Below are 55,114 nucleotides of genomic sequence, written 5' to 3'. Positions count from 1 at the left end.
CTTCAAGATCTCCGGTGCAATACCGGACCCGGCGTCCTGGACGCTGATTTGAACGAGAGCCTCGGAAGGCATGGCTCTCGCCCTGATCGTCAGCTCGCGCAGGCTCACGTCCTGCATCGCTTCAATGGCGTTCCGGATGAGATTGAGCAGAACCTGCTGGATCTGGACACGGTTCACGAAGACCAGTGGGTTCTCGGACGGGAAATCGAACTCGACCTTGATCTCCTTCTCCTTGGCTCCCACCAAAGCCAAGGCGCTGGCCTCCTCGACAAGTCGCTGCAAACCTTCGATCTGGTGCTCACTTCCTCCCCGAGCGACGAACTCGCGCAACTGGCGGATGACCTCGCCCGCGCGCAAGGCCTCTTCGGCAGCCTCATTCACGGCATGCCGAACAAGGGCAACCTTGTCGCCCTCGATGTTACTCAGGATCATCCCGCAGCCTTTGAGATAGCTGGTGATGGCGGTCAGAGGTTGATTGATTTCATGGGCCAGCGTCGAGCCCATTTCGCCCAATGCCGTGAAACGGGACATATAGGCAAGCTCGGATTGCAGCTCCTGCATCCGCGTCTCGGTCCTCTGGCGCTCGGTCAGGTCACGGATGAAGGCCGTGAAAAAGCGTTCACCGTCGGCTTCCATCTCGCCAACCTGAACTTCCATGGGAAAGGTCGAGCCGTCCTTTCGCTGAGCCACGGCGACGCGGCCGCTCCCGATGATGCGGCGTTCTCCCGTATCGCGGTACCGACGGATGTACCCGTCATGCTGCTCCCTGTAGGGAAGGGGCATCAGAAACTTGACACTTGTTCCGATGACTTCCTCCGGATGGTAGCCGAACATGCGTACGGCCGTGGCACTGAAGGAGCGAATGATGCCGCTCTCATCGGCGACGATCATCGCATCTGGAACGGTCTCAAGAATGGATCTCAGGTGAGCCTCTCTCGTTCGCAGTCGCTCCTCGCTGGACCGCAGGGCATTCTCCGCGAGCTTGCGCTCCGTGATGTCCTGGATCGTGCCGATCTTGCGGACAGGCCGGCCATTCTCGTCGACCATTGTGCGACCGATGGCCGTCACCCAGCGTTCGATCCCCGTATCCGCACGAATGACCCGGAAGGTGCCGCTATAGGTCAAGCTGGTGTCAGGCCCGCTGCCATAGAAGGTCATGTCCATATGCAGTCGGTCGTCCGGGTGGACGCAGCCGAGAACAACGTCGCGAGTGATGTCCGCATCGGGCGCCAAGCCCAAGATCTGGCAGGCCTCCGGTGTCCATTGGCGCCGGCCGGTGACAAGGTCCTGGTCCCAGATGCCGAGCGCGGTCGTTTCGATGGCCAACCGCAAGCGTTCCTCGCTGCTGCGAAGCTTCATTTCCGCAAGCCGCTGGTCGTGGATGTCGGTCACCGTGCCCACCCACTCGACGACATGCCCATCCTCGTTCAGGAGCGGGACGGCTCTCATCAGCACCCATCGATACAATCCATCGGAATGGCGAACACGGTACTCGAAGATGCGAGGTTCGTCTGATGTCCGAACCGATTGCCATTGGCTTTGCAGTTTCTCCCGATCATCCGGATGGACGGCCTCCAGGAATCCGTAGCCGGTGTAATCTCCCTTGGCTTGACCGCTGAAGGCTTCCCAGCCCCAGACCTTCGTGATCAAACCGTCCGTCGTTGCTCGCCAGACGATAGCGGCACTCGCTTCGATCAGAGCCCGATACTGCTCCTCGCTTTGACGAAGTCGCTCGGCGGCGGCCCTTTGTTCGTGAATATCCGCGACCGTACCAACCCATTCCTGCACGACACCATCGGGATCCCGAAGGGGAACGGCTCTCGTCAGAACCCAGCGATACTCGCCATTCGACTGACCAATACGGTACTCGATCGTGCCGGCTTCCTCGGACGCAAGCGTCTCCAGCCAAGCCGATGTGACGCGTGCGCGATCCTCGGGGTGGACGTTCTCCAGCCAGGCGAAATCAGTGAGGTCGTTCAGGAATTGGCTGTCGGGAGTTCCCCATCCTAAGGCTCCGTCGATGATCGAACCATTGGGTGATGCCCGCCAGACCACGGCTGCGCTCGCCTCGATCAGGGCTCTGTATCGCTCCTCCTGCGTTCTCAGAGCGGCCTCAGCAGCCATGAAGCGGCTGACGTCACGAGATGTCAGGACATAGTTACATATCGTCCCGGATCGGTCCTCGACAGCATCGATGGTTATCCTGCAAAGGAGATGGCCACCTCTCTTGGTCGTGCAGCGAGCCTGATCTCCATAATGGCCGAGTTTCTTGGCAAGCCGGAGGCCCTCGAGCGCCTTGTCTCGGCTGACGGCATCGGATGGATACAATATCGAGAAGTGTCGACCCAGCGCCTCAGGGGAAGCCCAGCCATAGATATGTTCGGCACCCTGGTTCCACGATACGATATTCCCTATCGCGTCCAGCGTGATCAGGGCAAAGTCGCGAATCGAATTCAGCACGCGCTCAGCATCCGCAACCGGCCGCACCTCTCGACCTGATCGCGCATCGAGTCCGTTTGTTAACGCAGAAGTATGAGTCATTACCCCCCAACCCATGTGCTGCGTTGCATGCAGGAACGAAGTCTAGCGGCGCAGAAGCGCCGTGACTAGTAATAGTGATATGCCCGTTCGGCAATGAAAGTCATCGGTGCGATGACACAAATGCCGTATATCCAGCAATCGAAAAAATACGGGCAGCCCTTGCGACATTGTCGCTCCATCGCCAACAGAAGCACACATTCTTCTGGCAATGATATAACTTTAAGCGCCTATCACCTCGGCTCCCGCACACCTTGAAAAGCCAAGGTCGGCATCCGTGCTGAAACCATAGACACATAGAACGAGCCTCACGCCGGCAGGTCAGCCTCATGCAAGGTTGGAAGGTTAAATGCCTCTTTACCATACTTGCCTGGAGACCCCTGTGACGGCACCTGTCTATCTGTTCGACTTGGCATCGCGACAGGCCCAGTGGCTAGCCGCCCGCCAAACGACCATTTCCGGAAACGTTGCCAACGCCAACACTCCCGGCTACCGCGCGAGGGATGTCGAGCCGTTCGCGGATGTTCTGGATAAAACCAAACTGGCGATGGCTGCAACGAACACCGGCCATATCGGCTTCACTCCTTCCAAGGCCGAAGCCAGCAAAGTCAAGAAGGCCGACAGCTGGGACACGGTGTATTCCAAGAACTCCGTCAGCCTGGAGCAGGAACTCATCAAGTCCGGTGAGGTCAATCGGCAGCATTCACTGAACACAAGCATCGTCAAGTCATTCCACCGAATGCTGATGTCGAGCGTGAGGACTTCGTAATGATCGATCCCCTGGTTGCATCCGGCAAATTATCGAGCTCGGGTCTGGAAGCGCAGTCTGCTCGCCTCCGCGTGATCTCCGAGAACATCGCGAACGCGCAATCCACCGGCCGGACGCCGGGGTCGGATCCCTATACCCGCAAGACGATCACCTTCAAGTCCGAGCTCGACCGCACCCTCGGAGCAGCCTCGGTCACCGTCAAGGACGTGGGGCAGGATGAGTCCGCGTTCCCGGTCGAGTACGATCCAGGCAACCCAGCCGCTGATGAGAACGGCATGGTCAAAAAGCCCAACGTCAACATGCTGATCGAGATGGCGGACATGAGGGAGACCAATCGGTCCTATCAGGCGAACCTGCAGATGATGAAGCAGGCCAGAGCCATGATCTCTGCAACAATCGATCTCATGAGAGGCTGATATGGTCAGTGCAGTTTCCTCCATCTCCTCAATGATCGACCGTCCAGCGGCGGTCGCTGCGATCCCCACATTCGGTGCGCCCCCGGCCGCGGGAGCGGTGTCCGGCGCATCCCAGGCAAGCTTCAGCGAAACGATGGCGCAAGTGGCGACCTCGGCGGTCGACACCATGAAGGCCGGTGAGGCCGCTTCCATTGCCGGGATCCAAGGCAAAGCCTCGGTGCAGCAGGTCGTCGAAGCGGTCATGTCGGCCGAGCAGACCCTTCAGACGGCCATCGCCATCCGCGACAAGGTGGTTGCGGCCTACCAAGAAATTGCCCGGATGGCGATCTAAGGAGATTCAAATGAGAGCGCTCGCAATCGCCGCAACCGGCATGAATGCACAGCAGCTGAATGTCGAAGTCATTGCAAACAACATCTCGAACGTGAACACCACGGCCTTCAAAGGGGCCCGGGCCGAATTCACCGATCTGCTCTATCAAACCGAGCGATCCCAGGCCATTCCGAACCAGGCAGGATCAAGCCCGGTGCCGGAGGGAGCCATGCTGGGCCTCGGCGTGAAGACCGCAGCCATCCGTAACCTGCACCGGCAGGGATCGCTGACGAATACGTCGAACCAGTTCGATCTCGCCCTCAACGGTCGCGGCTGGTTCCAGGTCAATGCTCCCAGTGGCGAAATCGTCTACACCCGAGCGGGATCCTTCAACAAGAACGGCGATGGGCAACTCGTCACGCTCGACGGCTACACGCTCAACCCGCCGATCATCATTCCCGCGAACACGCTCGACGTCACCATCAACGAGTCCGGCGAAGTCTTCGCCAAGATCGACGGACAGGCTCAGCCGCAGAATCTCGGTCAGCTGACGCTTGCGAATTTCGCAAACGACGCCGGCCTGGAGCCGATCGGCAGCAATTACTATCGCGAGACCATCGCGTCCGGCGCCCCGGCGGCCGGCATCCCGTCGGATCCGGGGTTCGGCAAGATCCATCAGGGCTACCTCGAGGCTTCCAACGTCGATCCCATCAAGGAAATCACGAACCTGATCTCGGCCCAGCGCGCCTTCGAAATGAATTCGAAGGTGATCCAGGCTGCCGACGACATGGCCGGAACGGTTTCCAAGGGAATCCGCTAAGACGGGCAGCCGGGTGAACCTCTCATGAAGCATCTCTTCCACATTGCACTTTCGGTAGCCGCCCTGGCTTCGGCGGGCGCTCGGGCTGCCTCGGCTGAAGAGCGTATTCTCCCGGTGCCATCCATCACGATCTATGCCGGTGACACGATCACCGAGTCGATGCTCAAGGATCGGACGTTTCCTGAGAACTACCGCTACCGGACGGCCGTCATCGAGTCTCCCCGGGTCCTCGCAGGTAAGATGGCCCGCCGGACTCTTCTCCCCGGGGAGCCCATTCCCATGAATGCAGTCGACGATCCCAAGCTCGTGACGCGGGGCGTTCAAACCCAGATCGTGTTCGAAGAGGGCGGTCTGTCGATCATGGGAACCGGGATCCCGCTGCAATCCGGAACGCTGGGAGAGACGATCCAGGTCAAGAACGTCGATAGCGGCCGGATCATCACCGGCCGAGTCCAGCCCGATGGCCGGGTCCGAATCGGATTTTGATGATGCTTCGCTCGATTCTCTTCCTGCTTGCCGTTCTCCTTTCCTTCCAGAGCCACGCTGCGACGCGCATCAAGGACGTGGCGGCCGTTCAGGGTGTGCGCGACAACCAGTTGATTGGTTATGGCCTCGTGATGGGTCTCCAAGGTACCGGTGATACGCTTCGCAACTCCCAGTTCACCGAGCAATCGCTGCAATCGATGCTGGACCGGATGGGCGTCAACGTCCGCGACATCAACTTGCGGACCCGTAACGTCGCGGCCGTCATCGTCACGGCCGATCTCCCTCCGTTCGTCGGCGCGGGATCCCGCATCGATGTGACGGTCACATCCATGGGGGATGCCACGTCTCTGAAGGGCGGAACCTTGATGCTCACCGCCCTCCAGGGCGGAGACGGACAGGTCTATGCCGTCGCACAGGGAGCCATCGCGGTATCCGGGTTCTCCGCACAGGGCCAGGCGGAGACGCTCACCTCGGGGGTGGCGACCGCTGGGCGCATCCCGAACGGCGCGCTGATCGAGCGGGAAGTCCAGGGCGGATTCAACACGTCCGGACCGCTGGCCTTCGAACTCAAGAACCCGGACTACAAGACCGCAACCCTCATCACCGATGCCATCAACCAATACGCCCAGCAGCGTTATGGGGCTCGCGTCGCGTCCCCGCGCGACTTCCGGACGGTCGTTCTGCAGAAGCCGAAAAATGTCGCAGCGACACGATTCATCGCCGAACTGGGGGATCTCGAGATCAGACCGGACACGCCGGCCCGGATCGTAGTGGACCAACGGACCGGCACGGTCGTGATCGGAAAGAACGTCCAGATCTCCACGGTGGCGATCACGCATGGCGCTTTGACGATCCGGGTGACGGAAACCCCGGAGGTATCGCAGCCGGACCCGTTCTCCATGGGCCAAACCGTCGTCGTGCCTCGCACCCAGATCACGGCCGCGGAGGAGAGGGTGCCCCTTGCCATCGTTCGGGGAGCGGATCTGCAGACCCTCGTCAAAGGGTTGAATCAAATGGGTCTCAAACCCTCCGATGTCATTGCCATTCTCCAAGCGGTCAAGACCGCCGGGGCACTTCAAGCAGAACTGGTGATCCAATGACCAAACCGACGATCATCAAGACCTTTCAGCCGATGGCGCTCGCCGCTTGCGTGCTCGCCGGGGCGGCGTCATACCAAGGTGCCTGGGCGCAGGACGTGAAGACGGATGCCAAGAGCAACCAATACTGCGCCAGCATTGCCGATGCCGCGTCAGATGCCCGCTTCACGCTTCAGAAACAGGCGCTCGCCGACATGGAGAAGGAGATCGAGAGCCGCATCAAGGTTCTTGAGTCCAAGCGCGCCGAATACGAAGAGTGGCTCCGACGCCGTAACGAGGTTCTAGAAAAGGCCGACGAGACCATCGTCCTGATCTATTCGCGCATGCGCCCCGATGCAGCAGCATTGCAGCTCACCAACATGGACGAAGAGATCGCTGCGGCCGTCATCGCCAAGCTCAACCCGCGGGTGGCAAGCGCGGTCCTGAACGAAATGGAACCGGGACGGGCGGCTCAACTGGCGAATGTCATCACCGATGCCCCGAAGCGGGACAAGAACACCGTGAGGCAGAATTGAAACACGTCATCCTGATTGTCGGCCTGTGTTTCCTCGGCGCCTGTGCAACGAGGCCCGAGGAAATTGGACGTGAGCCGGTTATGACCCCGGTCGGCTCCGGCATCGCGGTCGACCGTGAGCCGCTTCCCCACCTGTTCAAGGCCGGCGGCAGGTCTGCGGCGAACTCGACTTGGAGCAATGCCAGCGCCGATCTCTTTACGAGTCCGCGAGCCAGACAGGTCGGCGATATCGTCACGGTGAACATTCAAATCGACGACAAGGCCGAGTTCGACAATGCGAGCGATCGATCGAGGAAGTCCTCGATCAGCGCCGGGCTCGATTACGCCTTTTCGTTCAAGGGGTGGAACGCGGACGGGACCGGCGATTTCGGCGTCGACTCCTCATCGTCATCGAACGGGCAGGGCACGATCGACCGGTCGGAGAAGCTGCGCCTATCCGTCGCTGCCGTCGTCAACGAGGTCCTGCCGAACGGAAATGTCGTGATCAGTGGATCTCAGGAAGTGCGCGTCAACTACGAGCTCCGCATCCTGAACATCGCCGGCATCGTGCGCCCGCGGGACATCTCGCCGAAGAATACGATCAGCTACGACAAGATCGCCGAGGCTCGGGTGTCCTATGGCGGCCGCGGACGCCTGATGGAGGTCCAGCAGCCCGCCTATGGACAGCAGATCTACGATGTCGTGGCGCCTTTCTAGATAGTTCATCAAGACGAGAGAAGAATGGCCAAGGCCCTAGAACTTCCAGCGCCGTCCGGAAGCGCACCGAGCAAGGAAGGATCGCTCCGATGGCTCCTGACGCTCGGCCTCCTGACGCTTCTGTCGGCTGCCATCGGTGGTGGATTCGGTCTGGTTATGGTGTCCGGCATCGAAAAGCAGGTCGAGGAAAAATACAAGGCCCTGCCGCACAAGGCGGAAGCCGTCAGCCCCTACACGGGGAACATCGCTGTCAAGAAGCTGGCTCCGGTCGTCACCAACCTCACCGGTTCGGAGACCGACTGGGTCCGGATCGAGGCGTCTATCGTCTACCAGCCGGGGGGCGACCAGAACCCCGATGTGCTTGTCGCCGAGGCAAGGCAAGACATGTTGTCCTATATCCGCACGATGTCATTGGCTCAGATCCAGGGCCCCAGCGGTCTTCTCCATCTGCGTGAAGACCTCAACGAGCGCGCCAGGCTGCGTTCGAAGGGGGCAATCCGGGAACTGGTGCTCGAAACATTGATCGTCCAGTAGTTTATCGGCATTGCTGCCCTCGCCCGTTCCAGGGCGGCTGCCCCCTGATTTGATGAAAGACATTGTGATGCTCCGTCGCTTCCCATTCGCCGTAACGTTCCTCCTGGCGGCAACGAGCGCCCACGCCCAGATCGCAGGTCTGGACGCGCTTCTTCCTCCCGGAGACGGCGCTGTCAGCGGCCGAATCATTCAGCTCGTCGTGCTCTTGACCGTCCTGTCCTTGGCGCCCGGCCTGCTGATCATGGTGACCAGCTTCACCCGATTTGTGGTCGCCTTCTCGTTCCTGCGCTCGGGTCTGGGCCTCCAGAGCACACCGGCCAACCTGTTCCTGATCAGCCTGTCGCTCTTCATGACCTTCTTCGTCATGGGACCGACCTTCGACCGCGCCTGGAACGACGGGGTCAGACCTTTGACGGAAAACCGCATCTCGGAAGCGGAGGCATTCACCAAGACGACAGAGCCGTTCCGCGATTTCATGCTGACCCATGTGCGGCCCAAGGATCTCCAGATGTTCAGTGATCTGGCCGCTGTCAATTATCCGAAGCCCGCCGAGGGTGAGAAGATCGACCTCCGCATTCTCATTCCTGCCTTCATGATCTCCGAGCTCCGGCGCGGTTTCGAGATCGGCTTCCTGATCGCATTGCCGTTTCTCGTGATCGACATGATCGTCGCCACACTGGTCATGTCGATGGGCATGATGATGATGCCGCCGACGGTTCTGGCTCTGCCGTTCAAAATCCTGTTCTTCGTCCTCATCGACGGCTGGAATATCCTGGTGAGCGGCTTGGTGCGCTCCTATTTCTGACCGAATCCTGCCCACGGTGGGCACAAATCCGGGCTGCGAGGGAGGACTGGCAACCTTCGCACAAGGTTGACGAAGCACAAGTGATCTCGACACCTCTTACCAGTACCGAGATCCTCTATGCCTGGTCGTCAACACGCCGAAAGATTATGGAGTAGTTTAATGCTGCTGGGCGCACGTCGCCTGGCTGCGTTGGCCGCGATCGGTCTCGCGGTTTTCCTGTCGGTGGGCATCGGCACCTATTATCTCAGCCGGCCCGCCCAAGAGACGCTCTACACGGGTCTGGACCGTGAGGACATCGGCCGCATGGGTGCCGTTCTGAAGGATGCCGGCATCCCCTTCGATGTCAGCGCCGATGGAACGGCTCTCCTCGTCAGCTACGGCAATACGGCGCAGGCTCGGATGCTGCTGGCCGAGAAAGGGCTGCCGCACAGCACCAAATCCGGGTATGAGCTCTTCAACGACCTCGGCTCGCTCGGGCTGACCTCCTTCATGCAGGAGGTCACCAAAGTCCGAGCCCTTGAAGGCGAGCTCGCCCGCACGATCCAGGGCATGAAGGGTATCAAGGCCGCGCGGGTTCATATCGTTCTGCCGGATCGTGGCTCGTTCCGCCGCGAGCAGCAGCCGCCTTCGGCCTCTGTCGTCATCCGGACCGTACCGGCGGATGACGCCTCGTCGGCTCAGGCGATCAGGCATCTCGTCGCCGCCGCCATCCCGGGCATGGCCGTCGACAAGGTCACCGTCATGAACACGGAGGGGACTCTTCTGATGTCCGGAGACGATGCAGCCAATGCATCGACCGGCAAGATGGCCCGCCTCGAGAAGAGCGTCGGTCTGGAGATCCAGGACAACGTGCGTCGCACCCTGGCGCCCTATCTCGGGACCGGCAACTTCGAAGTCAGCGTGGCTGCGCGCCTGAGCACGGACAAGGTCAGCACCAATGAGACGATCTTCAATCCGGAATCCAAGGTCGAGCGCTCCACCCGGACCATCAAGGAGACGGAGGTTTCCCAGAACAAGAGCGGCCAGAAGCCGACCACCGTTCAGCAGAATCTTCCCGATGAGAATGTCAGGGGCGAATCGGGCGACAGCTCGAGCGAGGACAACCAGCGCCGCGAAGAGCTGACGAACTACGAGATCTCCTCGAAGACGATCCAGACGATCAGCGACGGATACCAGATCAAGAACCTGTCCGTGGCCGTCCTGGTCAACAGGTCCCGGATCGCGTCGCTGCTCGGCGAGAGCGCGACGCCGGCCGAAATGGACGCCAAGGTTGCCGAGATCGAGCAGCTCGTGTCTTCTGCGGCAGGGTTCAGCAAACCCCGCGGCGATCAGATCAAGGTTGCCGCCGTCAGCTTTGTCGACGACAGCGGGATGCTTCAGCCCGTCCCTGGTCCGTCGGTTGCAGAAATCCTCATGCGTCAGTTCGGGACGGTCGTCAACGCACTGACCATCCTGGCTCTGTGCGCCATGATGATCTGGTTCGGACTGCGCCCGGCCGTTCGCATGCTCATGGCTCGTCACCAGGCCGAACTCGAGCTCCAGCGGGAGCAGGCGGCGGCACTCGCCGCGGCAGAGGCGGAGGAGGCTCTCGAGGCGAGCAAGGAGACCACCCTGCAGATTGCATCCGATCTCGATGAGCAGAATCTGATCGAGATGCCGCGGACTCCGCAGCGCAAGCTCGAGCAGATCATCGAGCTCAGCGAGGAGCAGGCCGCAGCCGTTCTCAAACAATGGCTCGGGCGGGAGGCTGCGTAATGGCCGGAACGCTAGCCAGCCTCCTGGCGGATTTCTCAAATCCGACTGCCGGCGATGCTTCGGGCATCGGCCTCTTGCGGGCTGCTAAGGCCGCGCCTGAACCGGTTCCTGAGCCGCAGCAGCCCGCTGCGGACCGGCAGGCGGACCTGGTGAGATCGGTCGAGGCAAGGGTCAGAGCCGAAGAGCGGGAGACCGCCCGCAGGGCGCTCGAGGATGCCGTCGCGGCCGAGCGCGCCTGCCATGCGGAGGATATCGACACCCAGCGCGCCGTGTGGGCGGAGGAGCAGGCTCAGCGACTATCGGCTCAGATTTCAGAGGCCCTCGACCATATCGCCTTGAGCGTCTCGGAGCGGGTTGCCAATATCCTCAGGCCCTTCGTGTCGGAGGCCTATCGCCGGCAGACCCTCGCCGAGTTCAGCGATGTGCTCGCAACCTTGCTCTCGAGGCGGGGTGAGAACCTTTTGACGATTTCGGGGCCGGACGATCTCCTTTCGGCCATGAAGCCGCATCTCGAAGGCCATGGGAGCTCCATCGCGTTCGTTCCGAGCGACCGGATCGAGGTCAGCGCGAGCATCCAGGATACATTCGTTCAAACCCAGTTGAATTCCTGGTCCGTGCGCCTGGCCCAGACGTTAGAGAGCTGATGACCGATGGCGAATTCAGATAAGCAGGAGATCGTCATCGTCCGTCGGAGCGATGACGGCGAGGATGTCGTCAAGGGAGGCGCCTGGAAGATCGCTCACGCGGACTTCATGACGGCCATGATGGCATTCTTCCTCGTGATGTGGCTGATCAGCCTGACGGATGAGGAGACGCGAAGCGGCGTCGCCAACTACTTCAATCCGGTCCAACTGGCCCAGTCGACTCCGAACAAGAAGGGACTCGACGATCCACAGAACGTGCCGCCCGACAACGAAACGGACAACACCAAGGATGGCAAGGAGAAGGGAAGCGGCGAAGGAACGGGCGGAAAGTCGCACCAGCTGCGAAAGCCCCGCTTCAAGGAGGGAGCGCTCTTCCAGGATCCCTATGCCGTTCTGGCCAGGATTGCCGACGAGGTCGAAGCGACCCCCCATGACACGCTGGGCGCGGACGTCACCCCGGGCGAGAGTGATGTGCCGGGCCTCAAGGCCGGCGAGGCTTTCAGAGATCCTTTCGACCCGCTCTACTGGCAGGTGGCTCCCGTTGACGAGCTGAAGACCGATACGCCCTCGAAGCCAGGAACCGCAGCGCCGGCTCCGTCGAAGGCGGTCATGGATGCGGTTGCGGCCCTGAGCCAGAAGCCCGCCACGGGTGCCCGGCCGGATTCCAGGACTGCCACCAAGCCGTCGGCATCGAACGAGGGCAGGGACATGCAGGCGAACGGGGCCGCTCCCGACCCGGGAGCTCAGGTCTCCGACAACGATGCCAATGCGGCAACGGCCGCGGACCTGAAGGCTGCTGAACTGAAACGAGAGATCCTCAAGGCCGTTCAACCCGCGAAGGACACGACCCCGCAGCCGCACATCGAGGTCCGCCGGACCGGCGCGGGAACTCTGATCAGCCTGACCGACGACTTCGACTTCACGATGTTTGCTGTCGGCTCGGCCGAGCCGCATGCAAAGGTTGTGCGGGCCATGGCCGAGATCGCCAGGATCCTGCAGTCCCGCCCGGGCAAAATCGTGATTCGCGGTCACACGGATGCCCGCCCGTTCAAGTCTGCCAACTACGACAACTGGCGGCTGTCCCAGGCGCGGGCTCAGATGGCGCTGTACATGCTCGTTCGAGGTGGATTGAGCGAGAGCAGGATCGTGCGGGTCGAGGGGCATGCGGATCGGGACCCAAAAATTCCGAACAATCCGAATGCGGATCAGAACCGTCGCGTCGAGATCCTTCTACAGGAGTGATCCCGTTGAAACGTCTTTCACTGCCCCTCCTTGCGATTTCTTGGCTCTTCGCAGCCGATGCGGCAATGGGGGAAAACGCGGCCCTGTCCGACGCGACAGTCGAGCAGAGTGCGCCGTCCTCGACGGTTCCCAGTCCGGTGCAGCTCGTGCGAACGCTGCACCTGATGCAGGATCAGATCGCGATCGGCTCCACGGAGGCTCATCTCGGACAGCGTGGTCTGCTCGCTATTCTCGACGACAGGTTCATGAACCTGGAGCCCGAAACCTGGCAGTCGGGCAAGAACGTCCGAGCGGCGGTGTCTTTTGTCCTGAGTGGCGGAAATCCCGGCATCCTGAGAAAGCTCCTGGATCTGGGCTCCGCGACGATCACGGAGAACGACAGACCGTTGATTGAAGGTGCGCTCGCCTATGTCGAGGGCAGGGAGGAGACCGCGCAGAACTCGCTCGCGTCTCTGGACCCTCAATCCCTTCCGCCCACCCTCGGGGCGCAGCTCGCACTCGTACAGGCAGCGCTCATGGTTCGGAAGAACGTTGCGAAATCCGACGAGCTCCTGGATTTCGTTCGGCTTCAGGCCCCCGGCACGCTCCTTGAGGAGGCGGCCCTGCGCAGACAAGTCTTCGTGGCAAGTCAGACGAACAACATGGTGAAGTTCCAGTCGCTCGCGACCGACTATCTGCGGCGCTACCGGCACTCGATCTATGCCGGCAATTTCCGGCAGCGTCTGGCTTCTGCGCTCACGCGGGTCGATTTCGGAAAGGAAGCCTCCCGGTTCGAAGGCGCGGTGGCGATGATGTCGGAGCTCGAACCTGACGCACGGCGCGATCTTTATCTTTTGGCGGCGCGATCGTCCATCGAGCAGGGTTTCACGACCTCGGCCCGGATGATGGCGGACAAGGCGCAGGAGCTGGCAGGGTCGGACAGGGTCAGCGCTGCGAGGGCGAAGCTCTACCGGGCGGCATCGCTGATCACGTCACCTCAAGCCATTGATGGGGCCGTCAATGATCTTCATGGCCTTGATCAGTCTCTCCTGGCCGAGAGCGACATTGACCTGCTGAAATCCGCCCTCGCGATGGCTGCCGAGATACGCAGGATACCCGAAATCCAGTCCGTCCAGGGAGGAGCCGCGAAGCCGGTCCAGGCAACGCTCACCGTCGAAGGATCGCGGGCGGGTGCTGATTCCGCGCAAGGGCTGGAAAAGCTTCAGGCGCTATCCAAGGCGCGTGACGCCTTGAGTCGCGTCGACCGACTGATCAAGAATTAGGCGTGTACGAGCCCATGAGCCGATTAGACCTATTATCGCCGGCAACACCCAGGCTTGTGGACGCGCAGTCGCGCAATGCAACCACCGGCATGGACGCTCAGGACGGCGCCGGAACCTCTCAAACATCCGATTTCGCCTCACTCCTGGACGGGTTCTCTGGACGCCCTCCGCGGGAGGGACTGGTGATCTCCGACGAGACGGGGCTCTCGAACAGCGAGCCGGACAAGGCCGATTCCGAGGTGAATGCCGGAGCCGATCCGCTGCAGGCGCTCCTTCCTGAGGTGGCGACCAGCGACGACGCGACGGGCGCGCCCGTCCTTCAGTCCGTAAGCCCGGTGTTGTCGGTTCTCGAGAGCATCCTTCCTCGGATATTGGCGGGAACAGCCGCGGGAGGCAATCCCGACTCAGGACATCCAGGTGCATCGTCTGCATCCTCCTATCCCGCGATGCTTCCACAGGAGGCCGGCGAGTTGGCCTCGGCAACCGCGGCATCCGCGCCAAAGCTCGCTGTCTCCGTTCAGAACCAGGAAACCCATTTCAAACCCATCGTCGAGGGACTGATCGATACCTCGCTCGAGACGGAAGCCGCAGCGCATCGCGAAGAGCCGGATCTCGCCACGGGCGCCCCGCTGATCGGGAAGCCCAAGGGGACGGCGGCGGCAATCCAGCACCCGGATGCCAAGGCCGGATCCGCCCAAGCTTCGAGCGGGCTGACCGGCGTTTTGGAGGCCTCCAAAGAGCAGGAGAAGGACGTCGCCAAACGCGTATCCCTCGATCGAGCTCCCGATCGTCCCGAGTTGCCGAAGCAGCAAGCCATCGGAAGCTTGAAGGCCGATACCACGTCTCTCCCGCCTTCGACGCTTCAGCATCTCGCCAAATCCATCGTCGATGACGTCGAGAGCCTGTCGGAGCCCCAGGCACCAACCTTCCAGCAGAGCGGACTGAACCGGGTCGCTACGGCGAGAGCCTCCGCGGGCGTTTTGCGGGTCCTGGATCTTCAGCTGAAGCCGGCTGAGCTCGGCCTGGTGACGATCAGGATGCGGCTTGCCGGCGACGGCATCGAGATGGAGATCCGGGCCCAGAACGACGATACTGCGGACCTTCTGCGCCATGATGCGGAGAAGCTGTCGAATCTCCTCCGAGCGTCCGGCTACCGCCCCGACGCGATCACCATTCAATCCACTGAAGCTTCCTCCCATGACCGTGCCTCGTTCCAACGTCCTCCTCAAGGCAATCAGACACAGGGGCACTCCTTCGACCAAGGCGGGGGAGCCGGTCAGGGCAACTCTCCCCGTCACCAAGACAACCGCCATGACAGCGGCAGGCGAGACCTCTCCAAGGACGGCAAGGACGCGTCGAATCCTGGCGGCAGCGGCACTGGCGGGATCTATCTTTAGTCCGTGTGCCGTCCTGCCGGCCCTGGCACAGTCTCCGTCCGGTCAGTGTGAGCGGGAGATGATGCGAGCCGCGTCCAAGTACGGGGTACCGTTGGGCATGCTCTACTCCGTCGGCCTCACCGAGACGGGGCGGCGCGGCAGCCTGCAACCTTATGCCATGAACGTGGAGGGGAAGGCTGTCTTCTCGAACACCGCGGCCGAGGCGATGCAACGCTTCGAGGAAGCCAGCCGGGGCGGGGCGCGGCTCATCGATCTTGGCTGCATGCAGATCAATCACCTCTACCACCGTGAGAACTTCCCGTCTTTGGAAAGCATGCTGAACCCGCGCAGCAACGTCGAGTATGCCGCGCGCTTTCTGCGTGAGCTCAAGGCACGGCACGAAACATGGACGATGGCGGTCGCGCGCTATCATGCCGGGCCCAACAACGATCCGGCTCAAAAGCGCTACGTATGCCGGGTGATCACCAACATGGTGGCAACCGGATTCGGCCAATGGACACCCGGAGCCCGATCCTTCTGTGTGGATGCCCCTGGCCTGAGCCCCGGTCAGACCGCCTCGGACGGATGAGGCGCCGAGACTCTCTTATCGCGGCATCCCGTCACAGGACACCGGGCCCGAGACCGACAATCACCTGGACGAGACCCTCCGACGCATCGTGCGGACGAAAGCGGGTCACGCTCGTGAAAAGTGGGCCCGGTTTTCGTTTGCGCGGCCCTTCGGGTCACTGACGCGGCCTACTGGGTCCGCGCCGGCACTCAACGCGTCATTCGAACTTCGGAACCGCTTCCGTTCAAGGTTCCGGCAAGTGCGGCCTCGGCTCCCGACAACCGGGCAACCGGTTGTCCGCGCGAGAAGAGGATCACCTGGTTGTCGCGGAAACTCCAACCATTGATGTGTCGCATGCCCTCGTGGGCGCAGCCTTGCGTCGATGCCTTAAACAGATCCAGGGATGGAACGCTCGACAACTGCACCTTGCAGGAGGTCTCCCCGACACTGGCCCTCCACGATCCTGCGTAAGACGAGGCGCGCTGCGGGGCCGTGAAAACACCCGGCGGGCTTGAGGAAGAACTGGCGACAGCCGGACCGGTCACGGCAGGAGCCTGGCTCGGCGCGACCATCGCCGGCTCCGGCGGAACAGAGCCGGCGGACGGATCCAGGGGGGGAGCGGCCGGCGCAGGAGGGCCCATGTCGACTTCAAGGCGAAGGTCTTGAGATCTTGTCGGGCGGACGACATCGATTTCGGGGGTCTCGAGTGAAGTCACAGCAGGCGCAGAGACGGCATAGAAAGCCGGCCCGACGGGCTGTCCGCTCCAGGGCGCAGAATATTCCGGATAGGTCGTGCGGCCACGCGCCGGGCCCCAAGGGCCGTGGACATACGCGGCGCCTGTGCCGTTGCAGGCCGAGATCGTGCCTGCCACGGTCATGAGAACAGTCGTCGTCAGAATCGTGCGATGCATCGCACTGGGACCAGCTACGGTCAATGGCGCACCGAGCCGGCAGGACAATAGGAGGACCGGAACCGGGCCGGCAAGGGTCTCAGGCGGGCGGACGAGAGAATCCTCTCGAAGGATGATGGGTCGAAGTCCGCTTGGCAGATCGCCGCATCCAGAAGCACTTCGCTGATCTGGACTCCGATGTCGTAGTTGCCGAAAATGAGCTTGAAGAAGACAGTGACCGAGTCATGCACGAACTCCATGTCGAGAGCGACATGGCATGAATCTTCCCGTCCGGTGCTGACATGGGCGACATAGCCGTAGGACAGTGTCTCGCCCTTGAAGTAGAGTTCGGCGGATGACGTCACCATCTCGTCCATGTTGCCGTGCAGTTGATTGTCGGCATAGAAACGGATGATCTCCGCGTCCGTAAGACAGAAATCGGCAATGACGTCCTTGATATTGCACGCCAGCACCTCCTCGAAGGCTTGAATATCCCAATGCTCTCTCAGCGGAGCCGCAACTTCGACGGTGCGAAGGCTTCTCATTTGGACCTCGTGAGGATGTAGAATAGAATCTGGGCGACGGCCTTGTAGAAGTCGGGAGGAATCATCCGGTCGACTTCGACATGATCGTACATGGACCTTGCCAGAGGCTTGTCTTCGATTACCGGGATGCCGCTTTTCTCGGCAATCTCGCGGATTTTCAAGGCGATGAGGTCCTTGCCCTTTGCGACGACGATCGGGGCGCTGGCTTCGCTGCGTTCGTATCGCATGGCAATCGCGAAGTGAGTCGGATTGGCGATCACGAACGTCGCCTTTGGCACGGCTGCCAGCATCCGCTTGCGGCTTCGGTCCTGCGCCAGGGAGCGCATCCGTGCCTTGACCATCGGATCGCCCTCCATCTGCTTATACTCTTCCTTGACCTCCTGCTTGGTCATCTTCAGATCGCTGTGCCACTTGAACCGAGCCCAGAGCAGGTCGGCGGCAACAAGGACGATCGTCGCGATGGCGATGGCCGAGACAAGACGCATTGCCATGGTCAACATCAGCTCCGGAAGAAGGGAGGGATCGGTGAGCATGGCATTCAAAACCTTGTATTGCTCCGACTTCAGAAGCAGGAGGCTGACGAGCGTCATTGTTGCGAACTTGAACAATGACTTTGAAAATTCTACTAAACCCTGGCGGCCGAAGATCCGCTTCCAGCCGCTCATGGGCGAGATTCTGTTCCACTGCGGTCTGATCCGCTCGGAGACGATCGACGGGACGTTCTGCAATATCGATGCGGCGAGGCTGCACGCCGCCAGGATGATGATCGCCGGAATGAGGAACCGACCGACCTCGAGGGCGACCGCCTGTATCAGTGTGGTCGCGTCCGAACCCGAGTCGAGGCGAAAGTCCTGCGGGCGATTGACGAAGAGCGAGAGCTTCTCCGTCAGGCTCTTCGTCGTGCTGCGGGTCGCGAACGCCAGAACGAGTAGGATCCCGACAAGCGAAGCGAACATGGGAGCTTCTCTCGAGAACGGGATGTTCCCTTTCTCGACGGCGTCCCGAATCTTCTTGTCGGAAGGCGCTTCTGTCTTGCTGTCCTGATCGTCCGTGTCAGACATGATCCGAGGTTCGGCTGTGGGAGCATCGGATCCGGAGGGCACATGCCGTTCCGGATCCGATGCTCAGATCCTGGGTGGTGCATAGCGGGACATGAGGCGCCTCGCGGCGGCGATGGCCTCTCATGGTCCGCGATGCTCTAGAAATAGGCCTCTTCCTCGGTCTCCGAGTTGATGACGATCTCTCCTCGGCCGGCCATTTCCAGGGCCAGGTCCGTGATGCTGCGCCTCGCGTCGGCGATATCGCGATGCGCGGACGGCTCCTTGCTGTTGAGCTCGTGCTCGATCATGCGGCGAACGCGCGACGAGAGCGCGGAGAGAACGACCTTGCGGAAGTCGTCGTTCGTGCCCTTGAGGGCAAGCACGACGCGATCCGGCGGGACTTGATCGAACAGGGTCGTGCGATCCTTGGGCGTCAGCTTCACGATGTCGTCGAAGGTGAAGAGCAGGCCCCTGAGGATTTCTGCCGATTTCGGCCGAACGGTCGACAGGCTGGTCAGCACGTCCTCCATATGATCGCGTTCCATCTTATTGATGATGTCGGCGATCTTCGCGTGAGTATCCGCGCCGGCATTCTTCGAGAAGTTGGCCATGAAATCCTCATGCAGCGTCTTCTCGATGTTTTTCATCGTCTCGTCGACGATCGGCTTCATGCTGAGCATCCGGCGCATGAGGTTGTTCCGCAGCGGCTGCGGCAGCTGCGTCATGACTTTCGCCGCGCAGGAGGGTTTCACCTTCGAGAGGATCAGGGCCGCCGTCTGCGGATGCTCCTTCATCAGGTAGGATGCAATCGCACTTTCGCTGACGGTGGAGATGCGCTCCCAGATGCTTCGGTTGGCGTTTCCGACAACCTCGTTCATGATGCTGGCGATCTGCTCGGGGCTCAGGATCCCCGTAAGCAGCTTCTCGATATGGGCCGCACCGCCGACCAGGTCCGCTCCGTCGGAGAAGTTCGACGCGAACTCTTCGACGAGCTGCTCGATCTGGGTCGGAGACACCGGCCCGAGCTGAGCGGCCGATTTGGTGACGAGCCGAATCTCCTCTTCGTTGAAGTGCTTGAGGATCCTGCTTGCTGCAGGCTTCCCCATGGCGAAGAGAAGGGTTGCGACGCGCTCGGGTCCTTTCAGGACCTTAGTGCCATTCGCCTTCATGGGAACGTGAGCGACCATGCCGTGAAGCCAACTTAGCCGTTAAGATCGTTGGTGGGAGGGCCGACGATTTCCGTCAGCGAGATGCCGAAGCGGGAATTGTCATCCTCCACGACCACGACTTCGCCGCGGGCGATGATGCGGCCGTTCACGACCACGTCCACCGGCTCTCCGACCCGATGGTCGAGGGGAACGATCGCGCCTCGGCCGAGCTTCATCAGGTTGGCGACCGGCATCGTGGCAGAGCCGAGAACCACCTGAATGGTGACCGGAATGCGCAGGATCGAATCGAGGTTCTTGCCGCTGCCCAGCCTCTCGTCCTGCAGAGCTGAATTTTCGAAAGCGCCGTCCTGTTGCCACACGGCTTTATCCTGAGATTTGGGCTCGAAGGGGTTCGTCATGGGAATGGACCTTATGATTGTGATGCGCGGGTGAGGGATTGGGCTTGCTGGCGTGCGTCTTGAAGGAGGTGCTCGAGCTGGCTCGTGACGGCTTGGGCTTCCTCGATGCGCTTGCCGAGCAGGAGGAGGGTCTCCTTGCCTTCGGTGCCGAAGGCTGCGACAGCGCCCTGAGCGGCCACAAGGGCCGCGCCGGTCTTGTCGAAGATCTGCTGATACTCGGCATGGTACCGGTCGAGCCTCTTGAGCTTGCGATACATGACGGCGACCATGACGCTGGTGGTCACGAGAGCGAGGAACAGGATGGCGTTAGCGAGGGAGGACATCATCGAGAAACTCTTTTTCCTGGTCGATGAGCTCATCGACCTTCAGAACGTAGGACCCTTCCGACTGTCCGATATGACACCAGAAAAGACCCTGCTGATTGCTCTCAAGCTTGACTCGGCTGCGGGGGGTCGCCTGCAGTTCGATGACGTCTCCGATCTTGAGGTCGGCGATCTCCCCGAGGGAGAGGAACCTCTCCTCGAGAACGGCCTTGAGCGTAACCTCCGTCTTCTTCACCTCCGTGGCGATCTGCTTCATCCACCGGGGATCACGGCCGGATGATTCGCCCGTCACCACATGAGAGAGGGCTTTGCGCATCGGATTGAGAACCGACTGCGGAATGATGACGAACATTTCGCCGCCGCGGTTGAGCGCCTGGAGAAGGAACTTTGCCGCCACCGCCTGATTGTTCCGCCGCCCGATGACCGCGAAGTCCATACGGGTCTCGATGCGCTCGAGCTTGAACTTCGTATCGACGATCAGGGAGAACGATGCCTGGAGAGCCTTCGCAACGTGCTCGAAGAGGGTCTGGGCCATCCGGAGTTCGATGCTCGAGAAGCCACGCGCCTCCTCGACGGGAGGTTCGGAGCCGTCGGAACCGAAGAGCACCTCCACCATCGTATAGATGAAGTCCCGGTCGAAGCCGATCAGGATGTGGCTGTCCCATTCGGGCGCATGGAAGATGCCCGCGACGGCGTTCGCCTCGTACATCTCCAGAATTTCGGTGATGCGACCGCTCTCGAGCCCGCTGAGCGAGTAGTACATGGGCGATGCTGCCAAGTGGCGCAGGTGCTCGGCGCAACTGGTCGTCATGCGGTCGAAGATCACATGAAGCATCGGCAGGCGGTCGAGGGAGAGGCCTGCCGCATCCAGAAGCATGTCGCGGATGTCGTTGGCGCTATGGGCTCCGCTCATCATCATGCGGCCTCCTTCAGATCTTCGGAGCGGCCGCCGGTCGTCGTCGCGGTCTCAACCTCGTCGATGGTCGGCCGGTACTCCACGGAGATGCCCTTGCGGCCATGCTCCACGGCGATTTGCGGGAGAGCGCCGTTCATGTAGGCGATGAAGGCCTGCTTGACGATGACATAGACGCGGGTCTGCTTTTCTCGAGTCGCTTTCACCTTGTTCGCGAGCGGTGACAGGAAGGCATAGGAGATGAAGATGCCGCCGAAGGTTCCGACAAGCGCCGAGGCGATCAGCCCACCCAGAATGGTCGGCGACTGATCGATGGCGCCGAGCGCCTTCACGATCCCGAGGACGGCAGCCACGATCCCGAGGGCCGGGAGGGCCTCCGATACGGTGTTGATCGAGTAATACGGTTTCGTCCGGTCGCGCTTGAGGGTTGCGATTTCTTCTTCCATGAGCGCTTCGATCTCATGGGGACGCGCGTTGCCGATGATGATCAGCCGGGCATAGTCGCAGATGAAGAGCGTGAGATCCTTATCCTTGAGGACGCCCGGAAAGGCCTTGAAGATCTCGGATTCTTCCGGCTGGTCGATATGCCCCTCCACCTCGTTCCGCGGCTTGTTCTTCAGCTCCCGCATGAGGGCATAAAGGAGGCCGAGGATTGCGAGATAGTGATCCCTCTTCGGCACGGCTCCGGAGATGGCCTCGCGCGCGGCGCGGCCGGTGTCCTTCACCAGAGGCATGGGATTTGCGATGATGAATGTGCCGATCGCGATCCCGCAGATGATCACGTATTCCCAAGGCTGCCAAATGACGGCCAGATGACCGCCCATGGCGACATAGCCGCTCACAAGCGAGCCAATGGCGACTGCCAATCCGATCAAAACGCCCAAAGTCGCGGTCCTTTTATGAAAGTCCAACTTGTTGAGGATGTCTTAAACCCGGAGGCTTGCGCGAAGCTGGAAACCGGGGAGCAAGCCTCGTGCAAGGCTGTTCGACTACCCCTCGGGCCAAGTTCATGCGGCAAAAGGAATGCCGCGCCGTCAGGGCTGGCGCCATCGGGCCGCCCTCATGAGAAAAGGCCGGAGCTCCTCCATGCAATCCTCGCTTTATGTCGCGCTGTCCGCCCAGGTGGCCATGGAAAAGCGCCTGAACACGATAGCGAACAACGTTGCGAACATGAACACGGGCGGCTTCCGAGCGGACGAGGTCAAGTTCGAGGAAATCCTCTCGCTCGCAGCCAAGGAGAATGTGTCCTTCGCGTCGTCCGGGCAGAACTTCGTGTCACGGCGCGCGGGTCCCGTCGTGAAGACCGACAATCCCCTCGACGTCGCCATCCAGGGGGAGGCCTGGTTTGCCTTCAACGGGCCCAACGGGGCCGTCTACACCCGCGACGGCCGGTTCAAGATGAACGAGAACGGCGATCTTCTGACGGTCGAAGGCTATCAGGTTCTGGACGCGGGCGGCGCGCCCATCGCTCTCGATCCGATGGCGGGTTCGCCGACGATCGGGCGCGATGGAACGATCATGCAGGGCACCAACCAGGTTGGAGCCATCGGTCTGTTCAACCTGAGGAACGACAGCCGTCTCACCCGTTTCGGAAACTCCGGCGTCATGTCCAGCATTCCGGGAGAGGTCGTTCAGGATTTCAACTCCACCGGGGTTCAGCAGGGCTTCAGCGAGGGATCGAACGTCAATCCCGTTCTGGAAATGACCAAGATGATCGCGGTCCAGAGGAGCTTCGATAGCGCGGCCACGACCATCCAGGAAAGCGAATCGACCTTCATGGATGCCATCCGGACCCTTGGCCCCAGCTCCTGATGGCGGCGATGAACGCTCTCCAAAGGCTCGAGGAGTTCATCCTCACCGAAGGTGCCGGCAGGCGGAAGGTCCAGATCAGCGGAACCATCCGCGAGGTCAACCCGAGCTATTACCGGGTTGCCGGATTGTCCCAGTTCGTGAAGCTCGGCGATCGGGTCGGCTTTGAGGCTCATGGGAGGACGCAGGCCGGAGAGGTGGTGCGAATTGACGACGGCGGGATCACGATAAAGCCCTTCAACGGGCGGATCGAAGCCGGGATCGGAACGCCCGCCTTCATCCTGGGCGACACGGCCTTGAGCCCGGACCATAGCTGGCGCGGGCGCGTCATCAACGCTCTCGGCGATCCGCTGGACGACCTCGGTCCTCTGGTCACCGGCCACAGGCCGGTCCGGAACGATGCCGAGCCCCCGTCCGCCATGACGAGGGCCAGGGTGACGACTCCTCTGAAGACGGGCGTCAAGGCCATCGATCTGTTCACTCCCCTGTGCCAGGGACAGCGCATCGGCATCTTCGCGGGCTCCGGCGTCGGAAAGTCCACGCTCCTGACCATGCTCGCCAAGTGCGAGGGCTTCGACACGATCGTTGTCGCCCTTGTGGGAGAACGCGGCCGCGAAGTTCGGGAATTCCTGGAAGGACCCATTCACGCGAACCTGCACAAGTCGATCATGGTGGTGTCGACCGGCGACGAGAGCCCGATGATGCGGCGACAGGCTCCCCGAACGGCCGTGGCGCTGGCCGAGTACTTCCGTGATTGCGGCGACTCCGTCCTGCTCATCGTCGATTCGGTCACGCGATACGCCCATGCCGCCCGCGATGTCGCTCTGGCAGCCGGGGAGCCCGCCGTCGCCCGCGGCTATACGCCGAGCGTCTTCAGTGACCTGCCCCGGCTGCTGGAGCGGGCGGGGCCTGGGCAGGAGGGACGAGGATCCATCACGGGCATCTTCTCCGTCCTCGTCGACGGCGACGATCACAACGACCCGGTCGCCGACAACATTCGGGGCACGCTCGATGGTCACATCGTTCTGGATCGCGCCATCGCTGATCAGGGACGCTACCCGGCCATCAACGTCCTGGGGTCGATCTCGCGCCTGGCCGACCATGTCTGGTCCCCCGACCAGAAGGAACTGGTTCGCCGCCTCCGCGGGCTGATTGCCCGCTACGAGGACACACGGGATCTCAGGCTCATGGGCGGCTATCATCCCGGCAACGATCAGGAACTCGACCAGGCGGTCGTGCTCGTCCCGAAGATCTACGAAGCGCTCAGGCAGGATCCGTCCATGCCCGCCAGTCGCGACGCCTTCATGGATCTGGCGCAGGCCCTCAAGCAATAGGGTTGTCCACCTCTCATATGACGACTGGATCGAATACAGCCTCACGCAAGCGTCATGGTGTTAGGTCCGGTTTGAAACCGTAGGAGCTTCAGATGAGTCTTTATGGCGTTCTTCGTAGTGGCGTTTCTGGCATGAACGCTCAGTCGAACAAGTTGGGTACCGTTGCGGAGAACATCCAGAACTCGAGCACGACCGGATACAAGCGAGCTTCGACGGAATTCTCGTCCCTCATCCTTCCCTCGAGCGAAGGCAACTACAATTCCGGCTCCGTCACGAGCAGGGTTCGCTATACGATCGCCGACCAGGGCCCGATCGCCTATACGACCTCGGCATCCGACCTTGCGATCTCCGGCAACGGCTTCTTCGTGGTGACCGATCCGGGCGGATCGCCGTACCTGACCCGCGCGGGCAACTTCGTGAAGGACGGGCGGACGGGCAATCTCGTGAATGCCTACGGGTTCACGCTCATGGGCTACAAGCTCGGCGCAGGGGCCGTGAACCCTTCCCTGAACAGCCTCGACGGCGTCGAGCCGGTCAACATGTCCTCCTTCGCCATGCAGGCGAGCGGGTCGACGAAGGGGTCCTTCAAAGGCAACCTGCCTGACGGTGAGCCTGTCATTGCTCCCCCGGCCACGGTCAGCAAGCAATCGTCGCTTCAGGTCTATGACAAGGTGGGCAATCCGATCAAGATTGACATCTCTCTGACGAAGACCAGCGATACGCAGTGGACCATCAGCGTCGCGAACGGAACGACCAGCGATCCGCTGACTGGAACGACCTCAATGACCCTGACTTTCGATGCGGATGGCCAACTGACCGGCCCGTCCGTACTGAACTTCGGCATCCCCGGTGGCGAGCCCTTCGCCCTCGACATGGCCGGCATGACGCAGCTCGCCGGCGAGTACAACGTCACCGGCGAGGCCAACGGCAATGCGCCGTCCGCCGTGAAGGACGTCGAGTTCGCGTCTGACGGCACCGTCTACGCCGTCTATGAGGACGGAACCCGCGTCGGGGCCTATCGGATCCCGCTCGCCAACGTGTCGAGCCCGGACAACCTGAGCCCTCGCGCCGGCAACGTCTACGAGACGACGGCCGCATCCGGCGGCTATCAGGTCGGATTCCCTGAGATGTCGGGCTTCGGGTCGATCGCGTCGGGCGCCCTCGAAGGATCGAACGTCGATATCGGCACCGAGCTGACGGCGATGATCGAGGCTCAGACCAGCTACACGGCCAACTCCAAGGTTTTCCAGACCGGATCCGAACTGCTCGACGTCCTGATGAACCTGAAGCGGTAATCGTTGGAGAGTCCTTGATCCATGTCTCTGTCAGTAGCCTACAACACGGCACGGTCGTCGCTTCTAGCGTCGCAATCCCAGATGGCGACGGTCTCGCGCAACATCACCGGGGCGTCCGATCCAAGCTATTCGCGCAAGATCGCCACGCTGGTGACTCAAGGGGGCGCGGCCCGCGTCGTGACCTTGAGAGCCAGCGATGCGGCGCTCCTGTCGAAAATGCTCGAGACCACATCCGACGCGGCAACCCAGAAGGCGCTGCTGGAAGGGCTGGAGAAGCTGAGCCAGACCGTGGGCGACACGGAACTCGACGAGTCCCTCGCCGCCCGCATCGGAGCCTTGGACGGCGCCCTCAAGCAATATGCCAATGCTCCCGACAATTCGCAGTACGCCAGGGCGTTCGTCACGGCCGCCACCAACATGGCGTCGAGCCTGAATCAGGCCACATCGGCCGTTCAGGCCGTGCGGCTTGAAGCCGACGGCAAGATCGGGGACTCCGTCGCCCGCATCAACGACCTCCTGGCGAAGTTCGAAAAGGCCAACCAGCAGGTCGTGAGCGGCTCCGCGCTCGGGGCCGACGTCACCGACGCCATGGATACCCGCGACAGCCTGATCGCCCAGCTGTCCGAGGAAATCGGCGTGACCGTCGTGCCGCGGGCCGGCAACGACATCGCTCTCTATACCGACAGCGGCGTTCCGCTGTTCGACAAGACGGCCAGGCAGGTCAAGTTCGACCAGACAAACGTCTACGCTCCCGGCACAGTCGGCAAGGCCGTGTCCATCGACGGCATTCAGGTGACCGGCCCGGGGGCCCTGATGCCCCTCAATTCCGGCAACCTCGTCGGGCTGGTGGCAGTGAGGGACGACGTCGCCGTGACCTACCAGCGTCAGCTCGACGAACTCGCGCGGGGCCTCATCGAGGCCTTCGCGGAGAAGCATCAGACCGACGCATCCCAGCCCGATCTCCCAGGCGTATTCACGTTTCCGGGCGCATCAGGCGTTCCCGCATCGCCGGCCACGACAGGCTTGGCAGGCCTGATCAGGGTGACGGACGAGATCGATCCGGCGAAGAGTGCGACTGGTACCTTCGCTAACATTCGTGATGGCGGGATCAACGGCGCGGCCTACCGCTACAATCCCGATCCCGACAATGCGGCCTTCTCCGGCCGTCTGTACGCACTCGTCGGAGAGATGTCGAAGGAGCGGACGTTCGACAAGACCCTCGGTCTTGGGGAGACCGTGTCCCTGCGGGAATTCGCTCAGGGATCAGCTAGCTGGGTCGAGTCGTCGCGCCAGAGCGCCGACCAATCGCTGGATTATCGGAATACGCTCCTGGGACATGCATCGGAAGCGCTCTCGAACGCCACCGATGTCAACGAGGATGATGAAACGGCCCTGATGCTGCAGCTCGAGAAGTCCTACTCGGCTTCCGCGAAGCTGATCTCCGTGATCGACCAAATGATCAAGACCCTTCTGAACGCGGTGGGTTAGACATGAAAACCACATTCATCTCGACCGTGACGTTGTGGAATTCCCCCCGATCGTCGCTCGACAGGCTTCAGGAGAGCCTCACGAAGGCTAACACGGAGCTGACGACAGGCCGGCACGCGGATGTCGGGCTCGCTCTCGGATACAAGGTCGGAGAATCGCTCTCCCTGCGCCAGCAGCGGGCGGAGATCGACACGCTGACCGATAGCAACAGTGTCGCTCTTCAGCGCATCAAGACGACAGATGATGCCCTGAACAGCATTCGGGACGATGCAACGAAGTTCCGGGATGCACTCGTAGGATTGCCGCTCAATCCTCCAGTGGAGATCATCAAGAACCAGGCAGAAGCCTATCTGAGCAGCCTGATTTCCAACCTCAACACCTCGGTTGGCGGTCAGTTCGTTTTCGGCGGAATCAACACCAAAGCGGATCCTGCAAACGACTACGCAGGCGGTGGACCACCTTCCCTCAAGGATCTGGTCGCGGGGGCATACTCTGCTCCGACAGCGTCGGGTGGTTTCAACATTCCGCAGAGTGACCCGGCTGTCTCGGGGATCACGGCGGATGATATGAATGATTTTCTCGACGGGCCGTTCAAGGCGATCTTCGAAGGGACCGGCTGGAGCGCACTCTCGAATGCGTCCGACCAGAACATTCAGAGTCTGATCTCGCCGACGGAGAAGGTCGAGACATCCACCAACGCAAATACGACTCCCATGCGGCAGGTCGCGATGGCATACACGATGATCTTCGATCTCGGGATCGAGACATTGAGCCCTGCCGCCCGGAACGTCGTGCTCAAGAAAGCGATCGACGTTCTTTCGACGGCTGTCTCTGGCCTGATTGACGTGCAGGCGACCCTCGGAACAACGCAGGCAAAGACCGATACTGCGACCGAGAGAATGGCATTGCAGAAGTCGATCTACGACGAGCGAATCGGTCACTTGGAATCCGTCGATCCGACGGAGGCCAAAGTCCGTGTCGACCAGCTCATGACACAGATCCAAACCTCCTATTCCCTGACTGCTCAGCTCAAGCAGCTGAGCCTCATCAACTATCTCTAGTATCGGGTTCAGTCGATGTATCGATTTTCATATGCAGAAGTTGTCGAAGACGCTCCTAGAGAATGCCGGCAGCGTGAATATGAGGTCTTCGATCACGCGATCGGCCTCCTGAAGGCTGCCGAGGGACGGCCTTCCCGATCGCCCGAGGTGAACGACGCCATGGAATTCCTCCAGCGCCTGTGGACTGCCTTCGTCCAAGACCTGGCGCATCCGGACAACGAGTTGCCCGACAAGCTTAAAGCCCAGCTCATTTCGATCGGGTTCTGGGTCATGCGCGAAACCAGCCGCGTCGCGCTGGGCGAGCACAACGACCTGAACGCGCTCATCGATATCAATACCATGATCCAGGAGGGTCTGAGATGAAAGCCAAAATGAGATTCTCCCTGAAGGCCGGCGAGCGCATCTTCATCAACGGGGCCGTTCTGACCGTGAGCCAGAAGGTGACCTTGAGCCTCCTGAACGAGGCCCGCTTCCTCCTGGAGAGCCATGTCCTCCAGGTGGCGGATGCGACCACTCCGATGCGCCAGCTCTACTTCGTCGTGCAGTCGCTCCTGATCAACCCTCAGGAAGCCGGAAAGGTCATGGGCGCGTTCCGCAAGCTGCACGATGCCCTGATCACGGTCGCGACCGACGACGGCGTGAAGGATTCGCTCCGCAAGGTCGGGGACCTCGTGGAAGCGGACCGCACGTTCGAGGCGCTCAAGCTCATCCGGACCCTGTTCGAGCCGATCGAGGCTCATCCATCCGCACCCGCCGAAGCCGCTGCGGTTCAAGCAGCATAATTCAGGAGCCCCACGATGAACGTCTCCTCGATTTCAAACAATATCGCAACGCAGCGGACGGCCACGACCGAGACGTCCTCGACGGCGAGTTACGACAACTTCCTGAAATTGCTGCTCACGCAGATGAAGAACCAGGATCCGACCGAGCCCATGAAGTCGACCGACTACATGGCCCAGCTCGCGACCTTCTCCCAGGTCGAGCAGACCGTGAAGAGCAATTCCAAGCTCGATGCGCTGCTTTCGTCCTCGACATGGGCCCAGGCCGACAGCGTCATCGGCCGTACGGTCTCGACCGCTGACGGCAAGATCTCCGGCGAGGTCCTGTCCGTCACGATCGCCAGCGACGGCGCGGTGGCCAAGCTCAAGGGCGGAGAGCAGATTCTCCTTGGCCCCGGCATCGTGGTGAGCTGACGATGAACGAGGTCGATGCCCTGGAGCTTGTCCGGGCAGCCATCTGGACCGTCATCATTGCGGCGGGGCCGGCCGTTGCCGCCGCAATGATCATCGGAATCGTCATCGCGCTTGTTCAGGCACTGACGCAGATCCAGGAGGTCACCCTTACGTTCATTCCGAAGATCATCGCCATTCTGGTGGTCGCGCTCGTCACCGGTTCCTTCGTCGGATCGCAGATCTTCGCCTTCACCGAACTGGTCTACGGCAAGATTGTAACAGGGTTCTAGATCCCGGCCTTGTCGGCTGGTGCGATGTGGGTCTCCCCGTCCAGGCGAATGAGCGACCCTCGCGCAAGCTTCGTGGTTCATGTGTGTGTCTGATCGTTCATTCGTTGAGCTGGCAGGCACATGGAAGCAAGTGAAATAACGGCCCTGGGGCGTAGCAGGGACCTGGCATTCGCCGGCGCGGTCGTCGGCATCCTCGCCATTCTCTTCCTCCCGATCCCGCCGATCGCGATCGATATGGGCCTCGCCCTCTCGGTTGCCCTCTCCGTCCTGATCCTGATGGTGGCGCTCTGGATCCAGAAGCCCCTCGAGTTCTCGGCCTTTCCCACCGTGCTCCTCATAGCAACGTTGTTGCGTCTTGCACTGAGCATCGCGTCGACCCGCCTCATCCTGTCCGACGGCCATAAAGGCGTCGATGCGGCCGGCCACGTGATCAGCGGCTTCTCGCAGTTCGTGATGAGCGGCGACTTCGTCATCGGTATCGTGGTCTTCATCATCCTGATCACGGTCAACTTCCTTGTCATCACGAAAGGTGCAACCCGTATCGCCGAAGTGGGCGCGCGATTCACGCTCGACGCCATTCCCGGCAAGCAGATGGCCATCGATGCCGATCTGTCGGCCGGACTCATTGACGAGAAGGAAGCCCAGCAGCGCCGGCGTGAGCTCGAAGAGGAGAGCGCCTTCTTCGGATCCATGGACGGTGCCTCCAAGTTCGTTCGCGGCGAGGCCGTCGCAAGCCTGATCACGATCGCCGTCAACATCTTTGGCGGCATCGTCATCGGCGTCACGCGCCATGGCATGCCTCTGTCCAAGGCTGCCGATGTCTTCGTCCAGCTCTCGGTCGGCGATGGACTGGTCAGCCAGATCCCGGCGCTCGTCGTCTCCCTGGCCGCAGGCCTTCTGGTGTCGAAGGGCGGAACGAGGGGGCAGGCGCAGCAGGCCGTGCTCGGGCAGCTTGGCGCCTATCCCCGGGCCCTCATGGTCGCCGCCGCCCTGATGTTCGTCTTTGCCATCGTTCCCGGCTTGCCGATGCTCCCGTTCCTGGTGCTCGGCTGCTGCATGGGCTTCATCGCCTACTCGATTCCCAAGCAGAGAGCCGAGCAGGAAGCCAAGGCTCAGGCCAAGCTCGCGCAGGAGCAGCAGAAGACCCTTCTGGAGTCGCGGGATACGGTCAAGGAATCCCTGAAGCTCGCCGAGATCGAGCTCTGCCTGGGCAAGCATCTGGCCTCCCATCTCGCAAGCGCCCATGGGGATCTGGCTCATCGCGTTAGCAAGATGCGCAAGAAGTTTGCTCAGGACTACGGCTTCGTCCTGCCGGACGTGAAGCTCTCCGACAGCCTCATGATTCCGCCCAAGAGCTATCAGATCAAAATCCACGGAACCGTCATCGCCACCCAGGAGGTCCGCCCGGGCGATCTTCTCGTCGTGCTCGGCGACGGCCCGATGCCCGACGTGCCGGGCGACGAGGTGCGGGAGCCGGCCTTCGGCATGAAGGCCATGTGGGTGTCGGATGTGTATCTGAGCGAGATCAAGCGACAGGGCTTCCAAGCCGTCGATGGAGCGTCGGTCCTCCTCACTCACCTGAGCGAGGTGATCCGCAACAACCTGCCGCAGCTTCTGTCCTATAAGGACGTGCGCAACCTGCTGGATGGCCTGGACTCCGAGTACAAGCGCCTGCTCGACGACATCTGTCCCTCGCAGATCTCCTATTCCGGTCTCCAGTCGGTCCTGAAGCTCCTGCTGGCGGAGCGGGTCTCGATCCGCAACCTGAGCCTGATCCTCGAGGCGATCGCCGAGATCGCTCCCCATGCCCGGAGGGCCGAGCAGCTGGTGGAGCATGTGCGGGTCCGGATCGCCCAGCAGATCTGCGGCGATCTCGCCGAGGGCGGTGCCCTGAACGTCTTGAGGCTCGGCAACAAGTGGGATATCGCATTCCATCAAAGCCTGAAGCGGGACGCCAAGGGCGACGTGGTCGAGTTCGACATCGATCCCAGGCTCGTGGAGCAGTTCGGGACGGAAGCGTCCGATGCCATCAAGACCCGCATGGGCCAGGTTCATACCTTCGCGGTCGTGACGGCGCCGGATGCGCGCCCCTATGTGCGCATGATCATCGAGCGCATGTTCTCGTCCCTGCCGGTTCTCTCGCATCTGGAAATCGCCCGCGGCCTGGAGGTCAATTCGCTTGGTACGATCTCGTGACCCAGCTGACCCCCGAGATCCTGCTGGCGATCTTCCTGATCTTCTGCCGGATCGGCGGTTGCCTGATGATGGCTCCGGGATTCTCGAGCAGCCGGATCCCAATGCAGGTTCGCCTCTTCATCGGCCTGGCCACCAGCTTGGCGCTGGCGCCGGTTCTTCTCGAGAAGGTTCAGGCCGGCATCGCCTCCCAGGCGCCTGCGGCCATCCTGGTCTATATCGCCTCGGAGCTGCTGACCGGCCTCCTGATCGGCCTCCTGGGACGCGTGTACTTCTTCGCCCTGCAATCCATGCTGAGCGCCGTCGCGATGGCGCTGAGCTTCGGCATGCCGGGCGCCCCGATCGATGAGGCGGAGCCCCTTCCTGCGATCGGCTCGTTCATCATGATGGTGGCAACCGCCGTCCTGTTCCTGTCGGATCTCCACTGGGAGGTGTTTCGCGGCCTTGTCGATTCCTACTCGCGGCTTGCGATGGGCGAGGGACTGGGCACCAGGCTGTCGCTGACGCAGCTGGTGGACCAGATCGGCGTCGCCTTCGTGCTCGCCCTCAGGATCAGCAGCCCCTTCATCCTCTATTCCGTGATCGTCAATCTCGCGGTCGGCCTCACGAACAAGCTCACGCCTCAGATCCCGGTGTACTTCCTGGCGACCCCCATCGTCATGGTCGGCGGATTGCTGATCGTGTACTTCGCGGCTAGCGATTATGTGCTTCTCTTCATGGAGGCGTTCTCGACTTGGCTTCGGAACGGATAGGCCCATGAAGCAGAGGGTCCGCAAGATCGAACGAATTCTGAAGGTTCAGCAGCATCTCCAGAAAGAGGCCGAGCTGAGGCTCGCCACGCTCGAGCGGGAAGCGACCGAGCTCAAGACCGCCCAGGAGACGCTCATCCGGACGATGAACGATCACGAGACCTTGCATGGCCTCTTCGTCGACGTCACGGCCAAGCGCCTCCAGGGGCTGGCGTCCCAGGCGAGCAAAGTGGACAAGGCGAAGGCGGCGCAGAAGGCCATGACCATCGATCGCGCCATGCAGGCGAAGCGCACGGAAAAGATGCTGACCGGCCTGAAGGATCAGGAGCGCCGCGTGGCGGAGAAGAAGGACCTCGCCACGATCCTCGAAGGGCTCGCGAAAGACGACAGCGCAAGCTTCCCGTAAGCTAGCCGGGTTACACCTTGCCTCGAGTGTAGAAACCTGAAGAGATGCGAGATGGCGATCAGCCCGCCCTCCGATATTGTCAACGACGTCGCAAGAGCGGCGGATCCCGCGCGCTACCAGGCGGCCGCGCAGAAGCTCCTCGACGGTGCATCGGCGGTGGACGGAGCCAGCTTCGAGGACGCGGTGAAGTCCGTGGCCGGCCAGCCTCTCATGGCGTCCGGCGCCGATGTCTATACCCTGCGCAATTCGCTTCGCAACGACGCCGAGTCGGCCAGCGCCGCCCGGACGAAGAAGGCGCACCAGGAGTTCGAGGCCTATATTCTTCAGACCTTCGTGGAGTCCATGCTCCCGAAGGACGCGGAGAATACCTACGGCAAGGGAAATGCGGGCTCGATCTGGAAATCCATGATGGCCGAGCAGATCGGCGCGCAGATTTCGAAGGCGGGCGGCATCGGCATCGCGCAGCACGTCCTCGGCACCCGGGCGACCGGACCGTCGGCCGACATCCCGGCTCCTCGGCCGATGCCGCCGTTCTCGACCAAGATTTGACCTCAGAGCGCACGACGGCAAGAGCGTCCGACCGTCGCCAGAAAGCAGGAACCACCATGATGCTGATGAAGTCCCTGGACCGACTCGAAGAAACGCTGGACATGGAAACCGCCGCTCTCATGGCGCGCGACCTGTCGAACCTGGACGAGTTCAACCGGCGCAAGAGCCAATGCCTGCTCGAAATCAGCCGGATCGTCCGCACGGCCGAGATCCACGCGCTCGATCAGAAGGCGACGAAGCGCCTGCAGGATCTCCGGGCCAAGATCGAGACCAACCAGGACATCCTGCGGCGCCACATGCAGGCTGTCCAGGAGGTTGCGAGCATCATTTCGACCGCGATCCAGAACGCTGAATCCGACAGCACGTATTCGGTGCACATGAACAAGGCGGGCTTCGGCGCATGATGAAGAACGTCATGGCGGGCTTCTGGGTCTGCGCGGTCACGCTGGCGTCCTGCTATGCGGCCGTGACCTGGACGGTCGGCATGGCGCCCGCGGAGGAGAAGGGAAGTTACGAAGGGCTGCAGTACAAGAAGCTGCCGCCCATGAACATCCCGATCGTCGCGGAAGGAGCCGTGCAGGGTTACGTGATCGCAAATCTTGTCTTCACGGCGGACGCCAAGACCCTGCGCGAGATCTCCGTGCCGCCCGAAGCCTTCATTCAGGACGAAGTCTTCCGCCACGTCTACGCCGACGAGACGCTCGATTTCAAGAAGCTCTCCCGGTACAACGTCAACGGCATGATCGGCAACGTCCGCGAGAAGATCAACAAGCGCCTGGGGGCCGAGATCGTCAAGGAGATCCTGGTCGAGAATTTCAACTTCGTGGATAAATCCGATATTCGCTCCTAGCGCGCCGGTCCAGCCGGTGCGGCAGGGCGCTGACGCCTGGAAAGATTTTTATGACCCATTGCCTGATCATTGATGATTCCCGTGTGATCCGAAAGGTGTCCCGCGACATTGTCGAGGGCCTTGATATTCGTGTCTCCGAAGCCGAGAACGGCGAGGCGGGCCTCAAAGCCTGCCGGAGCGAGATGCCGGACGTGATCCTCCTTGACTGGAACATGCCCGTCATGGACGGCTACAGCTTCCTCAAGGCGCTGCGCAGCACGCCGGAAGGCCTGTCTCCGAAGGTGGTCTTCTGCACGACGGAGAACGGCCTCGACCATATCACGCGGGCCCTGGAGGCGGGCGCGGACGAATATGTCATGAAGCCGTTCGACAAGGATATCCTCGCCGCCAAGCTCCAGGGGCTCGGTGTTCTTCCCGCATCGCATTCGGCGTGAGACGATGTCCCATTCTCCCTTATCTCAGACAAGCCCCGCACCCGGCCGCCTCACCCGGGTGATGATCGTCGACGACAGCGCGGTGATCCGCGGCATGATCGGCCGATGGCTCACGGAAGCCGGCGGCTTTGACATCGTGGCGACCGCCTCGAACGGCCGGATGGCCGTCGATGCGGCGGAGCGCTCGAAGCCCGAGATCATCCTGCTCGACATCGAGATGCCGGAGGTGGACGGCCTCGCGGCCCTGCCGATGATCCTGAAGGCGCATCCGGCCAGCAAGGTGATCGTGATCTCGACCCTCACCCAGAGGAATGCCGAGATCTCCCTGAAATGTCTCTCGCTCGGCGCGGTTGATTATCTGGCGAAGCCGGAGAGCGCCCGCGCGGCCGGCGCGGCGGCGGATTTCCGCCGCGACCTCGTGGACAAGCTCCGAGCCCTGAGCGAGACGAAGGTCCGACCGGCGAGAACCTTTGTGGCACCCGCGCCGGCCATCCTTTCGCCGGCGCCGGTTCCTCTCCCGCGGCCGAGCGCCACCAGGCCGCAATGCCTTCTCATCGGGTCGTCCACGGGCGGTCCGCGCGCCGTCGAACGCGTGCTCCTCGATTTGAAGCCGGCGCTCACGACGGTCCCGGTACTGATCGTGCAGCACATGCCGGCGATGTTCACGGCCGTCTTCGCCGAGCACCTGCAGACGCTGTTGTCCGTTCCGGCCCGCGAGGGGCGCGACGGAGACGTGGTGGCGCCCGGCATGATCCTGGTCGCTCCCGGCGGACGGCACATGGGCGTGCTGTCGTCCGGCGGCAAGACGACGATCCGTCTCAACGACGGGCCGCCCGAGAATTTCTGCCGCCCGGCCGTCGACGTACTGTTCCGGGAGGCCGCCGCGATCTACGGCGCCTCGGCGCTCGCCGTCGTGCTGACCGGCATGGGCTCGGACGGCACGCAGGGCGCACGCTTCCTCACCAAGGCGGGCGCGACCGTGATCGCCCAGGACGAAGCGACGAGCATCGTCTGGGGCATGCCGGGCAGCATCGTAAAGGCGGGCCTCGCCCACGAGGTTCTTCCCCTGGAATCCATCGGCCGTTCCCTGAAGGGCCTCATCACCGGAGCGTCGAAATGACCGAGGCCGAATTCGAAGCCCTGCGCGTCTTCCTGAAGGCCCGGTCCGGCCTGGCGCTATCCCCGGACAAGCGATACCTCGTCGAGAGCCGCCTCTCGTCCGTGTGCACGCGCTTCAAGCTCGAGACCCTGTCGCATCTCGTGCGGGAGATCAGGACCGGCCGCTCGATCGCCCTCGAAAAGGCGACCATCGAGGCGATGACCACGAACGAGACCTTCTTCTTCCGGGACAAGACCCCGTTCGACCTCTTCCAGGACGTGCTGCTGCCCAAATACCTCAAGGAGCGAGCCGCGAGCCGCCGGCTGCGGATCTGGTGCGCGGCGGCCTCGAGCGGCCAGGAGCCCTATTCGCTCGCGATGCTCCTGAAGGAGGCCTCCGCCCGCATGCCGGGCTGGCACATCGACATCGTGGCGTCCGACATCTCGACCGAGGTGCTGGAGAAGGCGAAGGCCGGCCTCTACAACCAGTTCGAAGTGCAGCGCGGATTGCCGATCCGGCTCCTCGTGAAATATTTCACCCAGGTGGGAGACCAATGGCAGATCGCGCCCGAGATCCGCGCCATGGTGGATTTCCGCTACCTCAACCTGCTCGACGATTTCGGCCGCCTCGGCCCGTTCGACATCGTCTATTGCCGAAACGTGCTGATCTATTTCGACGCGCCCCTCAAGGCCGACGTCCTGCGCCGCATCTCCACCGTCATGGCGCCGGACGGCTCGCTCCTGCTCGGAGCGTCCGAGACCGTGCTCGGCGTCACGGATGCCCTGACCCTCGATCCGGCCCATCGCGGCCTCTACACGAAGGCCGCCTCGGTGGCGGCAGCCGCGACTCCAAGGGCGATCGGCATGCGCTGACGCGGGGCAGGGCGCCACCCGGGCGCGGAGGGTGCGGCCGGCAGAACCTGAACGGACGAGAAGGGCGGTTCGCAAGAACCGCCCTTCTCGTTTTTTCCATCGGCTCTCCCGTCACGCGCCATGCACGGTTAACCATAAACCTTGTGCTGCCGTTAGCCATTCAGCAAATCGTTAAGGTAAACGCAAGAGTTGGGCAGTGAACCGACCGTTGTCGTTTGACGATCTCGGGGGTGTTCTTCTACAAATGCTCTCAGGCGCAGAGAGAACATACAACTCGAACGCGTTGAGACAGCACTATAGAGAGCCTTTACTTCAGGCTCGGCATGACGCCGTTCTATTTTACCGGTTCAAGCCCGGATGCATGTGAACAGCGGATCGATCTTTCTCGAGGCATGATGCCACTCCGCTGGGTCGGTTAGATTCCGACATTCCCTGAACAATCCTCATCATTCAAGGAACACACACATGGCTTCCATTCTCACCAATGCCTCCGCTCTGACCGCCCTGCGCAACCTCGCCAACACGCAGAACGCCCTGAGCAAGACCCAGAGCCAGATCTCCACCGGCCTCAAGGTGGCGTCCGCGTCCGACAACACCACCAACTGGTCGGTGTCGACGCAGATGAAGACCGACAACAGCGTCATCGGCACCATCAAGGACACGCTGAAGCAGAACAGCGACCTCGTGAACACCGCCTCGACGGCCATCGACAACTTGGTTTCCTCGATCGAGAAGATCAAGGTCGAGTTGACCAAGGCCAAGGACGTGAAGGACGGCAACTATGATGCCATCAACAAGTCGCTCGAGAAGCTCGGCGCCGAGATCGATGGAGTTCTTGACAACGCAGCCCTCAATGGCGTGAACTTGCTCGACGGCTCGATCACGGGTGGCTCCATCTCGATGGTGTCCGGTTGGGCCGGCGGCACGGGAACCGGTGCTGGCTTCAAGACCATCGACGTCACGCTGTCGGCTCTTGGCGGCACTTCCGGCGCTCTGACGAGCGGTACGGTTGCGGTCAACAACATCACCGTCTCGGCTACAAACGTCGACGCGGCTGCGTCTGCGGTGGAAACGGCTCTCGAGACGACCCGTAACTTCGCCACCGAGCTCGGCGCGGCCAAGAACCAGATCGAGGCGCAGTCGAAGTTCCTGGGCGTGCTCAGCGAGTCGATCACGAACAGCGTCAGCACCATGGTCGACGCGGACATGAACGAGGCTTCGACCCGCCTGCAGGCCCTGCAGACGCAGCAGCAACTCGGCGTGCAGTCGCTCTCGATCGCCAACCAGAACAGCCAGATGATCCTGCGCCTCTTCCAGTAAGAGCCTGAGACATCAGCGAAGGAAGGCCCTGCCTCATGCGAGGCGGGGCCTTTTTCTGATTTGGGAGTGGAGCGGACGGGTCGTGCCGATGCAAGACTTCGAATGCGAAGTATTAATCCCAGATCTTTCGTTCGCAAGACGGGCTCCTGCTAGCCGCGTGTCTTCTGTAGAAAGTTAACGAAAAGTAAATTTCGGCAAAAATGCATTAGGATTAATTATTATGCTTGACGCGGCGAAAGGATGTCCGTATTGAATTGCGCATGGACGCGACGAGATCGAGACATCGATCAGCCGCGCTAAGACAGCACTGTGGAGAGCCATTCTTTCAGGCTCGGCATGACGCCACTCCACTTTATCGGTTCAAGCCCGGATGCATGTGAACAGCGGATCGATCTTTCTCGAGGCATGATGCCACTCCGCTGGGTCGGTTAGATTCCGACATTCCCTGAACAATCCTCATCATTCAAGGAACACACACATGGCTTCCATTCTCACCAATGCCTCCGCTCTGACCGCCCTGCGCAACCTCGCCAACACGCAGAGCTCCCTGAACAAGACCCAGAGCCAGATCTCCACCGGCCTCAAGGTGGCGGCGGCTGCCGACAACACCACCAACTGGTCGGTGTCGACGCAGATGAAGACCGACAACAGCGTCATCGGCACCATCAAGGACACGCTGAAGCAGAACAGCGACCTGCTGAACACCGCTTCCTCGGCCATCGACGGTCTGGTCTCCGCAATCGATAAGATCAAGGTCGAACTGGCCAAGGCCAAGGACGTGAAGGACGGCAACTATGATGCCATCAACACCTCGCTCGCCAAGATCGGCGCCGAGATCGATGGCATTCTCGGCAATGCTTCCTTGAACAACGTGAATCTGCTCGACGGCTCGATCGGCGCTACTATGTCCATGGTCTCCGGCTGGGCCGGCGGCACGGGAACCGGTGCTGGCTTCAAGACGATCGACGTTACCTTGACGGATCTTGGTGGCACTGGTACCGGCGCTCTGACCAGCGCTGTGACTCCATCCACGATGGCTGTCAATGCGATCAGCATTGGTGCTGCGACTGACGTCGACACGGCTGCGACGGCGGTGGAAGCGGCTCTCGAGACGACCCGTAACTTCGCCACCGAGCTCGGCGCGGCCAAGAACCAGATCGACGCGCAGTCGAAGTTCCTGGGCGTGCTCAGCGAGTCGATGACCAACAGCGTCAGCACGCTCGTCGATGCCGACATGAACGAGGCTTCGACCCGCCTGCAGGCCCTGCAGACGCAGCAGCAGCTCGGCGTGCAGTCGCTCTCGATCGCCAACCAGAACAGCCAGATGATCCTGAAGCTCTTCAACTAAGAGCCTCCTGATCGCTGACCATGAGGCCCCGTCTTGCGAAAGGCGGGGCCTTCTTTTTGGACCGCTCGCGGATCGCTGAGCCATGATCACTTCATTCCATCGCACATCCGTCCTGGTGCTCGCGGGCACGCTCGGGCTGATCGCTCCCGGATTCCCGGCCATCTCGGCGACGTCTGGCTCGCACCGGACGTGGAGCTACGCCCTCCAGGCCGACCAGAGCGGGCTCCCGACCCGGGCGCTGGCGCAGGTCAGGGGGGAGGAGGGGAGTTCCCTCTGGCTGTCCTGCACGAGGGTGGCCGGCGAGGAGGGCGAACCGCTCCAGGTCGCCGTCGCCGCCACCGTGACGCAGCGGGCTTATCTCGGCCCGAGCGATCCCCGCGGGCGCAGCACCGTCTACTGGCTCGACGATCGCCCGCCGGAGGTGGCCCACTGGATCTACCGGGACCGCTACGGGCAATTGCGCGGCGAGGGGGAGGTCATGGGCTTCGCGGCAAGCCTCGCGACAGCCCAGACGCTTATCGTGGAGCTTGCCAATTACCGCCTCGAGCCGCAGAGCGTGAAGTTCGCTCTCGTCCCTGAGGAAACCAAGGCGATCACCGAGCGGTTCGCGAAGGATTGCCGATCCATCGCGACGGCTCAGGATTGATGCGCGGCCCACGGGAACCGGGCCGAAGGAGTGACCCATGATCAGCACCATGACCCGCTACCAGATGTTGCAGACCAACACGGCGCTGACGAAGACGATCACCCAGAACGATGCGATGGTGAAGCGCGATACGGAATACTACTTGGCGAACATCTCGAAGGTGAAGACCATCGACGATTTCGTGAAGGATTACCGGCTGTTCAGCTATGCCATGAAGGCCTATGGCCTGGACGACATGATCTACGCCAAGGCCTTCATGAAGAAACTGCTCACGGAAGGGGTCAAGTCGACCACGAGCATGGCGAACAAACTGGTCGATCCGCGCTACAAGGAATTCGCCAAGGCGTTCGACTTCGCGGCGAAGGGCGACAAGGCGACCTCCGCGGCCAGCGCGACCACGGAAGCCGTCAGCAACTACTACCAGCAGACACTGGAGGCCAAGGAAGGCGAGCAGAACGAAGGCGTGCGGCTGGCGCTCTATTTCAAGCGCAAGGCGTCCGGCGTCACCTCGACGATGGGCCTGCTGGCGGATAAGCGTCTTCTGAAGTTCATGCAGACGACGTTCAACATCCCAACCGAAGCCTCCAAGGCGAGCATCGATCTGCAGGTCCGCAACCTGGAAAAACACATCAACGTCAAGGATCTCCAGGACCCCAAGAAGGTCGACAAGCTGATCCAGCGCTTCTCCGCCATGTGGGACATGAACAACTCCACCCTGGAAGAGGTCGCGCCGGTTCTGACCCTGTTCTCCGAGCCTACGGATGTCGGCATCAGCGTCGATCTGATGATGAGCATCACCAAGCTCCGGCGCGGCGGCTTCTGATCACCCCTTCGCGACGACGACGTCGACCACGGTCTGTTCCGAGACCGGCACCGCGTCGGTGGGCGCGTTCACCACGAAGACGCCGCTGCAGACAGTCGTGAGCTTGCGGATTGGCGCGTGGTGCTTGTCGGCACCGATCAGGTAGTTCACTGTGTAATAGGGCTCGCCGCCCACATAGGCGGTCTGCCGGCTCTCGAAGATGTAGCCGATCTGGGTCGGGCTGATCCGGTAAATTGTCCGCGGCGGTCCCCAGGCGGCGATGCGCGCCGAGATGGGCTTTCCGATATAGTCCGAGCACGATAGGGCGAGGGCTTCCTGGGTCGCTGGCACGCAGCCGCCGGCGCCGATGGCCGCCGCGAGGGTCACGAAGAGCGCTCTCACACCAATCTCCCAAACAATCCGGTTTCGCTTCTGCGCCTGATTATAGGCGCGACCCGGCCCAACCGAAGCTCTTCCTGGGATCGTAGTGAATCCCGCCAGCATGGCGTCAGGTTCGGGCAAGCTCGCGATGCCATAGAGAACGGGTTACCTCCGAAGGATGAGGAGAGATCCGTGGCTGTCATTCTCGTGCCGGTCGTCGCTGCATCCCTGGTCGGGCTGATCGGGACACCCGTCGTTCGTCTCATGGTTTCGTCGAAGAGAACCAGACAATGGGCGAGACATCGCAGTCTCGCGCAGAGCCGCTTGTGAGTGAAACGGCGGATTGAAGGACGGGAGCGCCGATCCGGCGGCGTCGTTCACCGTTGAACCCGCCGTGAACGATCGCTCACATCGCGCACATGCGCGACTTCATCCTTGCCGAACACGCGACGTGCATCGAAGCGGCCCGGTTGGATTGAAACTGCGCGAATACTGATCTTCCCTCTACGTTCAGAGAGGTCGGCAGCACGATCCGCGGCCGAATGCTTGCCCTGTTGCTGGAAGTCAACACTGGCGGAACCTTCGTGATCTTGCGACGAGTTCGCGCTTGCGCCGAGCGCCTGCGGCTGACAGCTTTATTCAAAAGAACAATGCTGAACAGGTGCGGGGCATGCGCGGGATTTCTCTCAGGATACTGGCGAGGTGCAGTCGTCGCCTCGTCGCTTCGGCGGGTGGTGCTGCCGCCCTGTTCGTCATGGCGGGCGCCGCGCCGGCTCTCGCGCTCCCGCAATGGGCCACGCGCGGGTCCGGCGATGCTTTGGCCTCGGTCGGCGCGGCCGGTCCCACGCCGGCCTGGCTCGCATTCTGCGCGCAGCAGCCGCAGGAATGCACGCACAATCCGTCCGAGCCCGACACGATCGTTCTCGACCAGGCGATCTGGAAGACCATCGTCGAGGTGAACGAGCAGGTGAACAGGGAGATCCTGCCGGTCACCGATCAGGAGCACTGGGGCGTCGCGGATCGCTGGGACTATCCGGATGACGGGCTCGGCGATTGCGAGGACATCCAGCTGCTGAAGCGCCGGCGTCTCACCCAAATCGGCCTGCCGCAGAGGGCCCTGCGCATGACCGTGGTGATCGACGAGATCGGCGCGGGACACGCGGTGCTCATGGCGCGCACGGATCGCGGCGACTACATCCTCGACAACAAGCGCAACGCCGTTCTGCCCTGGCAGGAGACGGGCTACCGCTACGTAAAGCGGGAAGGCTCCGATAGCGCGGCCTGGGTCTGGCTCGGCAACCAGGCGGCGCCCACGGTGACGGCGGCCAAATAAGCGCGAGACGGCACAAGCCAGCGCAATCGCATTCCGAACGAGGCCGTGCGCCGGATCCTCTCACGGTCTCGGCAGGGCTTCGGCTGCGGCGCTACAGCATCGGACGTGAAAAGCGCACCCACTTTTAGGATCGGATTCGATGCTCACGTTCTTCAGCGGCGCATCATTCGAGCGGCCCTCTCGGTCCCCACGATGCGCTAGCTCGACGCGCGAGACCCGGGCGATTGCGTGATCATGGTCTCGGTGGTCAGCACCACCCAACCGGCATCGGACCGCTCGATGGAGAGGACCTGACCGATCCCGGGCAGGGTCATCCCGGGCGTCACCCACCAGAGGCCTTCCGGACCCTCGATCAGGGCCGACCCGCCGGTGGCGCGGTGGATCACGTAGCGCTGGAACTGAACCCGCCGGTCGGCGCTCGGCGCGGCCGCGTCGCCCTTGCGGCCGGCCGAGAGCTCGACATCCTTCCGGGTCAGCGAGCCGGTCGTCGCCGGGTTCGGATCGGCGGGGCGCGTCACGCTCGCGGCAACGGCCCGGCCGACCGCATTGTCCGTCATGGCCGTCTTGATGTAGGTGTAGCCGTCGCTGAAGTTCAGCGCATAGACCGGCAGGCCGATCGCCGACAGGGTGAGGGCGAGGCCGAGGCACATCACGATCCGGTCGCCCACCGCTTCGCGGGCGCGGATCGATTCCTCGATGCGCTGGACCTTGCGCTCCCGCTGCTCGGCCGTTGAGACAGGGCCCTTGACGGTTCCGGCTCTGGCTACCTGCTCCAATACCTTGTCGAACCGAATGCCCATGGAAACCGCCACGTTGGAGAATCGCGTGGAATCATTCCTATGAGGTTATACTTAACATTCCGTCACCCTGCGCGGAGAAACTTGGCCGTATTCCCCTAACGATCGAGAACAAGCTTCGCGCAAGCATTCGCACGGTATCCTGGCGTGATTTCAAGAATGTCGGAGCGGCCTTGGCCGATCGGGGGGATCATGAAGATTAGAACGAAGATTTTCGCGCTGGTCGCGGCGTTGAGCGTGGTCGCCGTCCTGACGGCGGCCGTCGGCATCAGCACCCTGCAGACCTACAACCAGGCCGTGGACGATGTCCGGCTCGCGGCCACCCGGGCCCTCTACGGGGAGCGCCTCAACCGGCTCGTGACCCATGTGGTCATGGAGGCCCGGGGCATCTACGCGTCGAAGGATACGGCCGAAGCGCGCAAGTTCGGCGACGGGCTCGCCGCGACGCTCAAGGACATGGACGCCCTCCTGAAGGAATGGGAGCCGATCGTGCCCGGCGACAGCAAGGCGCTGTTCGACGCCGTCGTCAAGGATGCGGCGGAGTTCAAGTCATTCCGCACCGAGACGGTCCGCCTGGGCGCCGAGGTCTCGCCGGCGGCCGCCAACGCGCAGGGCAACACCGATGCCAACCGGGCCAACCGGAAGGCCTTCCAGGTGAGCATCGACGCTCTGACCAAGCGCGGCAGCGAGGAGATCGAGGCGGTCAACCGGCACGCGGCCGAGCTCTACGACCAGCGCCTGATGCTGCTTGTGTCGATCGCGCTCGCCGGCACCCTGATCGCGCTGCTCATCGGCTGGCTGGTCGGACACCGGCAGATCGCCCAGCCCCTGCGGCGCGTGACCGAGGCCATCCAGCGCCTCGCCTCGGGCGATTACAACCTGCCGCAGGCGAAGGCGGGCCGGGACGAGATCGGCGACATCTGGAAGGCCACGCAGGTCTTCGCCGGCGCCATGCAGGAGGCCGAGACCCTCCGGCACGCTCAGGCCGAAACCGAGAAGCAGGCGGCACAGCGGCGCCGGGTCGAGATGATGTCGCTCGCCCAGAGCTTCGAGGGCAGCGTCGGCGGCCTGGTCCAGCATCTCACCGTGGCGGCCCAGCAGATGGAGGCGACCGCGCGCTCGATGGCCTCGACCGCGCAGCAGACGAACCAGCAGTCGAATTCGGTGGCGGCCGCCGCCGAGGAGACGTCCAGCAACGTGCAGGCCGTGGCGGCCGCGGCGGAGCAGCTCGCCGCCTCCTCGAGCGAGATCGGCTCGCAGGTGTCGCAGACGTCGGTCGCGGCCGCCCGCGCCGTGGAGAACGCCCGCAAGACCAACCAGCTCGTGCAGACCCTGGCGGACGGCGCGCAGAAGATCGGCGAGGTCGTCGCCCTGATCAACACCATCGCGAGCCAGACGAACCTTCTCGCCCTCAACGCCACCATCGAGGCGGCGCGCGCCGGCGAGGCCGGCAAGGGCTTCGCCGTGGTGGCCTCCGAGGTGAAGGAGCTCGCCAACCAGACCTCGCGGGCTACCGAGGACATCACCGCCTATATCCATCAGATCCAGCAATCGACCCGGGATGCGGTCGAGGCCATCCGCGACATCGGCCACACCATCGAGGAGGTGCACCAGATCGCCACGAGCGTCGCGGCCGCTGTCGAGGAGCAGCAGGCGGCCACGCAGGAGATCGCGCGCAACGTCAGCGAGGCCGCCAGAGGCACGCAGGACGTGAGCGAGAGCATCGTCCAGGTCCAGGGGGCGGCGACCCATGCGGGATCGGCCGCCTCCCAGGTGCTGGCTGCGGCCGGCGAGCTGGCCTCCAACTCGACCGCCCTGAGCCGGGAGGTCGAAGGCTTCCTCCAGGGCGTGCGGGCCGCTTGAACCTGAACGGCAGCTCTCACCAGGGACGCATCAGGGGGCACGGCGCATCCACGCCGCGCCCTCGTTCCATGAGGGAGTCAGGCGGTCTTCGGAACGGGCGCGGCCGTGTCGCCGGGGGCCTCGCCGGGACGATCCGGGAGCGCCGCACGGGCGGCCTGGGCCTTCTCGGCCGCCGTGAGCGCGTGGGACACAAGCGCCGCAGGTGAGAAGGGCTTGGCCAGGAAGGCTGCCCCCGGCGGCAGGTCGTTGGCCCGCGGCCACTCGCGCCCCGACGTGATGAGGATCCCCGTCGCGGGCCAGTTCCGGTGGATCTCCCAGGCCAGCTCGTAGCCGTTCATGCCCGGTGGCATTTCCACGTCCGAGAGCACCAGGTCCACGCCCACCTCCGCCTTCAGGACCCTCAGGGCCTCCTGGGCATCGGCCGCCTCGATCACGCGGAACTGCGCCTCCATGAGAATGTCGGCCGCCACCAGCCGCACCAGCGGCTCGTCTTCCACGAGGAGAATGACGCCTAAGGGTTTCGGATCAGACACGGGACCGATGGGGCAGGAGGAGGGCCAAAGAAGCGAAACGTGGCCATTGATAGACGGTTCCGCCTGCCAAGGCCAGCCAATCAATGCGAGATCCCGGCCTGACGCGGGAGAGCCCTCGGGCAGGAAGACCTTGGGCAGGAAGACCTTGGGCAGAAAGACCTTGGGCAGGAGAACCCTTGGGGCCCATGCACGTTGTTGGCGTATTGTATCGCGTCAGGGGCAAGAATGAACGCTGGATCCGTCACGGCTCTTCCACGCCGGACACCCCCCGCTATCCTCGTGGTCGAAAGCGATGCGCGCGTCCGCTGCCTGGTCAGCGACGAACTGCGCGGCTCGGGCTTCAAGGTTCTGGAGGCGGGCTCGGCCGAGGAGGCCCTCATGGTGCTCGATTCCGTCCGGGTCGAGCTTCTTTTCGTCGCTCTCGATCTGCCGGGATCCGACGACGGCACCGAGACGGCCCGGCTTCTCGGCGCCCGGCAGAAGGCCATGAGGATCATCGTCGCCTCTGCCGAAGAGGACCGGCCTGCCGCCCCCGGTTCGGACGGCCCGGATCTGGGCGATCTCGGCCCCCTGGTCCGCAAGCCGTATCATGCCTCCCAGGTCGTCGGCCTTGTCATGCGCAGCCTCAACTGGCCCGGCCCGGGCTGACGAGGAGCCGGTGGAACAAAGGTAAAGCTCGGCGGTTAGGAGGCGGTGAGCACCCTATCGACAAACATCACGGCCGAGGCCGATTCCCCTCTCCAGACCGTTCTCGTCGTGGAGGACGAGGTTCTGATCCGCCTCGTCATCGCCGATTACCTGCGCGAATGCGGCTATCGGGTCCATGAGGCGGTGAGCGCCGAAGAGGCGTTGGTGATCCTGCAATCTCCCGAAGTGTCGGTCGACGTGGTGTTCAGCGACGTCGAGATGCCCGGGTCCATGGACGGCTTCGGGCTGGCGCGGTGGATCCGCGCCAACAAGCCGGGCACGCAGGTGATCCTCACCTCGGGGGCCGAGCGATCGGCCGATATCGCCGCGACGCTCTGCGAAGCAGGTCCGTTGCTGAAGAAGCCCTATCCGTCCCAGGACGTGGTCGATCGGATCCGGCAGCTCACGGCGAAGGCCAGACGCGCTTGAGAACGTTCGCGATCCGTCGAAACGCTCACCCTGACGTGACGCAAGGGAACCCGATCGGAGCAGACCCGTTTCCTGGAGCATGAAGCCGCATCGCCGCATCGTGAAACACCCGGTCGTCCTTCTGGTCGAGGACGAGCCGCTCGTTCGCCTGACACAGGTCGACATCCTGCGGGAGGCCGAGTTCTGGGTCGTCGAGGCGCAGGATGCGGACGAAGCCTTAGAGATGTTGAAGTCCCGTCCCGACATCTCGGTTGTCCTCACGGACGTGGACATGCCGGGCTCCATCGACGGCTTCGAGTTCGCCCGCTTGGTCCGCCAGGGCTGGCCCGAAGTGGGCGTGCTGGTGATCTCCGGCAAGACCGCCCCCGAGCCCGGCGACCTGCCGCCCAACGCCACGTTCCTCCACAAGCCGATCATGCCGGACGATCTGGTGGCGGCGCTCACCCGGGTCATGGCTGCGACTCCGCAGGGCAGCATCGCACAGGATTCCTAAGGCCTGCTTGGTCCGAAACACGTCTGAGCGGCATCTCCCCGTCCATGCCCAGGCTCGTTCCGTCTTTCCCGATCGTGAGAGCACCGCGCCTTTCATGATCGGGATCACCAGTCGTGACGCTCCCGGTTCCGCCACCTCCCACGCACCTCCCACGCACCTCCCATGCACCTCCCACGTCATGGCCGGCCTTGTGCCGGCCATCCCGATCGGAAGAGCGCGACGCCTCTCGGAAGCGGGATCACCGGGACAAGCCCGGCGATGACGGGGTGGGTGGTCGTCCGGTCGGTAGCCACCCTCCCATGTCATGACCGGCACGGGGCCGGTGACGACGGGGTGGATGTCTCTCAGGCGCGCAGCGGCTCGGGCTGGCGGCTGTCGACCATCTCGGGCTCGCTCGCGACGCGCGCCCACAACCGCTCCACATCGGACCGCACCTGATGGATCGCCGCTTCCTTGACCGGGCCGTAGCCGCGGATGTCCATCGGGGCTTTCGCGATCGCCAGAAGATCGGCGAAGCGGCGTTGGTCGAGACCGGCGAGGATCCGGTCGACCTGCTCCTCGTACCAGCCGATGAGGGCCCGCTCCATGCGCCGTTCGGCCGTGTAGCCGAAGAGGTCGAACGGCGTTCCGCGCAGCCCCTTCAGCCGGGCGAGAACCGACATTGGCGTCTGGATCCAGGGACCGAAGCTGCGCTTCCTGGGGCGGCCGCGGGCATCGCGCTTCGACGGCAGGAGCGGCGGCGCCAGATGGTAATGCACCGTGAAGTCGCCCTCGAAGTGCTGCTTCAGCTCGTCGAGGAAGCCCGTCTCCATGTGGAGGCGCGCGACCTCGTACTCGTCCTTGTAGGCCATGAGCTTGAAGAGCGAGCGGGCGACCGCGTCGGTCAGCGCCTCGGAGCCGAGCGCGCCTTCCGCCCGGCGAACCCGCGCCACCAGGGCCTCGAACCGCGCCGCATAGGCGGCGTTCTGGTACCCGGTCAGGAACGAGACCCGCCGCGCGATCACCTGATCGAGCGTCTCGACCTCGTCCGGCGCATCGCCGGCCACCTGGCGCACCATATCCGGTTCCGCGCTGAGCAGACGGCCCCAGGCGAAGGCCTGCCGGTTGCGCTCGACGCTCACGCCATTGAGCGCGATGGCCCGCGAGAGCGCTTCCAGCGAGACCGGCACCAGGCCCTGCTGCCAGGCAAAGCCCAGCATCATCACGTTGGCGTAGACCGTGTCGCCGAGCAGCGTTTCGGCGAGCGCGTTGGCGTCGAGGCTCGCGAGGTTCCCGGCTCCGATCGCCCGCTCGATGGCGCGCAACCGCGTGCGGCCGGCGAGATCCGCGTCCCGGAAGCGCACCACGTCGCCGGTCGGCATTTCCGCCGTGTTGACCACGGCCCGCGTCCCATGGCGATAGGTGCCCGACGCCTTGGGCGACGAACTGACCACGAGGTCGCAGCCGATCAGCGCATCCGCGGCGCCCTGGTCGATGCGCACCTGGTGCAGCGCGTCGGGATGGCTCGCGACGCGCACATAGCTCAGCACGGGACCGAACTTCTGCGCGAAGCCCGTGAAGTCCAGCACCGACACGCCGCGTCCTTCGAGATGGGCCGCCATGCTGATGAGCGCCCCGACGGTCACGACGCCGGTGCCGCCGACTCCCGTGACCAGCAGGTCGAAGGGCCGCGCGAGATCGGGCAGGGCAGGGGACGGCAGCCCTGCCGCACGCGTGACCGCGTCGAAGCCGCTCGCGGTTCTGGCGCGGCGCGTGGCGCCCTCCACGGTCACGAAGCTGGGGCAGAAGCCCTCCAGGCAGGAAAAGTCCTTGTTGCAGGTGGAGAGATTGATCTTGCGCTTGCGCCCGAACGGCGTCTCCCTTGGCTCGACGCTCAGGCAGTTGGACGCCACCGAGCAATCGCCACAGCCTTCGCAGACGAGGTCGTTGATGTACGCGAAGCGCTTCGGATCATCCATCTGCCCGCGCTTGCGGCGACGGCGCTTCTCGGTCGCGCAGGTCTGCTCGTAGATCAGCACCGTGACGCCCGGGATGTCGCGCAGCTCCTTCTGCACCGCGTCGAGGTCCTCGCGCGGGTGGATGGTCACGCCCTTCGGCAGGTCCGCCGGGTCGAACTTCTCGGGCTGGTCCGACACCAGCGCGATGCGCTGCACTCCCTCCGCCCGCACGCTGTGCGCGATGGCATGGACGCTCACCGGCCCGTCGACCGGCTGGCCGCCCGTCATGGCGACCGCGTCGTTGAACAGGATCTTGTAGGTGATGTTGGCGCCGGCCGCGATCGCCTGGCGGATCGCCATGGAGCCCGAATGGTAATAGGTGCCCTCGCCGAGATTCTGGAAGATGTGGCCCTGGCCGGTGAACCTGGATGAGGCCGCCCAGTTGACACCCTCGCCGCCCATCTGGATCAGCGACGAGGTCTCCCGGTCCATCCAGCTCGCCATGAAGTGGCAGCCGATGCCGGCGAGGGCCTTCGAGCCCTCCGGCACCCGGGTCGAGGTGTTGTGCGGGCAGCCGGAGCAGAAATAGGGCGTGCGGGTGGCGCCCGGAACCGCGATCACGCGCTCCGGCTCCGGCGTCAGGGCGGCGGCGCGCTGCGCGAGGCCGAGATCGGGAAAGATCGCATTGAGGCGCTTGGCCAGGACGCCGGCGAGGAAGCGCGGCGAGAGTTCGCCGGTCCAGGGGATGAGCCGTTCGCCGGTCTCGTCGTGCTTGCCGACCATGCGCTCGGGCTTCGACCCGGGATAATCGTAAAAATACTCCTTGAACTGGCTTTCGATGATGCCGCGCTTCTCCTCGATCACGAGGATCTCGCGCTTGCCCTTCACGAACTCCATGGCGTCGTGCAGGGCGAGGGGCCAGACCATGCCGACCTTGTAGATGTCGATACCGTGGGCCCGGCAGGCGGCTTCGTCGAGCCCGATGAGGCGCAGCGCCTCCATCAGGTCGAGGTGGGCCTTGCCGGCCGTGACGATGCCATAGGAGGCGTCCGGAATGTCGTAGATGCGCCGGTCGATGGGGTTGGCCTTGGCGAAGGCATAGACCGCGTGCTTCTTCGCCTCCATGCGCTCCTCGATCTGCGGTCCGGGCAGATCCGGCCAGCGGTAATGCAGGCCGCCGGGCGGGGGCGCGAAGTCGGGCTCGCGGAACACGCGCGGCGACCGCAGCTCCACGGACACGCCCGATTCCACGATCTCCGACACGGCCTTGAAGCCGACCCACATGCCGGAATACCGGCTCAGCGCATAGCCGTACTCACCGAACTCGAGATATTCGGCGACGCTCGCCGGATGGAGCGTCGGCATGAACCAGCTCATGAAGGCAACGTCGGATTGATGCGGCATCGACGAGGACACGCAGCCATGGTCGTCGCCGGCGATCACCAGCACGCCTCCATGGGGCGAGGAGCCATAGGCGTTGCCGTGCTTGAGCGCGTCGCCGGAGCGGTCGACCCCGGGGCCCTTGCCGTACCAGAGGCCGAACACGCCCTGGACCTGCCGGTCGGGATTGGTCTCGACCTGCTGCGATCCGAGGACGGCGGTGGCCGCGAGATCCTCGTTGACGGCGGGCAGGAACTCGATCCGGTGCTCCTTGAGCTGGTCCTTCACGCGCCAGAGCTCGAGATCGACGCCGCCGAGGGGCGACCCGCGGTAGCCGGACACGAAGCCGGCGGTGTCGAGCCCCGCAGCCCTATCGCGCCTCGCCTGGTCGAGCACGATGCGGACGATCGCCTGGGTGCCGGTCAGGAAGACCCGGCCCCTCTCCCGGCTGTAGCGGTCGGCGAGGCGGTAGGAATCGAGGGAGGAAGCGTCGTCCATGGGCCTGGTCCCGGAAAAGGAGCGCCGTCAGCCGGCGTGTCTAGAATAATCCTGAACGTCTGGTAGGTGTTTCCTATTCATTCCGTGCGCTCGCCCTTTTGTGGTAGAAGAGATGGGCAAAGGTTCATTTATTGGAAAAGTCTACCAGGAGCGGATGCCGCCATGATCGAGAAGCAGGACGAGCACATCCTCGTGCAGCTGCAGAGGGAGGGGCGCACCACGAACCAGCAGCTGGCCGATGACGTAGGCATGTCCACCTCGGCCTGCTGGCGGCGGGTGCGCGCGCTCGAGGAGACCGGCGTGATCACGGGTTATGCCGCCCTGGTCGACCGGGAGAAGGCCGGGTTCGCCACCTCGGCGATCCTGCACGTGTCGCTGGAGCGGCACGACGCCAAGTTCGTCGACGAATTCGTTTCCCGTGTCACGGCCCGCGCCGAAGTCCTGGAGTGCTTCGCCACCACGGGCGACGCCGATTATCACCTGCGCGTCGTGGTGCGCGACATGCACGCCTACAACCTGTTCCTGGACGAGTTCATGTTCCGTCTGCCCGGCATCCGCACCGTGCGCACCAACGTGGTCCTGAAGGAGATCAAGACCAGCGTGGCGCTGCCGTTTTGACAGGACGACTCCTCAACCCTTGGCTTCATTGCGAGACTCTCTCGTCGGGGGCAGCCGCCTCACGTCATCACCGGCCTTCTGCCGGTGATCCCGATCCGTAAGGCACATCGCTTTTCCGATCGGGATGGCCGGGACAAGCCCGGCCATGACGGGGAGGAAAGCCCATGATGAGCCGTCCTCTGAAAGCCGACAACCGGCGGGCCGCTACCTGCCCTCGGCCAGCAGGGCATAGGCGAGCTGCGCCATCGCCACGGGCCGCGCATCGCCGTCGGCCGTGAGCGTCACGCTGCCGAACGCCATGGTGCGCCCGAGGCGCACGACCTTTGCGTCCGCCAGCACGTCGGCCTTCGCCACCGGCTTGAGAAAATGCATGGTCTGGTCGACCGTGGTCATGGGGCGATAGACGCCGCCGGCCGAGGACACCGCGAACACCATGGCGGTGTCGGCCAGGCTCATGAGGGCCTGCCCGCACACGACGCCGTTGTCGCGGCAGAGCTTTTCGGAAAACCGCATGCGCAGGACGGCGCCGTCCGGGCCGAGGCTTTCGATGGACAGATCGAGCGCCTGCACCCAGGGGGCGAAGACGGTTGCGAGCATCGCCTCGGCGGTGGCTCGATCGAACATGCTTGGATCCCCCGCTGATGGTGTTCGGCGCTTCGGCCTATGGATAGAACGTTGCCCCCGAGGCGGCCCGGCTCACGAGCCCGTCCGCCGGCTCCCATCCGGGCCCGTCCCGTTCGGCGCGCTCGTTCACGGTGTCGAGGATCGGCCTGAGCCCCACGCTGTCGGCCTCGAACAGGGGACCACCGCGCCAGGCCGGATAGCCGTAGCCGTGCATCATCACCACGTCCACATCGAGCGGACGCTCGACGATGCGCTCGTCGAGGATCTTGCAGGCTTCGTTGACGATGGCCGCCCGGATGCGGGATTGGATCTCGTCCGCGGAAATCGAACGCCGCGTCAGCCCGCGCCGCCGCGAGGCCTCCTCGACGAGCTCGGTGACGAAGGGGTCGACCTCCCGCTTGCCGCCGTCATAGCGATACCAGCCCGCGCCGGTCTTGCGCCCGAAGCGGCCCGCCTCGCAGAGCCGGTCGGCGATGTCCACGTAGCGCTCGCGCGGATCGCGGGTCGGCGCCAGCCGCTTGCGCCGCGCCCAGGCGATGTCGAGGCCGGCGAGGTCGGAGACGGCGAACGGGCCCATCGGGAATCCGAACGCTTCGAGAGCGGCATCGACTTCGTGCGGGAGAGCCCCTTCCTCCAGCAGGTACTCCGCCTGGAGGCGGTAGCGCGACAGGATGCGGTTGCCCACGAAGCCGTCGCAGACCCGGCACACGACGGGGATCTTGCGCAGGCGCTTGGCGAGGCTGAGACCTGTTGCGACGACGTCGGCCGCCGTCCTGTCAGTCCGCACGATCTCGAGGAGCTTCATTACGTTGGCCGGGCTGAAGAAATGCAGGCCCACCACGTCGGCCGGCCGGGAGGTGACGGCCGCGATCAGATTGATGTCAAGGTAACTGGTATTCGTTGCCAGGATGGTTCCTGGCGGAAGGATCTCATCGAGATCCCGGAAAAGCGCCCGTTTGACGTCCAGATCCTCGAACACGGCCTCGATGACGAGATCCCGATCCGACAGGGAGCTGATACCAACCTCATACTCGATAGCCTGGAGGCGCTCGTCGCGTGCGGCAGCCGTGATCCGACCGCTCTGAACCTGCTTGTCGTAGACATCCGTGATCCGAGCCTGACCGGCCGCGAGCGCCTGTTCGCTGGCCTCGACGACCTTCACGTCGAAGCCGGCATCCGCGAACGCGATGGCAATGCCCGATCCCATCGTTCCGGCACCCACGATCCCGATCTTCTGGACCGGGCGAGGCTCAACGGAGTCGATGCCCGGGAGACGCGTGACCTCCCGCTCCGCGAAGAAGGCATGCCGCAGGGCGGCCGATTGTGCGGACGAGCGCAGTTCGAGGAACGTCTCGCGTTCCCGCGTCATGCCGTCTTGCAGCGGCAGGCTTGCGGACAGGAGCACAAGCTCCGCTGCCCTGCCTGGCGCTTGCGCACCTCTGGCTTTCCTGTGAATGTCCGCAACCTTTGCAGAAGCCGTTGCCGCGTCGAGCGGAGTCACGGCGCATTCACCTGTGCGTCTCAGCGGCCGGCCGATCAGGTCTCGGGCAAGATCCATCGCATCCTGGCGCAGGTCCGCGGTGGAGAGCTGGTCGATGAGGCCGAGACGCAGCGCTTCCGCGGCTTTGACGGTTCGTCCACTTGTTACGAGATCGAGGGCGGCTTCCAGTCCGACCAGCCGCGGGAGGCGTTGCGTGCCGCCGGCTCCCGGAACCAGTCCGAGCTTCACCTCCGGCAGGCCGAAGCCCGCACCTGGCTCGGCCACACGGGCATGGCAGGCGAGCGCGATCTCGCAGCCGCCGCCGAGAGCCGTTCCATGAACGGCGGCGACGACCGGCTTGGAGCAGGCCTCGATGGCGTTGATGACGTCGGGCAGGTGGGGTTCCTGCGGAGGCCGGCCGAATTCGCGGATGTCGGCTCCGGCCACGAAGGTGCGGCCGGCGCAGGCGATCACCGCGGCCCCGATCTGCGGATTGCGGCCAACCTCCTGGATTGCGGCGAGCAGGCCTGAGCGCACGTGCCGAGACGTGGCATTGACCGGCGGATTGTCGATCTCGATCAGGGCCACGGGCGTGTTCGGGATCAGCCTGACGGGACTGCCCTCATGCGGGGAGGCCGTATCGCTCATGGACGCACCGCATTCATCGTGAGCAGATCGTAGGTTGCGACCGTCTCGCCCATATCCGTCGTGATCTCCACGTCCCAGCGCACCTCGCCATACTGCTCGTTGCGCGGCGATTTCGACTTTGTCGTCAACCGGACCTTGATGGTTTCGCCCGGCTGCACGGGTTTGATGAAACGTAAGGAATCGAGACCGTAATTGGCAAGCACCGGTCCGAGGTCCGGATCGACGAAGAGGCCTGCCGCGAAAGACAACAGAAGATAGCCGTGGGCCACCCGCCCGGGGAAGAACGGGTGGTTCTTCGTCGCCTCCTCGCTCATATGGGCATAGAAGGTATCGCCGGTGAATTCCGCGAAGTGCTCGATATCCTGAAGGGTGATCGTGCGCTCCTTGGAGACGAAGGTCTGGCCGATGGCGAGGTCCTCGAAATAGTAGCGGAATGGATGCCGGCCCTCCTCGATGGTCGGAGCGCCCTTGATCCAGCTCTGCGTCACCCGTGAGAGCATGGCGGGAGAACCCTGCAGCGCTGTGCGCTGCATGTAATGATGCACGCCGCGCATGCCTCCGAGCTCCTCACCGCCACCGGCGCGGC

60 protein-coding genes and 1 pseudogene (2 of these 61 running past the window's edge) are annotated in these 55,114 nt (G+C 63.1%); 45 read left to right on the top strand and 16 right to left on the bottom strand.

Annotation, left to right across the window (positions count from 1 at the left end):
• Positions 1–2,124, bottom strand: the 5' portion of a protein-coding gene (locus tag NF876_RS06500; RefSeq protein ID WP_315975009.1) for a PAS domain-containing sensor histidine kinase. It extends 207 nt beyond the left edge of the window; the window shows 2,124 of its 2,331 coding nt (coding positions 1–2,124); its start codon is at positions 2,122–2,124; its stop codon lies off the left edge, out of view.
• A gap of 39 nt (positions 2,125–2,163) precedes the next feature.
• A pseudogene (locus tag NF876_RS43395) lies at positions 2,164–2,541 on the bottom strand (PAS domain S-box protein); the annotation flags it as partial.
• Positions 2,542–2,920: 379 nt separating this feature from the next.
• Here NF876_RS43395 and flgB point away from each other — a divergent pair.
• The 16 genes from flgB to NF876_RS06410 all read left to right on the top strand — a co-directional run bounded on the left by flgB (position 2,921) and on the right by NF876_RS06410 (position 15,853).
• Complete coding sequence (gene flgB, locus NF876_RS06485; protein ID WP_262268028.1) at positions 2,921–3,307, top strand: flagellar basal body rod protein FlgB; 387 nt, start codon at positions 2,921–2,923, stop codon at positions 3,305–3,307.
• Positions 3,307–3,723: a flagellar basal body rod protein FlgC gene (gene flgC, locus NF876_RS06480; protein WP_262268027.1), complete on the top strand. Its 417-nt coding sequence runs from the start codon at positions 3,307–3,309 to the stop codon at positions 3,721–3,723. Before flgB ends, flgC begins: the two co-directional genes overlap by 1 nt.
• 1 nt (position 3,724) lies before the next feature.
• On the top strand, positions 3,725–4,054 hold the full coding sequence (gene fliE / locus NF876_RS06475; protein ID WP_173950050.1) for a flagellar hook-basal body complex protein FliE: 330 nt from the start codon (positions 3,725–3,727) through the stop codon (positions 4,052–4,054).
• A 10-nt stretch (positions 4,055–4,064) separates the two neighbouring features.
• Positions 4,065–4,853 (top strand): flagellar basal-body rod protein FlgG, encoded by a 789-nt coding sequence (flgG, locus tag NF876_RS06470; protein WP_262268026.1) that lies wholly within the window; start codon positions 4,065–4,067, stop codon positions 4,851–4,853.
• Between the two features lie 24 nt (positions 4,854–4,877).
• On the top strand, positions 4,878–5,339 hold the full coding sequence (gene flgA, locus NF876_RS06465; protein ID WP_262268025.1) for a flagellar basal body P-ring formation chaperone FlgA: 462 nt from the start codon (positions 4,878–4,880) through the stop codon (positions 5,337–5,339).
• Entirely contained in the window at positions 5,339–6,439 is a 1,101-nt protein-coding gene (gene flgI, locus NF876_RS06460) for a flagellar basal body P-ring protein FlgI (RefSeq protein WP_373371493.1), read from the top strand. The genes flgA and flgI overlap by 1 nt, the downstream gene beginning before the upstream one ends.
• Positions 6,436–6,951, top strand: coding sequence for a MotE family protein (locus tag NF876_RS06455; protein WP_262268023.1), 516 nt, complete (start codon positions 6,436–6,438; stop codon positions 6,949–6,951). The genes flgI and NF876_RS06455 overlap by 4 nt, the downstream gene beginning before the upstream one ends.
• Positions 6,948–7,646 (top strand): flagellar basal body L-ring protein FlgH, encoded by a 699-nt coding sequence (flgH, locus tag NF876_RS06450; RefSeq protein ID WP_262268022.1) that lies wholly within the window; start codon positions 6,948–6,950, stop codon positions 7,644–7,646. Before NF876_RS06455 ends, flgH begins: the two co-directional genes overlap by 4 nt.
• A gap of 24 nt (positions 7,647–7,670) precedes the next feature.
• Positions 7,671–8,180, top strand: a complete 510-nt coding sequence (locus NF876_RS06445; RefSeq protein ID WP_262268021.1) for a flagellar basal body-associated FliL family protein — start codon at positions 7,671–7,673, stop codon at positions 8,178–8,180.
• A gap of 67 nt (positions 8,181–8,247) precedes the next feature.
• Positions 8,248–8,985: a flagellar type III secretion system pore protein FliP gene (gene fliP, locus NF876_RS06440; RefSeq protein ID WP_262268020.1), complete on the top strand. Its 738-nt coding sequence runs from the start codon at positions 8,248–8,250 to the stop codon at positions 8,983–8,985.
• 117 nt (positions 8,986–9,102) lie between these two features.
• Entirely contained in the window at positions 9,103–10,740 is a 1,638-nt protein-coding gene (gene fliF, locus NF876_RS06435) for a flagellar basal-body MS-ring/collar protein FliF (protein ID WP_262268019.1), read from the top strand.
• Positions 10,740–11,384 carry a hypothetical protein gene (locus NF876_RS06430; RefSeq protein WP_262268018.1) on the top strand — a complete coding sequence of 215 codons (645 nt, stop codon included), beginning with the start codon at positions 10,740–10,742 and terminating at the stop codon, positions 11,382–11,384. The genes fliF and NF876_RS06430 overlap by 1 nt, the downstream gene beginning before the upstream one ends.
• 6 nt (positions 11,385–11,390) lie before the next feature.
• A complete protein-coding gene (locus NF876_RS06425; protein ID WP_262268017.1) occupies positions 11,391–12,626 on the top strand; it encodes a MotB family protein in 1,236 nt (411 codons plus the stop codon).
• Between the two features lie 5 nt (positions 12,627–12,631).
• Positions 12,632–13,888 (top strand): MotC family chemotaxis protein, encoded by a 1,257-nt coding sequence (locus tag NF876_RS06420; protein WP_262268016.1) that lies wholly within the window; start codon positions 12,632–12,634, stop codon positions 13,886–13,888.
• A gap of 14 nt (positions 13,889–13,902) precedes the next feature.
• The gene (locus NF876_RS06415) at positions 13,903–15,285 is read left to right on the top strand and encodes a flagellar hook-length control protein FliK (RefSeq protein ID WP_262268015.1); all 1,383 of its coding nucleotides are present in this window, start codon (positions 13,903–13,905) and stop codon (positions 15,283–15,285) included.
• Positions 15,200–15,853: a transglycosylase SLT domain-containing protein gene (locus NF876_RS06410; RefSeq protein ID WP_262268014.1), complete on the top strand. Its 654-nt coding sequence runs from the start codon at positions 15,200–15,202 to the stop codon at positions 15,851–15,853. Before NF876_RS06415 ends, NF876_RS06410 begins: the two co-directional genes overlap by 86 nt.
• A gap of 910 nt (positions 15,854–16,763) precedes the next feature.
• Here the strand turns inward: NF876_RS06410 and NF876_RS06405 are convergent.
• The 7 genes from NF876_RS06405 to motA all read right to left on the bottom strand — a co-directional run bounded on the left by NF876_RS06405 (position 16,764) and on the right by motA (position 21,994).
• Entirely contained in the window at positions 16,764–17,267 is a 504-nt protein-coding gene (locus NF876_RS06405) for a BspJ family T4SS effector nucleomodulin (RefSeq protein WP_262268013.1), read from the bottom strand.
• Entirely contained in the window at positions 17,264–18,328 is a 1,065-nt protein-coding gene (gene flhB / locus NF876_RS06400) for a flagellar biosynthesis protein FlhB (protein WP_262268012.1), read from the bottom strand. The genes NF876_RS06405 and flhB overlap by 4 nt, the downstream gene beginning before the upstream one ends.
• A gap of 137 nt (positions 18,329–18,465) precedes the next feature.
• On the bottom strand, positions 18,466–19,494 hold the full coding sequence (locus NF876_RS06395; protein WP_262268011.1) for a flagellar motor switch protein FliG: 1,029 nt from the start codon (positions 19,492–19,494) through the stop codon (positions 18,466–18,468).
• 14 nt (positions 19,495–19,508) lie between these two features.
• Positions 19,509–19,874 (bottom strand): flagellar motor switch protein FliN, encoded by a 366-nt coding sequence (gene fliN / locus NF876_RS06390; protein WP_262268010.1) that lies wholly within the window; start codon positions 19,872–19,874, stop codon positions 19,509–19,511.
• Between the two features lie 11 nt (positions 19,875–19,885).
• The gene (locus tag NF876_RS06385; protein WP_262268009.1) at positions 19,886–20,200 is read right to left on the bottom strand and encodes a hypothetical protein; all 315 of its coding nucleotides are present in this window, start codon (positions 20,198–20,200) and stop codon (positions 19,886–19,888) included.
• Positions 20,181–21,113 carry a flagellar motor switch protein FliM gene (locus tag NF876_RS06380; RefSeq protein WP_262268049.1) on the bottom strand — a complete coding sequence of 311 codons (933 nt, stop codon included), beginning with the start codon at positions 21,111–21,113 and terminating at the stop codon, positions 20,181–20,183. Before NF876_RS06380 ends, NF876_RS06385 begins: the two co-directional genes overlap by 20 nt.
• The gene (gene motA, locus NF876_RS06375; protein WP_173950069.1) at positions 21,113–21,994 is read right to left on the bottom strand and encodes a flagellar motor stator protein MotA; all 882 of its coding nucleotides are present in this window, start codon (positions 21,992–21,994) and stop codon (positions 21,113–21,115) included. Before motA ends, NF876_RS06380 begins: the two co-directional genes overlap by 1 nt.
• 202 nt (positions 21,995–22,196) lie before the next feature.
• On the opposite strand from motA, the gene flgF reads away from it, so the two are divergent.
• The 22 genes from flgF (at position 22,197) to NF876_RS06265 (ending at position 40,848) form a co-directional block, all read left to right on the top strand.
• Entirely contained in the window at positions 22,197–22,922 is a 726-nt protein-coding gene (gene flgF / locus NF876_RS06370; RefSeq protein ID WP_262268008.1) for a flagellar basal-body rod protein FlgF, read from the top strand.
• An 8-nt stretch (positions 22,923–22,930) separates the two neighbouring features.
• The gene (fliI, locus tag NF876_RS06365) at positions 22,931–24,253 is read left to right on the top strand and encodes a flagellar protein export ATPase FliI (RefSeq protein ID WP_262268007.1); all 1,323 of its coding nucleotides are present in this window, start codon (positions 22,931–22,933) and stop codon (positions 24,251–24,253) included.
• A gap of 92 nt (positions 24,254–24,345) precedes the next feature.
• Positions 24,346–25,548, top strand: a complete 1,203-nt coding sequence (locus NF876_RS06360; RefSeq protein ID WP_262268006.1) for a flagellar hook protein FlgE — start codon at positions 24,346–24,348, stop codon at positions 25,546–25,548.
• Between the two features lie 21 nt (positions 25,549–25,569).
• A complete protein-coding gene (flgK, locus tag NF876_RS06355) occupies positions 25,570–27,036 on the top strand; it encodes a flagellar hook-associated protein FlgK (protein ID WP_262268005.1) in 1,467 nt (488 codons plus the stop codon).
• 2 nt (positions 27,037–27,038) lie between these two features.
• A complete protein-coding gene (locus NF876_RS06350) occupies positions 27,039–28,097 on the top strand; it encodes a flagellar hook-associated family protein (RefSeq protein WP_262268004.1) in 1,059 nt (352 codons plus the stop codon).
• A gap of 15 nt (positions 28,098–28,112) precedes the next feature.
• A complete protein-coding gene (gene flaF / locus NF876_RS06345) occupies positions 28,113–28,460 on the top strand; it encodes a flagellar biosynthesis regulator FlaF (protein ID WP_262268003.1) in 348 nt (115 codons plus the stop codon).
• A complete protein-coding gene (flbT, locus tag NF876_RS06340) occupies positions 28,457–28,879 on the top strand; it encodes a flagellar biosynthesis repressor FlbT (RefSeq protein ID WP_262268002.1) in 423 nt (140 codons plus the stop codon). The genes flaF and flbT overlap by 4 nt, the downstream gene beginning before the upstream one ends.
• A gap of 15 nt (positions 28,880–28,894) precedes the next feature.
• Positions 28,895–29,290 carry a flagellar hook assembly protein FlgD gene (gene flgD, locus NF876_RS06335; RefSeq protein ID WP_262268001.1) on the top strand — a complete coding sequence of 132 codons (396 nt, stop codon included), beginning with the start codon at positions 28,895–28,897 and terminating at the stop codon, positions 29,288–29,290.
• A 2-nt stretch (positions 29,291–29,292) separates the two neighbouring features.
• The gene (locus NF876_RS06330) at positions 29,293–29,559 is read left to right on the top strand and encodes a flagellar biosynthetic protein FliQ (protein ID WP_009493088.1); all 267 of its coding nucleotides are present in this window, start codon (positions 29,293–29,295) and stop codon (positions 29,557–29,559) included.
• A gap of 120 nt (positions 29,560–29,679) precedes the next feature.
• Complete coding sequence (gene flhA / locus NF876_RS06325; protein ID WP_262268000.1) at positions 29,680–31,755, top strand: flagellar biosynthesis protein FlhA; 2,076 nt, start codon at positions 29,680–29,682, stop codon at positions 31,753–31,755.
• Positions 31,752–32,504, top strand: coding sequence for a flagellar biosynthesis protein FliR (fliR, locus tag NF876_RS06320; protein WP_262267999.1), 753 nt, complete (start codon positions 31,752–31,754; stop codon positions 32,502–32,504). Before flhA ends, fliR begins: the two co-directional genes overlap by 4 nt.
• Before the next feature lie 4 nt (positions 32,505–32,508).
• Positions 32,509–32,907 carry a hypothetical protein gene (locus NF876_RS06315; protein ID WP_262267998.1) on the top strand — a complete coding sequence of 133 codons (399 nt, stop codon included), beginning with the start codon at positions 32,509–32,511 and terminating at the stop codon, positions 32,905–32,907.
• A 51-nt stretch (positions 32,908–32,958) separates the two neighbouring features.
• The gene (locus NF876_RS06310) at positions 32,959–33,456 is read left to right on the top strand and encodes a rod-binding protein (RefSeq protein ID WP_262267997.1); all 498 of its coding nucleotides are present in this window, start codon (positions 32,959–32,961) and stop codon (positions 33,454–33,456) included.
• A gap of 59 nt (positions 33,457–33,515) precedes the next feature.
• Positions 33,516–33,860, top strand: coding sequence for a magnesium transporter CorA family protein (locus NF876_RS06305; protein WP_262267996.1), 345 nt, complete (start codon positions 33,516–33,518; stop codon positions 33,858–33,860).
• Positions 33,857–34,306: a hypothetical protein gene (locus NF876_RS06300; protein WP_262267995.1), complete on the top strand. Its 450-nt coding sequence runs from the start codon at positions 33,857–33,859 to the stop codon at positions 34,304–34,306. Before NF876_RS06305 ends, NF876_RS06300 begins: the two co-directional genes overlap by 4 nt.
• A gap of 50 nt (positions 34,307–34,356) precedes the next feature.
• Complete coding sequence (locus tag NF876_RS06295) at positions 34,357–34,740, top strand: response regulator (protein ID WP_262267994.1); 384 nt, start codon at positions 34,357–34,359, stop codon at positions 34,738–34,740.
• A 4-nt stretch (positions 34,741–34,744) separates the two neighbouring features.
• On the top strand, positions 34,745–35,860 hold the full coding sequence (locus NF876_RS06290) for a protein-glutamate methylesterase/protein-glutamine glutaminase (RefSeq protein ID WP_262267993.1): 1,116 nt from the start codon (positions 34,745–34,747) through the stop codon (positions 35,858–35,860).
• Positions 35,857–36,711, top strand: a complete 855-nt coding sequence (locus tag NF876_RS06285) for a CheR family methyltransferase (protein WP_262267992.1) — start codon at positions 35,857–35,859, stop codon at positions 36,709–36,711. Before NF876_RS06290 ends, NF876_RS06285 begins: the two co-directional genes overlap by 4 nt.
• A 465-nt stretch (positions 36,712–37,176) precedes the next feature.
• Positions 37,177–38,031 (top strand): flagellin, encoded by an 855-nt coding sequence (locus NF876_RS06280; RefSeq protein WP_262267991.1) that lies wholly within the window; start codon positions 37,177–37,179, stop codon positions 38,029–38,031.
• Positions 38,032–38,509: 478 nt separating this feature from the next.
• Positions 38,510–39,379 (top strand): flagellin, encoded by an 870-nt coding sequence (locus NF876_RS06275; RefSeq protein WP_262267990.1) that lies wholly within the window; start codon positions 38,510–38,512, stop codon positions 39,377–39,379.
• Positions 39,380–39,461: 82 nt separating this feature from the next.
• Complete coding sequence (locus NF876_RS06270) at positions 39,462–40,025, top strand: hypothetical protein (RefSeq protein ID WP_262267989.1); 564 nt, start codon at positions 39,462–39,464, stop codon at positions 40,023–40,025.
• Positions 40,026–40,062: 37 nt separating this feature from the next.
• Positions 40,063–40,848: a DUF1217 domain-containing protein gene (locus NF876_RS06265; RefSeq protein WP_262267988.1), complete on the top strand. Its 786-nt coding sequence runs from the start codon at positions 40,063–40,065 to the stop codon at positions 40,846–40,848.
• On the opposite strand, the gene NF876_RS06260 is transcribed toward NF876_RS06265, so the two are convergent.
• Positions 40,849–41,229: a hypothetical protein gene (locus tag NF876_RS06260; protein ID WP_262267987.1), complete on the bottom strand. Its 381-nt coding sequence runs from the start codon at positions 41,227–41,229 to the stop codon at positions 40,849–40,851.
• 171 nt (positions 41,230–41,400) lie between these two features.
• Between NF876_RS06260 and NF876_RS06255 the strand changes: the two genes are divergently transcribed.
• Together NF876_RS06255 and NF876_RS06250 are read left to right on the top strand one after the other, a co-directional pair.
• Entirely contained in the window at positions 41,401–41,538 is a 138-nt protein-coding gene (locus NF876_RS06255) for a hypothetical protein (RefSeq protein ID WP_262267986.1), read from the top strand.
• 340 nt (positions 41,539–41,878) lie between these two features.
• Entirely contained in the window at positions 41,879–42,541 is a 663-nt protein-coding gene (locus NF876_RS06250; protein ID WP_262267985.1) for a transglutaminase-like cysteine peptidase, read from the top strand.
• A 197-nt stretch (positions 42,542–42,738) separates the two neighbouring features.
• On the opposite strand, the gene NF876_RS06245 is transcribed toward NF876_RS06250, so the two are convergent.
• The gene (locus NF876_RS06245; protein WP_262267984.1) at positions 42,739–43,341 is read right to left on the bottom strand and encodes a hypothetical protein; all 603 of its coding nucleotides are present in this window, start codon (positions 43,339–43,341) and stop codon (positions 42,739–42,741) included.
• A gap of 189 nt (positions 43,342–43,530) precedes the next feature.
• Between NF876_RS06245 and NF876_RS06240 the strand changes: the two genes are divergently transcribed.
• Positions 43,531–45,201: a methyl-accepting chemotaxis protein gene (locus tag NF876_RS06240; protein WP_262267983.1), complete on the top strand. Its 1,671-nt coding sequence runs from the start codon at positions 43,531–43,533 to the stop codon at positions 45,199–45,201.
• Positions 45,202–45,278: 77 nt separating this feature from the next.
• Here NF876_RS06240 and NF876_RS06235 read toward each other — a convergent pair whose 3' ends face one another.
• The gene (locus NF876_RS06235; RefSeq protein WP_262267982.1) at positions 45,279–45,734 is read right to left on the bottom strand and encodes a response regulator; all 456 of its coding nucleotides are present in this window, start codon (positions 45,732–45,734) and stop codon (positions 45,279–45,281) included.
• Between the two features lie 225 nt (positions 45,735–45,959).
• Between NF876_RS06235 and NF876_RS06230 the strand changes: the two genes are divergently transcribed.
• The 3 genes from NF876_RS06230 (at position 45,960) to NF876_RS06220 (ending at position 47,343) form a co-directional block, all read left to right on the top strand.
• Positions 45,960–46,382, top strand: a complete 423-nt coding sequence (locus NF876_RS06230) for a response regulator (RefSeq protein ID WP_262267981.1) — start codon at positions 45,960–45,962, stop codon at positions 46,380–46,382.
• 45 nt (positions 46,383–46,427) lie between these two features.
• Positions 46,428–46,850, top strand: coding sequence for a response regulator (locus NF876_RS06225; protein ID WP_262267980.1), 423 nt, complete (start codon positions 46,428–46,430; stop codon positions 46,848–46,850).
• 79 nt (positions 46,851–46,929) lie between these two features.
• The gene (locus NF876_RS06220) at positions 46,930–47,343 is read left to right on the top strand and encodes a response regulator (protein ID WP_262267979.1); all 414 of its coding nucleotides are present in this window, start codon (positions 46,930–46,932) and stop codon (positions 47,341–47,343) included.
• A 344-nt stretch (positions 47,344–47,687) separates the two neighbouring features.
• Here NF876_RS06220 and NF876_RS06215 read toward each other — a convergent pair whose 3' ends face one another.
• Entirely contained in the window at positions 47,688–51,158 is a 3,471-nt protein-coding gene (locus NF876_RS06215; protein WP_262267978.1) for an indolepyruvate ferredoxin oxidoreductase family protein, read from the bottom strand.
• 162 nt (positions 51,159–51,320) lie between these two features.
• Between NF876_RS06215 and NF876_RS06210 the strand changes: the two genes are divergently transcribed.
• On the top strand, positions 51,321–51,776 hold the full coding sequence (locus NF876_RS06210) for an Lrp/AsnC family transcriptional regulator (RefSeq protein WP_262267977.1): 456 nt from the start codon (positions 51,321–51,323) through the stop codon (positions 51,774–51,776).
• A 204-nt stretch (positions 51,777–51,980) separates the two neighbouring features.
• Here the strand turns inward: NF876_RS06210 and NF876_RS06205 are convergent, their stop codons facing one another.
• The 3 genes in view from NF876_RS06205 to paaZ are tightly spaced (at most 37 nt apart) and all read right to left on the bottom strand, a layout consistent with a single transcriptional unit that may run on beyond the window.
• On the bottom strand, positions 51,981–52,400 hold the full coding sequence (locus NF876_RS06205; protein ID WP_262267976.1) for a PaaI family thioesterase: 420 nt from the start codon (positions 52,398–52,400) through the stop codon (positions 51,981–51,983).
• Positions 52,401–52,437: 37 nt separating this feature from the next.
• Positions 52,438–54,528, bottom strand: coding sequence for a 3-hydroxyacyl-CoA dehydrogenase NAD-binding domain-containing protein (locus tag NF876_RS06200; RefSeq protein ID WP_262267975.1), 2,091 nt, complete (start codon positions 54,526–54,528; stop codon positions 52,438–52,440).
• On the bottom strand, positions 54,525–55,114 hold the 3' portion of the coding sequence (gene paaZ / locus NF876_RS06195) for a phenylacetic acid degradation bifunctional protein PaaZ (RefSeq protein ID WP_262267974.1). Its footprint extends 1,438 nt past the window's final position; only the last 590 of its 2,028 coding nucleotides appear in the window; its start codon lies off the right edge, out of view; the stop codon is at positions 54,525–54,527. The genes NF876_RS06200 and paaZ overlap by 4 nt, the downstream gene beginning before the upstream one ends.

The organism is Microvirga yunnanensis (assembly GCF_025460875.1).
The sequence above is the reverse complement of the archived record's forward strand: the minus strand, read 5'-3'. Positions and strand labels throughout refer to the sequence as shown.

What these genes read in the sequence shown, in the direction of transcription:
- flgC (WP_262268027.1), top strand. Translation starts at nt 3,307, where the DNA reads ATGATCGATCCCCTGGTTGCATCCGGCAAATTATCGAGCTCGGGTCTG.
- fliE (WP_173950050.1), top strand. Translation starts at nt 3,725, where the DNA reads ATGGTCAGTGCAGTTTCCTCCATCTCCTCAATGATCGACCGTCCAGCG.
- flgG (WP_262268026.1), top strand. Translation starts at nt 4,065, where the DNA reads ATGAGAGCGCTCGCAATCGCCGCAACCGGCATGAATGCACAGCAGCTG.
- flgA (WP_262268025.1), top strand. Translation starts at nt 4,878, where the DNA reads ATGAAGCATCTCTTCCACATTGCACTTTCGGTAGCCGCCCTGGCTTCG.
- flgI (WP_373371493.1), top strand. Translation starts at nt 5,339, where the DNA reads ATGATGCTTCGCTCGATTCTCTTCCTGCTTGCCGTTCTCCTTTCCTTC.
- NF876_RS06455 (WP_262268023.1), top strand. Translation starts at nt 6,436, where the DNA reads ATGACCAAACCGACGATCATCAAGACCTTTCAGCCGATGGCGCTCGCC.
- NF876_RS06445 (WP_262268021.1), top strand. Translation starts at nt 7,671, where the DNA reads ATGGCCAAGGCCCTAGAACTTCCAGCGCCGTCCGGAAGCGCACCGAGC.
- fliP (WP_262268020.1), top strand. Translation starts at nt 8,248, where the DNA reads ATGCTCCGTCGCTTCCCATTCGCCGTAACGTTCCTCCTGGCGGCAACG.
- fliF (WP_262268019.1), top strand. Translation starts at nt 9,103, where the DNA reads ATGCCTGGTCGTCAACACGCCGAAAGATTATGGAGTAGTTTAATGCTG.
- NF876_RS06430 (WP_262268018.1), top strand. Translation starts at nt 10,740, where the DNA reads ATGGCCGGAACGCTAGCCAGCCTCCTGGCGGATTTCTCAAATCCGACT.
- NF876_RS06425 (WP_262268017.1), top strand. Translation starts at nt 11,391, where the DNA reads ATGGCGAATTCAGATAAGCAGGAGATCGTCATCGTCCGTCGGAGCGAT.
- NF876_RS06415 (WP_262268015.1), top strand. Translation starts at nt 13,903, where the DNA reads ATGAGCCGATTAGACCTATTATCGCCGGCAACACCCAGGCTTGTGGAC.
- NF876_RS06410 (WP_262268014.1), top strand. Translation starts at nt 15,200, where the DNA reads ATGACAGCGGCAGGCGAGACCTCTCCAAGGACGGCAAGGACGCGTCGA.
- NF876_RS06405 (WP_262268013.1), bottom strand. Translation starts at nt 17,267, where the DNA reads ATGAGAAGCCTTCGCACCGTCGAAGTTGCGGCTCCGCTGAGAGAGCAT.
- flhB (WP_262268012.1), bottom strand. Translation starts at nt 18,328, where the DNA reads ATGTCTGACACGGACGATCAGGACAGCAAGACAGAAGCGCCTTCCGAC.
- NF876_RS06395 (WP_262268011.1), bottom strand. Translation starts at nt 19,494, where the DNA reads ATGGTCGCTCACGTTCCCATGAAGGCGAATGGCACTAAGGTCCTGAAA.
- fliN (WP_262268010.1), bottom strand. Translation starts at nt 19,874, where the DNA reads ATGACGAACCCCTTCGAGCCCAAATCTCAGGATAAAGCCGTGTGGCAA.
- NF876_RS06385 (WP_262268009.1), bottom strand. Translation starts at nt 20,200, where the DNA reads ATGATGTCCTCCCTCGCTAACGCCATCCTGTTCCTCGCTCTCGTGACC.
- NF876_RS06380 (WP_262268049.1), bottom strand. Translation starts at nt 21,113, where the DNA reads ATGATGAGCGGAGCCCATAGCGCCAACGACATCCGCGACATGCTTCTG.
- flgF (WP_262268008.1), top strand. Translation starts at nt 22,197, where the DNA reads ATGCAATCCTCGCTTTATGTCGCGCTGTCCGCCCAGGTGGCCATGGAA.
- fliI (WP_262268007.1), top strand. Translation starts at nt 22,931, where the DNA reads ATGAACGCTCTCCAAAGGCTCGAGGAGTTCATCCTCACCGAAGGTGCC.
- NF876_RS06360 (WP_262268006.1), top strand. Translation starts at nt 24,346, where the DNA reads ATGAGTCTTTATGGCGTTCTTCGTAGTGGCGTTTCTGGCATGAACGCT.
- flgK (WP_262268005.1), top strand. Translation starts at nt 25,570, where the DNA reads ATGTCTCTGTCAGTAGCCTACAACACGGCACGGTCGTCGCTTCTAGCG.
- NF876_RS06350 (WP_262268004.1), top strand. Translation starts at nt 27,039, where the DNA reads ATGAAAACCACATTCATCTCGACCGTGACGTTGTGGAATTCCCCCCGA.
- flaF (WP_262268003.1), top strand. Translation starts at nt 28,113, where the DNA reads ATGTATCGATTTTCATATGCAGAAGTTGTCGAAGACGCTCCTAGAGAA.
- flbT (WP_262268002.1), top strand. Translation starts at nt 28,457, where the DNA reads ATGAAAGCCAAAATGAGATTCTCCCTGAAGGCCGGCGAGCGCATCTTC.
- flgD (WP_262268001.1), top strand. Translation starts at nt 28,895, where the DNA reads ATGAACGTCTCCTCGATTTCAAACAATATCGCAACGCAGCGGACGGCC.
- NF876_RS06330 (WP_009493088.1), top strand. Translation starts at nt 29,293, where the DNA reads ATGAACGAGGTCGATGCCCTGGAGCTTGTCCGGGCAGCCATCTGGACC.
- flhA (WP_262268000.1), top strand. Translation starts at nt 29,680, where the DNA reads ATGGAAGCAAGTGAAATAACGGCCCTGGGGCGTAGCAGGGACCTGGCA.
- NF876_RS06315 (WP_262267998.1), top strand. Translation starts at nt 32,509, where the DNA reads ATGAAGCAGAGGGTCCGCAAGATCGAACGAATTCTGAAGGTTCAGCAG.
- NF876_RS06310 (WP_262267997.1), top strand. Translation starts at nt 32,959, where the DNA reads ATGGCGATCAGCCCGCCCTCCGATATTGTCAACGACGTCGCAAGAGCG.
- NF876_RS06305 (WP_262267996.1), top strand. Translation starts at nt 33,516, where the DNA reads ATGCTGATGAAGTCCCTGGACCGACTCGAAGAAACGCTGGACATGGAA.
- NF876_RS06300 (WP_262267995.1), top strand. Translation starts at nt 33,857, where the DNA reads ATGATGAAGAACGTCATGGCGGGCTTCTGGGTCTGCGCGGTCACGCTG.
- NF876_RS06295 (WP_262267994.1), top strand. Translation starts at nt 34,357, where the DNA reads ATGACCCATTGCCTGATCATTGATGATTCCCGTGTGATCCGAAAGGTG.
- NF876_RS06290 (WP_262267993.1), top strand. Translation starts at nt 34,745, where the DNA reads ATGTCCCATTCTCCCTTATCTCAGACAAGCCCCGCACCCGGCCGCCTC.
- NF876_RS06285 (WP_262267992.1), top strand. Translation starts at nt 35,857, where the DNA reads ATGACCGAGGCCGAATTCGAAGCCCTGCGCGTCTTCCTGAAGGCCCGG.
- NF876_RS06280 (WP_262267991.1), top strand. Translation starts at nt 37,177, where the DNA reads ATGGCTTCCATTCTCACCAATGCCTCCGCTCTGACCGCCCTGCGCAAC.
- NF876_RS06275 (WP_262267990.1), top strand. Translation starts at nt 38,510, where the DNA reads ATGGCTTCCATTCTCACCAATGCCTCCGCTCTGACCGCCCTGCGCAAC.
- NF876_RS06270 (WP_262267989.1), top strand. Translation starts at nt 39,462, where the DNA reads ATGATCACTTCATTCCATCGCACATCCGTCCTGGTGCTCGCGGGCACG.
- NF876_RS06265 (WP_262267988.1), top strand. Translation starts at nt 40,063, where the DNA reads ATGATCAGCACCATGACCCGCTACCAGATGTTGCAGACCAACACGGCG.
- NF876_RS06250 (WP_262267985.1), top strand. Translation starts at nt 41,879, where the DNA reads ATGCGCGGGATTTCTCTCAGGATACTGGCGAGGTGCAGTCGTCGCCTC.
- NF876_RS06245 (WP_262267984.1), bottom strand. Translation starts at nt 43,341, where the DNA reads ATGGGCATTCGGTTCGACAAGGTATTGGAGCAGGTAGCCAGAGCCGGA.
- NF876_RS06240 (WP_262267983.1), top strand. Translation starts at nt 43,531, where the DNA reads ATGAAGATTAGAACGAAGATTTTCGCGCTGGTCGCGGCGTTGAGCGTG.
- NF876_RS06230 (WP_262267981.1), top strand. Translation starts at nt 45,960, where the DNA reads ATGAACGCTGGATCCGTCACGGCTCTTCCACGCCGGACACCCCCCGCT.
- NF876_RS06220 (WP_262267979.1), top strand. Translation starts at nt 46,930, where the DNA reads ATGAAGCCGCATCGCCGCATCGTGAAACACCCGGTCGTCCTTCTGGTC.
- NF876_RS06215 (WP_262267978.1), bottom strand. Translation starts at nt 51,158, where the DNA reads ATGGACGACGCTTCCTCCCTCGATTCCTACCGCCTCGCCGACCGCTAC.
- NF876_RS06210 (WP_262267977.1), top strand. Translation starts at nt 51,321, where the DNA reads ATGATCGAGAAGCAGGACGAGCACATCCTCGTGCAGCTGCAGAGGGAG.
- NF876_RS06205 (WP_262267976.1), bottom strand. Translation starts at nt 52,400, where the DNA reads ATGTTCGATCGAGCCACCGCCGAGGCGATGCTCGCAACCGTCTTCGCC.
- NF876_RS06200 (WP_262267975.1), bottom strand. Translation starts at nt 54,528, where the DNA reads ATGAGCGATACGGCCTCCCCGCATGAGGGCAGTCCCGTCAGGCTGATC.